The sequence below is a fragment of the Aeromonas sp. R5-4 genome, from assembly GCF_040908215.1.
Taxonomy (GTDB): domain Bacteria; phylum Pseudomonadota; class Gammaproteobacteria; order Enterobacterales; family Aeromonadaceae; genus Aeromonas; species Aeromonas veronii.
The window spans coordinates 1-57,179 of record NZ_JBFODG010000021.1 but is presented as its reverse complement, the minus strand read 5'-3'; the positions used below and the strand labels follow the sequence as shown (position 1 = coordinate 57,179).

At 56.8% G+C, this 57,179-nt stretch carries 56 protein-coding genes and 2 pseudogenes (1 of these 58 running past the window's edge); 6 read left to right on the top strand and 52 right to left on the bottom strand.

Translation table 11 applies throughout. From position 1 onward, the window contains the following. The 4 genes from tdcD to AB5Y83_RS09905 all read right to left on the bottom strand — a co-directional run. Nucleotides 1-1,127: the 5' portion of a propionate kinase gene (gene tdcD / locus AB5Y83_RS09920; protein ID WP_368175093.1), read on the bottom strand. 82 nt of this gene lie to the left of the window's left edge; only the first 1,127 of its 1,209 coding nucleotides appear in the window; its start codon is at nt 1,125-1,127; its stop codon lies beyond the left edge, outside the window. Nucleotides 1,128-1,325: 198 nt separating this feature from the next. Beyond that, the gene (gene tdcC, locus AB5Y83_RS09915) at nt 1,326-2,657 is read right to left on the bottom strand and encodes a threonine/serine transporter TdcC (RefSeq protein ID WP_263716837.1); all 1,332 of its coding nucleotides are present in this window, start codon (nt 2,655-2,657) and stop codon (nt 1,326-1,328) included. Between the two features lie 11 nt (nt 2,658-2,668). Then, nucleotides 2,669-3,673 carry a bifunctional threonine ammonia-lyase/L-serine ammonia-lyase TdcB gene (gene tdcB / locus AB5Y83_RS09910; protein WP_236396800.1) on the bottom strand — a complete coding sequence of 335 codons (1,005 nt, stop codon included), beginning with the start codon at nt 3,671-3,673 and terminating at the stop codon, nt 2,669-2,671. Between the two features lie 359 nt (nt 3,674-4,032). After that, nucleotides 4,033-4,377, bottom strand: a complete 345-nt coding sequence (locus AB5Y83_RS09905; protein ID WP_005353650.1) for a Grx4 family monothiol glutaredoxin — start codon at nt 4,375-4,377, stop codon at nt 4,033-4,035. Between the two features lie 288 nt (nt 4,378-4,665). On the opposite strand from AB5Y83_RS09905, the gene sodB reads away from it, so the two are divergent. Further along, complete coding sequence (gene sodB / locus AB5Y83_RS09900; RefSeq protein WP_064339707.1) at nt 4,666-5,250, top strand: superoxide dismutase [Fe]; 585 nt, start codon at nt 4,666-4,668, stop codon at nt 5,248-5,250. Between the two features lie 111 nt (nt 5,251-5,361). Here the strand turns inward: sodB and AB5Y83_RS09895 are convergent, their stop codons facing one another. From AB5Y83_RS09895 to fliE, 39 genes are all read right to left on the bottom strand, one after another. Continuing rightward, on the bottom strand, nt 5,362-6,174 hold the full coding sequence (locus AB5Y83_RS09895; protein ID WP_368175092.1) for a VacJ family lipoprotein: 813 nt from the start codon (nt 6,172-6,174) through the stop codon (nt 5,362-5,364). Between the two features lie 85 nt (nt 6,175-6,259). Further along, complete coding sequence (gene ccmI, locus AB5Y83_RS09890) at nt 6,260-7,528, bottom strand: c-type cytochrome biogenesis protein CcmI (protein ID WP_368175091.1); 1,269 nt, start codon at nt 7,526-7,528, stop codon at nt 6,260-6,262. Further along, a complete protein-coding gene (locus AB5Y83_RS09885) occupies nt 7,525-8,004 on the bottom strand; it encodes a cytochrome c-type biogenesis protein CcmH (RefSeq protein WP_368175090.1) in 480 nt (159 codons plus the stop codon). The genes ccmI and AB5Y83_RS09885 overlap by 4 nt, the downstream gene beginning before the upstream one ends. Before the next feature lie 11 nt (nt 8,005-8,015). Further along, the gene (locus AB5Y83_RS09880; protein ID WP_005334683.1) at nt 8,016-8,546 is read right to left on the bottom strand and encodes a DsbE family thiol:disulfide interchange protein; all 531 of its coding nucleotides are present in this window, start codon (nt 8,544-8,546) and stop codon (nt 8,016-8,018) included. After that, entirely contained in the window at nt 8,543-10,498 is a 1,956-nt protein-coding gene (locus AB5Y83_RS09875; protein ID WP_368175089.1) for a heme lyase CcmF/NrfE family subunit, read from the bottom strand. Before AB5Y83_RS09875 ends, AB5Y83_RS09880 begins: the two co-directional genes overlap by 4 nt. Nucleotides 10,499-10,580: 82 nt before the next feature. Continuing rightward, nucleotides 10,581-11,072 (bottom strand): cytochrome c maturation protein CcmE, encoded by a 492-nt coding sequence (ccmE, locus tag AB5Y83_RS09870; protein ID WP_108541341.1) that lies wholly within the window; start codon nt 11,070-11,072, stop codon nt 10,581-10,583. Beyond that, nucleotides 11,069-11,275 carry a heme exporter protein CcmD gene (gene ccmD, locus AB5Y83_RS09865; protein WP_019444732.1) on the bottom strand — a complete coding sequence of 69 codons (207 nt, stop codon included), beginning with the start codon at nt 11,273-11,275 and terminating at the stop codon, nt 11,069-11,071. The genes ccmE and ccmD overlap by 4 nt, the downstream gene beginning before the upstream one ends. Before the next feature lie 2 nt (nt 11,276-11,277). After that, nucleotides 11,278-12,018 (bottom strand): heme ABC transporter permease, encoded by a 741-nt coding sequence (locus AB5Y83_RS09860; RefSeq protein ID WP_005334687.1) that lies wholly within the window; start codon nt 12,016-12,018, stop codon nt 11,278-11,280. 170 nt (nt 12,019-12,188) lie between these two features. Then, nucleotides 12,189-12,857, bottom strand: a complete 669-nt coding sequence (ccmB, locus tag AB5Y83_RS09855) for a heme exporter protein CcmB (protein ID WP_064335791.1) — start codon at nt 12,855-12,857, stop codon at nt 12,189-12,191. Between the two features lie 4 nt (nt 12,858-12,861). Beyond that, complete coding sequence (gene ccmA / locus AB5Y83_RS09850; protein WP_064335790.1) at nt 12,862-13,506, bottom strand: cytochrome c biogenesis heme-transporting ATPase CcmA; 645 nt, start codon at nt 13,504-13,506, stop codon at nt 12,862-12,864. Nucleotides 13,507-13,704: 198 nt separating this feature from the next. Further along, nucleotides 13,705-14,082: a DUF2802 domain-containing protein gene (locus tag AB5Y83_RS09845; protein ID WP_043821339.1), complete on the bottom strand. Its 378-nt coding sequence runs from the start codon at nt 14,080-14,082 to the stop codon at nt 13,705-13,707. 28 nt (nt 14,083-14,110) lie between these two features. Continuing rightward, nucleotides 14,111-14,599, bottom strand: coding sequence for a chemotaxis protein CheW (locus AB5Y83_RS09840; protein ID WP_005298836.1), 489 nt, complete (start codon nt 14,597-14,599; stop codon nt 14,111-14,113). A 69-nt stretch (nt 14,600-14,668) separates the two neighbouring features. Beyond that, entirely contained in the window at nt 14,669-15,541 is an 873-nt protein-coding gene (locus AB5Y83_RS09835; RefSeq protein ID WP_368175088.1) for a chemotaxis protein CheW, read from the bottom strand. Further along, nucleotides 15,538-16,332 carry a ParA family protein gene (locus tag AB5Y83_RS09830; RefSeq protein WP_005353663.1) on the bottom strand — a complete coding sequence of 265 codons (795 nt, stop codon included), beginning with the start codon at nt 16,330-16,332 and terminating at the stop codon, nt 15,538-15,540. The genes AB5Y83_RS09835 and AB5Y83_RS09830 overlap by 4 nt, the downstream gene beginning before the upstream one ends. Before the next feature lie 4 nt (nt 16,333-16,336). Continuing rightward, the gene (locus AB5Y83_RS09825; protein ID WP_021229886.1) at nt 16,337-17,257 is read right to left on the bottom strand and encodes a flagellar motor protein MotB; all 921 of its coding nucleotides are present in this window, start codon (nt 17,255-17,257) and stop codon (nt 16,337-16,339) included. 2 nt (nt 17,258-17,259) lie between these two features. Continuing rightward, nucleotides 17,260-17,997, bottom strand: a complete 738-nt coding sequence (locus tag AB5Y83_RS09820) for a flagellar motor protein (RefSeq protein ID WP_005334700.1) — start codon at nt 17,995-17,997, stop codon at nt 17,260-17,262. Nucleotides 17,998-17,999: 2 nt separating this feature from the next. Further along, nucleotides 18,000-19,115 carry a chemotaxis response regulator protein-glutamate methylesterase gene (locus AB5Y83_RS09815; protein ID WP_270803960.1) on the bottom strand — a complete coding sequence of 372 codons (1,116 nt, stop codon included), beginning with the start codon at nt 19,113-19,115 and terminating at the stop codon, nt 18,000-18,002. Nucleotides 19,116-19,147: 32 nt separating this feature from the next. Continuing rightward, nucleotides 19,148-21,349, bottom strand: a complete 2,202-nt coding sequence (locus tag AB5Y83_RS09810; protein ID WP_368175087.1) for a chemotaxis protein CheA — start codon at nt 21,347-21,349, stop codon at nt 19,148-19,150. An 11-nt stretch (nt 21,350-21,360) separates the two neighbouring features. Next, nucleotides 21,361-22,101, bottom strand: a complete 741-nt coding sequence (locus tag AB5Y83_RS09805) for a protein phosphatase CheZ (RefSeq protein ID WP_005353668.1) — start codon at nt 22,099-22,101, stop codon at nt 21,361-21,363. 12 nt (nt 22,102-22,113) lie between these two features. Beyond that, entirely contained in the window at nt 22,114-22,497 is a 384-nt protein-coding gene (gene cheY / locus AB5Y83_RS09800; RefSeq protein ID WP_013723552.1) for a chemotaxis response regulator CheY, read from the bottom strand. Between the two features lie 111 nt (nt 22,498-22,608). Further along, the gene (locus AB5Y83_RS09795) at nt 22,609-23,328 is read right to left on the bottom strand and encodes an RNA polymerase sigma factor FliA (protein ID WP_019444723.1); all 720 of its coding nucleotides are present in this window, start codon (nt 23,326-23,328) and stop codon (nt 22,609-22,611) included. Continuing rightward, entirely contained in the window at nt 23,321-24,196 is an 876-nt protein-coding gene (locus AB5Y83_RS09790) for a MinD/ParA family protein (RefSeq protein ID WP_013723550.1), read from the bottom strand. The genes AB5Y83_RS09795 and AB5Y83_RS09790 overlap by 8 nt, the downstream gene beginning before the upstream one ends. A gap of 1 nt (nt 24,197) precedes the next feature. Beyond that, nucleotides 24,198-25,622, bottom strand: coding sequence for a flagellar biosynthesis protein FlhF (flhF, locus tag AB5Y83_RS09785; protein WP_120415652.1), 1,425 nt, complete (start codon nt 25,620-25,622; stop codon nt 24,198-24,200). 16 nt (nt 25,623-25,638) lie between these two features. Further along, on the bottom strand, nt 25,639-27,741 hold the full coding sequence (gene flhA, locus AB5Y83_RS09780) for a flagellar biosynthesis protein FlhA (protein ID WP_368175086.1): 2,103 nt from the start codon (nt 27,739-27,741) through the stop codon (nt 25,639-25,641). A gap of 108 nt (nt 27,742-27,849) precedes the next feature. Beyond that, on the bottom strand, nt 27,850-28,980 hold the full coding sequence (gene flhB, locus AB5Y83_RS09775; protein WP_139429941.1) for a flagellar biosynthesis protein FlhB: 1,131 nt from the start codon (nt 28,978-28,980) through the stop codon (nt 27,850-27,852). Then, nucleotides 28,973-29,770: a flagellar biosynthetic protein FliR gene (gene fliR / locus AB5Y83_RS09770; protein ID WP_279488198.1), complete on the bottom strand. Its 798-nt coding sequence runs from the start codon at nt 29,768-29,770 to the stop codon at nt 28,973-28,975. Before fliR ends, flhB begins: the two co-directional genes overlap by 8 nt. Beyond that, nucleotides 29,767-30,036 (bottom strand): flagellar biosynthesis protein FliQ, encoded by a 270-nt coding sequence (gene fliQ, locus AB5Y83_RS09765; RefSeq protein WP_005334727.1) that lies wholly within the window; start codon nt 30,034-30,036, stop codon nt 29,767-29,769. Before fliQ ends, fliR begins: the two co-directional genes overlap by 4 nt. A gap of 25 nt (nt 30,037-30,061) precedes the next feature. Then, nucleotides 30,062-30,835, bottom strand: coding sequence for a flagellar type III secretion system pore protein FliP (gene fliP / locus AB5Y83_RS09760; protein ID WP_368175085.1), 774 nt, complete (start codon nt 30,833-30,835; stop codon nt 30,062-30,064). Next, complete coding sequence (gene fliO, locus AB5Y83_RS09755) at nt 30,822-31,202, bottom strand: flagellar biosynthetic protein FliO (protein ID WP_005362049.1); 381 nt, start codon at nt 31,200-31,202, stop codon at nt 30,822-30,824. The genes fliP and fliO overlap by 14 nt, the downstream gene beginning before the upstream one ends. Then, a complete protein-coding gene (gene fliN / locus AB5Y83_RS09750; protein WP_005298791.1) occupies nt 31,199-31,591 on the bottom strand; it encodes a flagellar motor switch protein FliN in 393 nt (130 codons plus the stop codon). The genes fliO and fliN overlap by 4 nt, the downstream gene beginning before the upstream one ends. A 49-nt stretch (nt 31,592-31,640) precedes the next feature. After that, nucleotides 31,641-32,711 (bottom strand): flagellar motor switch protein FliM, encoded by a 1,071-nt coding sequence (gene fliM, locus AB5Y83_RS09745; RefSeq protein ID WP_005334736.1) that lies wholly within the window; start codon nt 32,709-32,711, stop codon nt 31,641-31,643. 7 nt (nt 32,712-32,718) lie between these two features. Beyond that, nucleotides 32,719-33,234: a flagellar basal body-associated protein FliL gene (gene fliL / locus AB5Y83_RS09740; RefSeq protein ID WP_005334744.1), complete on the bottom strand. Its 516-nt coding sequence runs from the start codon at nt 33,232-33,234 to the stop codon at nt 32,719-32,721. Between the two features lie 57 nt (nt 33,235-33,291). Continuing rightward, nucleotides 33,292-35,220, bottom strand: a complete 1,929-nt coding sequence (locus AB5Y83_RS09735) for a flagellar hook-length control protein FliK (protein ID WP_368175084.1) — start codon at nt 35,218-35,220, stop codon at nt 33,292-33,294. 67 nt (nt 35,221-35,287) lie between these two features. After that, nucleotides 35,288-35,728 (bottom strand): flagellar export protein FliJ, encoded by a 441-nt coding sequence (gene fliJ / locus AB5Y83_RS09730; RefSeq protein WP_005334746.1) that lies wholly within the window; start codon nt 35,726-35,728, stop codon nt 35,288-35,290. Between the two features lie 27 nt (nt 35,729-35,755). Further along, complete coding sequence (gene fliI, locus AB5Y83_RS09725; RefSeq protein WP_005334747.1) at nt 35,756-37,087, bottom strand: flagellar protein export ATPase FliI; 1,332 nt, start codon at nt 37,085-37,087, stop codon at nt 35,756-35,758. Nucleotides 37,088-37,139: 52 nt separating this feature from the next. Continuing rightward, complete coding sequence (gene fliH, locus AB5Y83_RS09720) at nt 37,140-37,964, bottom strand: flagellar assembly protein FliH (RefSeq protein WP_368175083.1); 825 nt, start codon at nt 37,962-37,964, stop codon at nt 37,140-37,142. 68 nt (nt 37,965-38,032) lie between these two features. Then, nucleotides 38,033-39,094: a flagellar motor switch protein FliG gene (gene fliG, locus AB5Y83_RS09715; protein WP_005334749.1), complete on the bottom strand. Its 1,062-nt coding sequence runs from the start codon at nt 39,092-39,094 to the stop codon at nt 38,033-38,035. Further along, entirely contained in the window at nt 39,087-40,796 is a 1,710-nt protein-coding gene (gene fliF, locus AB5Y83_RS09710) for a flagellar basal-body MS-ring/collar protein FliF (RefSeq protein WP_005334750.1), read from the bottom strand. Before fliF ends, fliG begins: the two co-directional genes overlap by 8 nt. Nucleotides 40,797-40,858: 62 nt before the next feature. After that, entirely contained in the window at nt 40,859-41,176 is a 318-nt protein-coding gene (fliE, locus tag AB5Y83_RS09705; protein WP_236382403.1) for a flagellar hook-basal body complex protein FliE, read from the bottom strand. A gap of 154 nt (nt 41,177-41,330) precedes the next feature. On the opposite strand from fliE, the gene AB5Y83_RS09700 reads away from it, so the two are divergent. Further along, nucleotides 41,331-42,242 (top strand): GyrI-like domain-containing protein, encoded by a 912-nt coding sequence (locus AB5Y83_RS09700; protein WP_255909109.1) that lies wholly within the window; start codon nt 41,331-41,333, stop codon nt 42,240-42,242. 65 nt (nt 42,243-42,307) lie between these two features. After that, nucleotides 42,308-44,059, top strand: a complete 1,752-nt coding sequence (locus AB5Y83_RS09695) for an amidohydrolase (protein WP_368175082.1) — start codon at nt 42,308-42,310, stop codon at nt 44,057-44,059. A gap of 91 nt (nt 44,060-44,150) precedes the next feature. Here the strand turns inward: AB5Y83_RS09695 and AB5Y83_RS09690 are convergent, their stop codons facing one another. The 3 genes from AB5Y83_RS09690 to AB5Y83_RS09680 all read right to left on the bottom strand — a co-directional run bounded on the left by AB5Y83_RS09690 (nt 44,151) and on the right by AB5Y83_RS09680 (nt 47,607). Then, complete coding sequence (locus tag AB5Y83_RS09690) at nt 44,151-44,936, bottom strand: hypothetical protein (protein WP_058055727.1); 786 nt, start codon at nt 44,934-44,936, stop codon at nt 44,151-44,153. Between the two features lie 213 nt (nt 44,937-45,149). After that, nucleotides 45,150-46,589 carry a pyruvate kinase gene (pyk, locus tag AB5Y83_RS09685; protein WP_005362071.1) on the bottom strand — a complete coding sequence of 480 codons (1,440 nt, stop codon included), beginning with the start codon at nt 46,587-46,589 and terminating at the stop codon, nt 45,150-45,152. 163 nt (nt 46,590-46,752) lie between these two features. Then, nucleotides 46,753-47,607 (bottom strand): MurR/RpiR family transcriptional regulator, encoded by an 855-nt coding sequence (locus AB5Y83_RS09680; protein ID WP_005334759.1) that lies wholly within the window; start codon nt 47,605-47,607, stop codon nt 46,753-46,755. A gap of 344 nt (nt 47,608-47,951) precedes the next feature. On the opposite strand from AB5Y83_RS09680, the pseudogene glk reads away from it, so the two are divergent. Next, nucleotides 47,952-48,926, top strand: a pseudogene (gene glk / locus AB5Y83_RS09675) (glucokinase); the annotation flags it as partial. Between the two features lie 205 nt (nt 48,927-49,131). On the opposite strand, the gene AB5Y83_RS09670 reads toward glk, so the two are convergent. After that, a complete protein-coding gene (locus AB5Y83_RS09670; protein WP_005334766.1) occupies nt 49,132-49,632 on the bottom strand; it encodes an SRPBCC domain-containing protein in 501 nt (166 codons plus the stop codon). A gap of 160 nt (nt 49,633-49,792) precedes the next feature. On the opposite strand from AB5Y83_RS09670, the gene AB5Y83_RS09665 reads away from it, so the two are divergent. Then, a complete protein-coding gene (locus AB5Y83_RS09665; protein WP_040065353.1) occupies nt 49,793-50,212 on the top strand; it encodes a GNAT family N-acetyltransferase in 420 nt (139 codons plus the stop codon). Here the strand turns inward: AB5Y83_RS09665 and AB5Y83_RS09660 are convergent. The 5 genes from AB5Y83_RS09660 to AB5Y83_RS09640 form a co-directional block, all read right to left on the bottom strand. Further along, nucleotides 50,202-50,720, bottom strand: coding sequence for a hypothetical protein (locus AB5Y83_RS09660; RefSeq protein WP_005353702.1), 519 nt, complete (start codon nt 50,718-50,720; stop codon nt 50,202-50,204). The two genes, AB5Y83_RS09665 and AB5Y83_RS09660, sit on opposite strands and share 11 nt — an antisense overlap. 10 nt (nt 50,721-50,730) lie before the next feature. Continuing rightward, nucleotides 50,731-51,444, bottom strand: a complete 714-nt coding sequence (locus AB5Y83_RS09655) for a transcriptional regulator (RefSeq protein ID WP_368175081.1) — start codon at nt 51,442-51,444, stop codon at nt 50,731-50,733. A 454-nt stretch (nt 51,445-51,898) separates the two neighbouring features. Next, complete coding sequence (locus tag AB5Y83_RS09650) at nt 51,899-53,425, bottom strand: methyl-accepting chemotaxis protein (protein WP_069528626.1); 1,527 nt, start codon at nt 53,423-53,425, stop codon at nt 51,899-51,901. Between the two features lie 64 nt (nt 53,426-53,489). After that, complete coding sequence (locus tag AB5Y83_RS09645; protein WP_368175080.1) at nt 53,490-54,221, bottom strand: substrate-binding periplasmic protein; 732 nt, start codon at nt 54,219-54,221, stop codon at nt 53,490-53,492. 551 nt (nt 54,222-54,772) lie between these two features. Beyond that, the gene (locus tag AB5Y83_RS09640) at nt 54,773-56,011 is read right to left on the bottom strand and encodes a uracil-xanthine permease family protein (RefSeq protein ID WP_005334784.1); all 1,239 of its coding nucleotides are present in this window, start codon (nt 56,009-56,011) and stop codon (nt 54,773-54,775) included. A gap of 305 nt (nt 56,012-56,316) precedes the next feature. Between AB5Y83_RS09640 and AB5Y83_RS09635 the strand changes: the two are divergent. Beyond that, a pseudogene (locus AB5Y83_RS09635) lies at nt 56,317-57,179 on the top strand (hypothetical protein); the annotation flags it as partial.

Here is a 57,179-nt window from a genome sequence, read left to right as displayed (position 1 = left end):
ACTGCCGCCAGTACCATGGACTCTGCCGCCGAAATCACTCGGCAGCCCTCGCTATTGGGACGCTGGTTAAACGGATCGCTGATCGCTACGCCAAATACCTGAAGTCGTTCGCATACCAGCTTTCTGATAAAGGCCGAGTTCTCGCCGATCCCGCCGGTGAAAATAACGGCATCCAGCCGGCGCAATGAGGTGGCATGGCCGCCGATATGGCGGGCAATACGGTGGACAAAGGCGTGGATCGCCAGTTTCGCCCCGGGATGTCCTTCGTGATAGGCAGCTTCCAATACCCGCATATCCGAGGAGAGCCCCGAAATACCCAGCAGGCCGGACTGCTTGTTCAATACCCGCTCGATATCCTCGATGGATTGTCCTGTCTTGCTGGCGATATAGACCAGCGCGCCAAAATCGATATCGCCACTGCGGCTGCCCATGATCAGCCCCTCCAGCGGCGTCATCCCCATCGAGGTATCGACGCTCTTGCCATCCTGTACCGCACAAATAGAGGCGCCATTGCCCAGATGGGCGATGACCAGACCGGCATGCTGCTCATCCAGCCCCATGAATACGCAGGCCTGCTCGGCAACATAGCGATGGGAGGTGCCATGGAAGCCATAGCGGCGCACGCCGTAATCCTGCAGATATTGGTAAGGCAGCCCATAGATATAGGCTTCCGGCTTCAGGGTCTGGTGAAAGCCGGTATCAAAAACCGCAATTTGGGGCTGGTCGGGAAATAGCTGGCGGGCGGCCATCACACCACTCAAATTGGCGTGATTGTGCAGGGGAGCCAAGGGTGACACCTGCTTTATTTTGGCCAATACATGTTCATCAATGATCACGGCTTCGCTAAATTCACTACCACCATGAGCAATTCGATGACCCACCAGTGCAATGGCATCCAGCAGATCCCGTTTTTTCAATTCAGCCGCAATGGCAGCCAATGCACAGGTGTGGTTATTTTCAGCTAATGACATTGCGGGCTCTTTACCCACTTGCAATTGGGGATGGACTGTCTCAATACCATCCGCTATACCGTAGATCACCACCTCGCAGGTTTTACTGTCCAGTACCGAGAATTTGACCGACGAAGAGCCGCAATTGATAACCAGAACCAACGGATCAGACTTCATTACATCGCCTCGAGATTAATAGTGTCGAGTCACTGCAGTCAGGGCATTTCGCCATAAACAGAGAGTCAAAAAACGGCAAGCCTTGTCCAGGGCCCACACAATTGGGCCAACGAAGAACTGGTTATTGCTCATGTCTGACTGCACCATCCAGACCCCGCCAGGGGGGCCTGAATGGTTGATGACTTTCAGAAAAGGTTTTCAGAACAGCTTGGAAACAATATTCAGGATGGTCAGCACACCGATGATGGTGACAAACAAGTTGCTGGCCTGACCTTTATATTTTGCCAGTGCCGGTGTCTTGCTCACCGCATACATCGGTAGCAGACAGAGCAGGGAAGCGATGATCGGCGCCCCCATGGCCTCAATCAGGTCGAGGATGTTGGGGTTCACATAGGCGACCAGCCAGGTCGAACCCATGATGAACAACATACTGACCATGTTGAGTTTTTTACTGGAAACCTTGCTCTTGTCGCCCTGGTAGCCAAAGCGGAGGATAAGGCCGTTCAACCCTTCCAGCGTCCCCAGATAGTGACCGAAGAAGGATTTGAAGATGGCAACCAGCGCAATGATGGACGCCGCATACTCCAAAGTGGTGGCAAACGCAGACTTGCTGCCCGTCATTGAGGAGAAGTGGTTGGCCAGATAGGAGAGCACCGGAATGTTCTGGGCCTTGGCTTCCGCCATATTTTGCGGTGACAGGGTAAAGAGGCAGCTGAAGGCAAAGAACATCACCACGGCCACCATCAGCATGCTGGCACCGGAGATAATCTTCGAGCAGCGCTTCTCGGTAAAATCACGCCCGAACTCTTGCTCATACTCTTCCCGTTTGGAGACAATGAAAGAGGAGACAATCGGCGAGAAGTTGAAGGAAAAGACCATAATGGAGATCCCCAGCCAGACGGTAACCAGAATACCATCGTGACCAAACATCGATATCTCGCTCAGATTGACCTGATCAAAGACGGCACTGTTCCAGTACGGGACGAGGGAGAGAGAGATAACGATCAAACTGGCAATAAAGGGAAAGACCAGATAGCTCATCACCTTGACCATCAGATCTTTACCGAAGTAGATCACGAATGCCATCAACATCAACAATGCCAGTGCAACCACACCTCGATTAAGCGGAACCAACTGTAGTTGATGCTCCCAAAATGCCATAAAGGTATTGGTGATCGTCACACCATATATCCACAGCAGTGGGCAGATGGCAAAGAAATAGAGGAAGGTAATTACCACTCCACCCATCTTGCCAAAATATTCTTCAACGGTCTCGGTAATATTTGCCGATGGATTACTGCCAGAAAGACATAATCTGGCCAACGCCCTGTGGCAATAAAATGCAATGGGGTAAGCCAGCACCAGCATGATTAATATTGGGATCAGGCCACCATATCCGGCCCGGATTGGAAAGAACAAGACCCCCGCCCCGATAGCAGTACCGAACAGACCTAATCCCCATGTGGTATCCGATTTACGCCATGCACGCGTATTCTCTTTACTGCCGGTGACAACACTGTCTAATATCATGACTGCATTCCTTACAGGCTAAATTGACGAATATTGTTCTGTTCGATAATTTCGGCGATCCGGGTCAGATCAATATTGCCCCCCGAAATAATGCTGACGGTCTTTTTACCTTCGACATAATGTTTCAGCTTGCCACTGAGCAGCGCTGCCGAGGCCAGAGCTCCCGCCCCTTCGGTAATCACCTTGTTGCGCTGAATAAGGTCAACCATGCTATTACGAATATCATCCTCGGTGACCAGTACAATATCATCCACCAATTGTTTGACGATTTCGAAGGTCAGTGAACCGGGTCTTGCCACATCACAGCCATCGGCCAGCGTGCTGCTGGTTCTGTGATTGGTCATGGTACCGGCATAGAAAGAGGCCGCCATACCGTGCACATTCTCGGATTGCACACCAATCACCTTGATGGTCGGATTAATAGATTTGATAGCCATGGCAACACCGGCAATCAAACCACCGCCACCGATCGGTACTATGATGTTATCGACATCATACAAATCTTCGATAATTTCCAGGCCAATGGTGCCCTGGCCGGCAATCACTTTTGCATCGTCGAAGGGGGGGATAAATACGCGGCCTTCCATCTCCACGATTTCGCTGACTTTGGCAATGGTGTCATTGAAGCTATTTCCATGAAGGATCACTTTGGCTGAATAGTCACTGGTTGCAGCAATTTTTGATTTGGGGGCACAGCAAGGCATGACCACCTTGGCATCAATTCCCAACATAGCACTGGAGAGTGATACACCTTGGGCATGATTGCCCGCCGAGCAGGCGACAACACCTTTTTGTCGGTCTTCCAGACTTAATGAACTGAGTTTGTTGAAGGCACCACGAATTTTAAAAGAGCCTGTACGTTGCATGTTTTCAAGCTTGAGGTAAACCTCGCCATGGCAACGTTCGCTGATGTAGTTAGAGGGTAGTTGCGCGGTCTTGTATATATGATTGGTCAGTCTTTTTTTGGCTTCAGTAATATCATGAAGACCAATGGGCAGATTGCTATACATCTTCATCGCAAATCTCTTTTTATTTATTAATTTGTAGGGTTTTATTTCACAGGGCGAAGCGATACTAGGTTCTATCACTTGCAATTAATGTGAGCATAAACACAAAAAAATCTACAAAGAGACTGCGTTACGGTGAAATTATCAAAAAATGTGATGGCAGCAACACTTGAATCCAAATGGATTAAAAAAAGTAATCATATGTTGGCAAACAATATAATTAACAACTCCAAAACAAAGCCGTAAGGATTAGATTTTTCAGGGCAATTGCGTTGCTTTTTGCAACCGGCAATCAGTTGCTTGCCTGCCAGAACCGGGACAATAAAAAAGGGAGCCTATAAGGCTCCCTCTCGACAACACAGAACCGATTACTCGGCTGCAGCATCATCTTTCTTGTACTTGGCAGCAGTCTCTTTGATCAGAGCCTGCAACTCGCCAGCCTGGAACATCTCGATCATGATGTCACAGCCACCGATCAGCTCACCTTCAACCCACAGTTGGGGGAAGGTCGGCCAGTTGGCGAATTTTGGCAATTCGGCGCGGATATCCGGATTTTGCAGGATATCAACGTATGCAAACGGCTCGCCGCAGGACATCAGAGCCTGGGAGGCCTGGGCAGAGAAGCCACAGCTGGGTAGCTTGGGGGAGCCCTTCATGTAGATGATGATGGGGTTGTCAGCCAGCTGCTGCTTAATCTTTTCAATAGTTTCCATAGGTGCCTCACTAGAGCGATTTCGGCGGCCATTCTACTGCAATCTTGCCCGAGCACAAACTGACAAAGGGGTGACCCGGCTCGAATTGTGCAAAGAACCCACACAGGATTGATCGCGATCATGGCGCCAATCAAGAGTTGTTAGGCCATCTTTGATACTGCTACAATCCCTTGGCTTTGGGCTACCCAGCCCCATCATTTTAAAAACAACTCTTTTCACATATAGAAAAGAGTACGCAATGTCTTGCAACCGTCGCCTTCGCACGGTCCAGCCAATGGAGAGTAGAAAATGGCATTCGAACTTCCCGCTCTGCCCTATGCAATCAACGCTCTGGAACCGCACATCTCCCAGGAAACTCTGGAATATCACCACGGCAAGCACCACAACACCTACGTGGTCAACCTGAACAATCTGGTGCCGGGTACCGAGTTTGAAGGCAAGTCTCTGGAAGAGATCATCAAGACCTCCAACGGCGGCATCTTCAACAACGCCGCCCAGATCTGGAACCACACCTTCTACTGGCACTGCCTCTCCCCGAATGGCGGTGGCGAGCCGACTGGCGCCCTGGCTGAGGCCATCAACAAGGCATTCGGCTCCTTCGCCGAGTTCAAAGATGCCTTCACCAAATCTGCCATCGGCAACTTCGGTTCCAGCTGGACTTGGCTGGTGAAGAAAGCTGACGGCTCTCTGGCTATCGTCAACACCTCCAACGCTGGCTGCCCGCTGACTGAAGCCGGTACCACCCCGCTGCTGACTGTTGACCTGTGGGAGCACGCCTACTACATCGACTTCCGCAACCTGCGTCCGAAGTACATGGAAACCTTCTGGGCTCTGGTTAACTGGGAATTCGTGACCAAGAATCTGGCTGCCTAATCAGCCTCGCTTGCCAAAACGCCCCGCACTGCGGGGCGTTTTTTATCTCGATATGGCTGCAAAAATGAATAAGGCGCCCGCAGGCGCCTTTTACATATCGAGATAGCCCGTTTACTGGTCCAACTCGTCCATATATTCATCCAGATTGGCATCGTCGGCCTGCTCTTGCTGAGACGCTTTCAGCTCGGTCTGCTTGCCCGTCACCTTGCCCTGGTTATATTGCAGGTAGAAGTCCTTGGTCAGCGCATAAGGATCGAGGGAGTTGTCGATGCTCCGCTCCTGATCGATCAGCTTGGCGCGATTACCCAAGCCATCTAGCACCCAATGGGTAACCCTCAGCGGGATTGTCAGCAAGGCATAGGGGAAATAGATGGTATCAATGGTGTCACCAACCAGCTCCCGGGTGGTGGTCGGGCCGTAGACAGGCACCATAATGTAGGCACCATTACCGATATCGGCCCTGCCCAGCACTGTGTCCATCTCCAGCTTGTTACGCTCGAGGCCGGCATGTTTGGCCACATCGAAGATACCCAGCAGACCGACCGTGGTGTTGAGGGTAAAGCGCCCCAGGTTGGTGCCCGCCCCCTTCAAATCGCCGGTGATCAGATGGTTCACCATGCTGCTTGGCTCATCAAAGTTGGCAACAAAGTTGGCAATGCCATCCTTCACCCCTACCGGAATGTAGCGGGCATAGGCATGTACCACAGGACGTGCCACATAGGGCTCCAGCACATCATAGTTGACCGCCCACATGGCCCGGTTGGCCCCCTGGAAGGGATCGCGGGGATCGGCCGCCGTACTGGTGGCACCCGGATTATTCATGCCGGGATTGAGATCCAGACTCTCTGGGCCAGGCTTGGGTGGGCCACCGGCACAGCCAGCCAGCAAGAGGGCTGCCAGTATGGCCCCTGAACGAAGATACATATGATTGTCCTGACGTTTTATTTTGATTTATCAGAAGTATAGATAACCCGGCTCCTATCCAGGAGCCGGGTTATCCAAAGGCATATTAGAGGGCGTGATCGATGCGGATGTCAATCGGAGCAGCAGGGATCTCGGCCGTCTTGACCGACACGGATACCCCTTCGAAGGCTCCTTCCTTGTTCATCACATTGCCACCGCGCGAGAGACGTGCCTTGAACTGCAGCTCCGGATAGGCCGCCAGCTTGCTGCCTTCCATCATGGCATCGCCATCCCCGAGTGACAGGGTAACAGGCAAGGTTGGCCCTGCGATACGCTTCACAGCGATGGGCATGGGCGGCCCGTTGGGCACCACGGCAAAGACGAAGAGATGGGCATCTTCCGGCATCTGAATGCCCGCCGCCAACGTGACGTGGATGGGGAATTCCCCCTCCTTCACCGCGAGCGGTTGTCCCTCAACTGCGCCCGCGTTGGCTGCGCCTGAATTCGTCACCTCGATGCCACGCTGCTTGAGCTGCGCGCGGGCATACTCCATGGAGCGCTCGACCATCACGTAACGGGGGGTACCTTTCTCCATCAGTGGCAACATCGCCTGCCAGCGAGCCAGCGCGGTCTGGAAGTCCTCTTTTTGCAGCGCCATAAAGGCATAGACAGAGCGTGCTTCGATATTGTCCGGATCCTGCGCGATAGCCGCTTGCAACAGGGCATCCGCTTGCGCCTCATCCCCCGTCATCATTAGCGCCTGCGCGTAGGGCACCGCCACCAGCGATTTCTGGGGAGCCAGCGTGTAGGCCCGCTCCAGCGCCTCGCTGGCCATCTCGGGATCATTGCCATCCAGCGCCAAGCGTCCCAGCAGCAGCCAACCGCGGTAGTCGTTCGGTTCATCCTTGAGGCGGGTACGCAGTGCCAGCGTGAAATCCAGCAGATCCTGCTCGGTCACCTTGGCATCCCGCTCCACCAAAATGCGGTTGCTCAGCTCGCCAAGACGGCTGCTGGCATCTTGCCAGCGACTCACCTCTTGCCAGGAGCCCAACTTGTAGTAGAGCCCCAGACTTACCACCAACAGCACCAGCACACCCGGGATCCAGATCAGACTCTTGCCACTACGGGCAGTCTGCTCCACATCAGGGATATCATCCAAGAGACTTCGTTGCAGCTCGACCAGCGAGTCGGGCTCCTCAGCCAGGACACCCTGCTCGCGCTCTTCGCCAATCTCCAGCAGCCGCTGGCGATAGAGCTGTTTGTTGAGCGCCGAGCGACTGATGCTCTGTTTGCCTTCACCACGCCACAGCGGCACGACGAGCGCCAGATTCACCAGCACCAGCAAGCCCGCAATCACTATCCAAAAAGCGGTCATTGTTTCTCTTCCTCTTTGAGCAGCTCGGCCAGTCGGCGCTGCTCCTCCTCGCTCAAGGCGTTATCCAGTTGTTTTTTCACCGCAGCAAGCCGGCGACTGCGCATCACGACCACGGCGCCACCGATCAGGATCACCATCAGCGGGCCGAGCCAGAGGATCAGGGTGGAGGCCATCAGGGGCGGGTTATAGAGGATAAAGTTGCCGTAGCGGGCCACCATGTAATCCACTATCTCCTCTTTATCCTTGCCCTCGCGCACCATCTGGTAGGTCTTGTCGCGCAAGTCCTTGGCCAGCCCCGCATTGGAGTCGGCGATATCCTGGTTCTGGCACTTGGGGCAACGCAGCTCCTTGGTCAGTTCGCGAAAGACCTGCTCCTGATTGTCGTTGTCGAAGGTGTAGACATCGATAGCGGCCATGGCCGGCGCTTGCACCACCCATCCCAGCAACAGCAGCAGGGAAGCAATAAATACTCTCATCAAGACTCCCCTCACTTCATGGCATCAAAGATGGGTTTGAGGGTCGACACCCAGTTCTCGGGGTTGATATCCCCCACGTGGCGATACCGGATGATCCCCTTGCTGTCGATAAAGAAGGTCTCCGGCGCGCCGTATACCCCGAGATCCAGCCCCAGCATGCCGTCCGGATCATAGAGGTTGACCTGATAGGGGTTGCCCAGCTCAGCCAGCCATTTGATCGCCTTGTCGCGCTCATCCTTGTAGTTCATGCCGATGATGGGAATACCCTGCCCTGCCAGCTGTTTGAGGTAGGTGTGCTCGCCGTAGCAGGTGGGGCACCAGGTGGCCCAGACGTTGAGCAACATGGGGCGACCGGTCAGGATACTGCGATCGTGCTGTTTGTTCAGATCGTAAATGTCCTGCAAAGTGAACACCGGCACCTCTTTGCCCACCATCACGGACTCAAGCTTGGTGGGATCGGAGTAGAGCCCTTTGAACAGGAACACCGCCCCCAGCAAAAAGACGATAAAGGGGATTAAAAACAACCAGGTCTTTTTGTTCATGCCTTGGCCTCCTCCTCACGACGGCCGAAACGGTAACGCTTGTCGAGCATCGCCAGCACGCCACCGATGGCCATAAAGACGCCGCCAAACCAGATCCAGCGCACGAACGGCTTGTAGTAGATCCGCACCGCCCAGGCTCCGTTGTCGAGCTGTTCCCCCAGCGCCGCATAGAGATCGCGGGTGATACCGGCATCGATGGCCGCTTCGGTCATCGGCATCCGGCTCACCTTGTACATCCGCTTCTCGGGCTTGAGCAGGGCGACCTGCTTGCCATTGCGGTGCACTTCCAGCACGCCCTTGAAGCCATCGTAGTTGGGGCCGTTCTTCTCCTTGATCCCGGCAAAGACGAACTCGTAATCGGCAAAGTGCACCCGATCACCCGCCTGCATCCGCAGATCCTTCTCGATGCTGTAGTTCTGGGTGCAGGCGATACCTATGATGCTGACTGCCAGCCCCACATGGCCAAGGATCATGGCCCAGTGGCTGTTGCCAAGCTTGCGCACACCGACTGCAAAGCTGTGCTTGTGGGTCGCTCGCGCCCAGGTCTCCTGCACGCTGGTGACGATGATCCAGGCGCCCAGACCAATCCCTACCGCCGCCCACGGCTTGAAGGTTTCGGCAAAGAGCAGCGGCAACAGCAAGGCTGCGGCCAGACTCAGCACCAGTGCCACGATCACCTTGCTTTTGAGTTCCCCCAGCTCCTGACGACGCCAGCGAAACAGCGGGCCAATCCCCAGCAGCAGGGCAAACGGGATGATCAGCCAGCTGTAGATGTGGTTGAAGAAGGGAGTACCGATAGAGATGCTCCCCAGCCCCAGCTCCTTGTGCACCAGCGGCAGCAAGGTACCGAGCAGCACGGTCAGCAGACCCGCCACCAGCATGATGTTGTTGCAAAGCAGCAGGGTCTCGCGACTCCACAGCTCGTGTTTGCCGTGGCTCTTCACCTGCGAGCCTTTAAAGGCAAACAGCAGCAAGGATGAACCGATCACCGCCAGCAGGAAGCCGAGAATAAACAGGCCGCGGGTCGGGTCGGAGGCAAACGCATGGACCGACACCAGCACGCCGGAACGCACCAAGAAGGTACCCAGCAGACTCAGCGAGAAGGCCGAGAGGGCCAGCAGCACGGTCCACGCCTTGAAGGTGGCGCGCTTCTCGCTCACCGCAAGCGAGTGCAGCAGAGCGGTACCCGCGAGCCAGGGCATGAAGGAGGCGTTTTCTACCGGATCCCAGAACCACCAACCGCCCCAACCGAGCTCGTAGTAGGCCCACCAGGAGCCGAGCACGATGCCGAGGGTCAGGAATACCCAGGCCGCCATGGTCCAGGGGCGAGACCAACGGGCCCAGGTCGCATCGAGACGACCGGTCATCAGCGAAGCTATGGCAAAGGCAAACGCCACCGAGAAGCCCACATAACCCATGTAGAGCATTGGCGGATGGAAGATAAGACCCGGATCCTGCAGCAGTGGATTGAGGTCACGACCATCTACCGGAAAATAGGGCAACGTACGGGTGAAGGGATCGGAGGTGAACAGCACGAAAGCAGTGAAGCCGACCGAGATCAGCCCCAGCACACCAAGTACCCGCGCGACAGCATCGAGCGGCAGACGGCGGCTGAACATGGCCACCGCCGCAGTCCAGCCCCCTAAGGTCAGAACCCACAGCAGCAGGGAACCTTCGTGGGCCCCCCATACGGCGGAAATGCGATAGGCCAGCGGCAGCAGGCTGTTGGAGTTAGTGGCCACATACTGCACGGTGAAGTCGTTATCGATAAAGGCCCAGGTCAGGCAGAGAAACGACAGCAGCAGCAGCAAGAACTGGGCATAGGCGAGCGGACGGGCCGCCGACATCATACCAAGACGCCCCCAGCTGGCGCCTAGCAGCGGGTAGCTGCCCAGCAGCAGGGCGGTGGCAAAGGCCAGGATCAGCGCAAACTGACCTAATTCCGGGATCATGAAGGCATTCCTTTCAATTGAACGGTGACAACAGCCGCACCACGCACGGCAGGCAAAGCGGAAAAGGCAAACACCACAGGGATCACTGCTTGGCTCCCTTCAACTGCGCCTCGGTATACTCCGGCTTGAAGTGCATACCGTTGGTGGCATCGGCCACTTCCGGCGGCATGTAGTTCTCATCGTGCTTGGCCAGCACCTCGAACGCCTCTACGGTCGTGGCATCCTTGAGGGTGCCCTGGGCAACAATCCCCTGCCCTTCACGGAAGAGATCCGGCAGGATGCCGTCAAACTCGACCTTCACCAGATGACCGCCGTTATCCACCAGCTTGAAGGCAACCTTGAGGCTCTGGGGATCCCGCTGTACCGATCCCGGTACAACCAATCCACCGATGCGCAGGCGCTGCCCCTCTTCCGGCTTGACCTTGTCCGGCCCCTTCCCCTCCACCAGCTCGCTCGGGGTATAGAAGAGGTCGATATTCTGACTTAGGGCGTAGAGCACCAGCCCGCTGACGGTCGCCAGACCCAGGGTAATGGCCAGAATGATGGTGAGGCGTTTTTTGCGTCTCGGATTCATAGGGTGTTCTCCATCTGCTGGGCCGCCTTGCGACGGGCCTCACGCGCCTGTTTGCTGCGCAACTCACCGAGCAGGCTGCGGGTTTTCATGCGGGTAGAAATGATGATGCCGACCAGACACACCAGCGTCAGGCCAAATGAGAGCCAGACATAGAAGGCGTAACCGCCCATCGCCATAAAATCACTGAAAGAGGCAAAGTGCATGCTTACTTCTCCTGCTCTGCAATCTCTTTGACCCAGGGGCGATGCCACTCCCGCATCAGGAGTTCATTGCGAAAACGCATCAGGGTCAGGGCACCGAGAAACGCGGCAAATGCCAGGATCATGATCAGCAGCGGCCAGAGCATCTCGGGGGAAATGGAGGGTTTGTCAAATTTGGTGATGGTGGCCCCCTGATGCAGGGTGTTCCACCACTCCACCGAGTAGTGAATGATGGGCAGGTTGATCACCCCAACCAGTGCCAGAATGCCGGCCGCACGGCCAGCGACCACCTTGTCGCTGAAGGCGTTGTAGAGGGCTATCACGCCGAGGTAGAGAAACAGCAGGATCAGCTCAGAGGTGAGCCGTGCATCCCACACCCACCAAGTTCCCCACATCGGCTTGCCCCAGGCGGCACCGGTAAAGAGGGCAATAAAGGTAAATACGGCGCCGACCGGCGCAATGGCTGCAACCGTCATGTCCGCCATCCGCAACTGCCACACCAGGCCGATAAAAGCGGCCACCGCCATGGTGGAGTAGGCCCCCATGGAGAGAATGGCGGAAGGCACGTGGATATAGATGATCCGGAACGAATCTCCCTGCTGGTAATCCGCTGGCGCAAACGCAAGGCCCCAGACAGTACCGATCACAAACGAGAGCAGACTAATCACCGCAAACCAGGGCAACAGCGTGCCTGCCAGCTGATAGGCACGCTCCGGTTTGGCATAAGGGTGCAACCATTTCCACATAGCTCACAAAACCTTTTTGTTATTAATCGTTTGGCGAGGCCTACCATACCGACCACGGGGCAGCATCAAATACCCCGAAAGCAATAAGCGGCACTCTCCTTGATCCATCGCAACATTATTTTTTGCAAAAAGACTCCGTTCGGAGCCAAATCCGGTTCAGCTCACGGCCATCAGTTGAGGCTGACCCGCAACGCCGCCGACACAGCCAGCGGCGTCAGTGTCAAAGCCCCCACCAACATGGCGGCCAGAATGGCAAGCTGCCCGCCATAGGGCAAGCTCATCCCCGCGGCATCGATGGCTGAGGTGGCAAAAATCAGTACCGGAATATAGAGCGGCAGGATCAGCAGACTGAGCAATACCCCACCTTTGCGCAATCCCACCGTCAACGCGACCCCGACCGCGCCGAGCAGACTCAATACAGGAGTGCCAAGTGCCAGCGTCGCGACGACAGCCAGATAGGTGTTCATATCCAGCGACAGCAAAATCGCCAGCAAGGGAGAGATCAGCAGCAGCGGCAATCCGGTCAGCAGCCAGTGAGCGACCACTTTCGCCAGCGCCAGCAAGCTCAGTGGGTGCGGCATCAGCATCATCTGCTCCAGCGCGCCATCGGCAAAGTCGTCGCGAAACAGTCGCTCCAGCGACAGCATGGCCGCCAATAGCGCCGCTACCCAGATGATCCCCGGGGCAATACGGGCCAGCAGTTTGGGCTCCGGGCCAATCCCTAACGGAAACAGGGTGATGACGATGAGGAAAAACCAGAGCGGGTTGAGAATATCGGAACGCTGGCGCAGAGCCATCAGCAGTTCACGGTGAATAAGGTGCATAACAGCGCGCAACATGGCGTTACTCCTGCAATGTCGAGGCGAAGGGGATCAACGAGATAGTCTTCAGCCGTCCCTGCATCAGGGTCAGATCCTGATGGGTGGTGAGGATCACCATGCCGCCCCGCTCAGCGTGGGCCAGAAAGAGCTGTTCGAGCACCTTGACCCCCTGCTTGTCGATGGCGGTAAAGGGCTCATCGAGGATCCAGAGTGCCGGTTTCTGTGACAGCCAGAGTCTGGCCAGAGCCACCCGGCGTTGCTGGCCGGCAGAGAGTTGCCCGGTCGGGTTCTCTTCAAATCCGGCCAGCCCAACCCGGGCCAATATCTGCCACAAGTCAGTCTCTGTTTGCTGCGGGTGATGCAACTGCTGGTAGAACTTCAGGTTTTCAAAAGGGGTCAGCGCCGCTTTGACACCGGGCTGATGGCCGAGATAGAGCAGATTGGCATGATACTCATCGCGACAGTGACGAATATTCTCCCCATTCCAGCACACCTCACCGGCAAATGGCTGCGACAGCCCGGTCAACAACCGCAACAAACTGGTCTTGCCGACCCCGTTGGGTCCTTCAATTTGCACCAGATCGCCGGGCGCAACAGAGAAAGAGAGGTGTTCAAACAGAGTGCGATCTTCGCGCACGCAGCTCAGATTGTTAACTTGAAGCAGCATGGGGATTTTTTCAGAGAAAATGAAGCGGTCTGCATCTTAACACAGTATTGGAATACGTCTTTTCAAAGATGCAACAATTGAACTGACTGGCGACCGGGATCACAAAGAAAATACGGCAGAAACCGCCTGCTCAACGCAGCTGGGGGACAAGCGGCTGCACGCCATAAAATTCAGGAAGGCAATTGCCTTCCTGAATCATCAAGAGCGACCTTTTCGCAACGATATCAAGAGCTCGGCCTCTGCCTTTGGCAACTCGCACTCACTCATGACTTCATCAAGATCGGCGCCCAGTTCAACCATCTTGGCCGCTCGGCTGTAGAGCCTGCGTTCGGGATCCTGCATGGTCAGCTCTTGCTGGCGCTCATTGACCTGCTGCATCGCCCCTTCCACCGACTGCAGACGCTGCCCCATGCCAATGGCGCCGGTATGGAGTTCCATCATCTGCTTGCGCAAGCTTTCCAACTGACCTTGCAGGGTTGCCACACTGTCCTCGGACTCCTGCTTGCTGCGCTTGCTCTTGAACCAGATATAAGAGGCAAACGCCAAGGCAATCAGGGACACCCCCAAGGCAACCATCTCGATAATCAAAACATCACCTTACTTATCAGAGGGAACCGATATCTTCCCACTCTTCATCGGAGAGCAGCTTGTTCAAGTCAACCAGGATCAGCAGTTGCCCATCGCGGTTGCTCACCCCCTGAATAAACTTGGCGCTCTCTTCAGTACCGACCGCAGGTGCCGCATCGATCTCGGAAGAGCGCAGATAAACCACTTCCGCCACACTGTCGACCATGATGCCGATCACCTGCTTCTCGGCCTCGATGATCACGATCCGGGAGTTTTCACTCACATCACCGGAAGGCAGACCGAAACGGGAACGGGTATCGATGACAGTCACCACATTGCCACGCAGGTTGATGATCCCCAGTACGTACTCAGGCGCACCCGGCACCGGTGCAATTTCGGTGTAGCGCAACACCTCCTGAACCTGCATCACATTGATGCCGTAGGTTTCGTTTTCCAGTTGGAAGGTTACCCATTGCAGCACTTCATCTTCGGCCAGATTCTGTGCAATATTGCGCTTTTCTGTCATGTTTTTATTCCTTTTATGAAAACGTCTACTGCTAAAACTAGCAATAAAACAGCTCGATTGCAGAAGTTATCAGCGACCTTCTATGTTAACCCCACGCTCCAACAACAGGAGCAGTTCGCGGACGTGTAACAGGGCACACATTTTTTCTTTGACCATGCCAGCCAACCAGGGGCGCTTGCCCTCCTGATGGCGCCATTTCACTTGGTCACGGTGTAACAATTCAGTCCCTTTGAGATGATGGCAGGCTAGTCCCCACGGCGATTCACCAAGCATAATCAGATACTTGTAATCATCCATCTCGAGATGCTGACCCGGCATGACCCACTGGGCAGTATCGACCACATTCATCTTCTGCTCGCGAGATGTCATGATCCCCTTGTACCAGCCAGGCTGGCCAAACAGGGAGGTGATCTCGCCCAGCTGATGAATACCACCCAGCTCGGTCAACGGTACCGCAAACGTCACGCCCGCGACTTCAAAGAAAAGGGCCTGAAACTCTTTGCCGGTATCGATATTTTCCCAGGTAACCGGTTCACTGGCCTCTACCGGAGCAACCTCCAGCGCTGTCTCGGTCAGGATAGTAGCATGGGGCTCCGCAACCTCGGGGAGCAGAACCTCCTCAGGCCATTCAGGCTCCACCGGCAGCAGTGATTCCTCTGCCACAATCTCCAGCGGAGTGGTGAGTGTTATCTCCTGGGTGAAGGCATCATTTTCGAACTGGACTTGTCCCACCTGAGCTAATAGCTCACCAAGTTGGGCAAGCCGTGGATCGCTTTCGAGGTAAGGTGCGGCGACAACCTCAGGGACGCTTTGGGGCTGACGTTGCAACTGTAAAACAGGGGCAGATTGAACCTCTTCCACCTCATCCAGCACCAGTGGCTCATCGAGCAGCAGGGAGTGGAAATAGTCATCCATCGCCCGTACTTGAATAGTATCTCTCATGCCGTCACCTCATGAACCCGTTGCCGCTCAAGGGCATCAAGATGGTTGAGCAGCGTTTCATATGCATAGGTTCCACGACTCCCGGGAGAATAGATAGACGGAGGGATATGCAGCAAGCTGGCATCCCGAAACTTGGTATCAATAGGGATTACCGCGTTCCACACTGAATCCCCATATTGATCCTTGATCGATTTCAAGGTCATCAAAGAAGCACGGGTGCGCTTGTCGAACATGGTCGGGATCACGGTATAGCGAAACTTGTCACGCTTGGAACGCTGCATGATCTCGAATGTTTTCATCATCCGCTCCAACCCCTTGAGGGCCAGAAATTCGGTCTGGACAGGCACCAGAATGCGATCGCAGGCAGCCAACGCGTTGACCATCATCACCCCCAGCACTGGCGGGCAATCGATCAGCACGTAATCATATTGCTCCTGAATGCGCAGCAGTGCCCGCTTCAGTACCAGTCCCATCCCCTCACGATTGCCCATAACCCGATCAAGGGTCGCCAAGGTAATAGATGCTGGCAGTAAGTTGATATTTTCGAACTTGGTCTTGAGCGTCAGTTTATTGACAAGCTCGGCTGTCGGTTTGACAGCTTGAAACAACTCATAGAGGGTTCCATCTAGGCGATCTGAATCAAAATCAAGATATGCCGTCAGCGAAGCATGGGGGTCGGTATCAATCAACAGCACCCGCTGGCCGCGCTGGGCCAGGATCCCCGCAAGCGAGACCACTGTGGTGGTTTTACCCACACCACCTTTCTGGTTGGCAACCGTCCAAACAATCACTGTATCAATCCTGCCTTGTTGTTATGCGTATGCCACCACCGGGCAAGGTGATCACCTTTATCTCTCCTGCATCCACCGCCTGTTGTACAGCAGGAACCGGTTCAGCAACTACCGTCGGTGTTGCAACCACAGGTGCTGGCGGCACCCAGGCAAACTTGGAGATAGCGACCACAACCTTGCGATTCTGCAGTCTGCCCTGCTCGCTGCCGTTGTCAGCAAAGGGGGAAAACTCGCCATATGCCTCGAACGCCAGACGCTGGGGGGCGATCCCATCTGCAATCAAACCATTGAGTACCGCTTCGGCCCGAGCAGCAGAAAGCGCCCAGTTAGAACGATAAATTTCATTATTTATCTGTTGGTTATCGGTATAACCCCGAACCCTTACATAGTTATCGACCGGTTTGAGAATACTTGAAAGAGTATTAATGACCGGTGCAGCGTTTGGTCCCAAAAAGGCACTGCCGCTACCAAACAACAAGCCGGAACTGAGTTCAACCGTCAGCCAGTTCTCATCTTGCGTCAGTTTGACGATACCGGCATCTACCAGCGAGCCCATGCTCTGTTGCAACTGCATATCGAGTTTTGCAAGTGTCGCGCCATCTTGCAGCACTGGCACACCAGAAATAGGAGCAAGTGAAGGAGAGGGGGATGCTGGGCTTTCCAGCAATGATGGAGAGGCAGATACCGCGTTATCCAGCAGGGAATTACCCTGCCCTTCAAGCAAGCCATTGCCGCCAGACTGCATGACACTGAACGCCTGGCTCATACCATCAATCACCGCGCGATACTTGTCCTTGTTCACCAGCGCAACAGAGTAGAGCACCACGAACAAGGCAAAGATCAGCGTCATATAATCGGCATAGGAAACCAGCCAACGGTCAAGATGCTCGCGACCCTGCAAGTGCAACCGATAGCGCTTGCGCATGGCTACTCTCCTTTCAAATAGGCCCTGAGCCGGCGTTCAACCTGCAAGCCGTTTTCACCATGGGCGATAGCCAGCAGCCCTTCCAGGGTCATCTCCTGAAAGAGTGCATAGTGATAGTGAAATGCGCGTAGCCGATTGGCGATAGGCAGATAGATTAGGTTGGCAAACCCCACTCCATAGATGGTCGCCACAAATGCCACTGCGATACCCGCCCCCAGTGCTGACGGGTCTTCGAGATGAAACATGGCCTGGATCAGGCCCAGCACGGCACCGATGATCCCGATGGTCGGACTGTACCCCCCCATAGCTTCAAATACCCTGGCGGCATGTTCATTGCGCTCCTGCTCGATATCGATGTCCGCTTCCAGCAGCATACGGATATCCTCTGTGGAGACCCCATCGACAATCATACCAAGCCCTTGGCGGGTAAAGTTGTCTTCCTCCTGCTCGGCCTGATTTTCAAGGGCAAGCAGCCCTTGCTGGCGCGCAAAGACTGCCCATGACTGCAACCGTTCGGCCTGCGTCGCAAGATCTTGGTGGGGAGGGGTAAAAATCCATAACAGCTGGCGCAACGCCAGCAAGATGTACTTGGCTGGAGTCTGCAACGTGACGGCACCGACGGTACCACCCAGCACGATCAAAAAAGCAGGGCCGTCCACCAGCGTCAACAGGGAGCCGCCATGCCACAGTTGGGCAATGGCAATAGCCCCCAATGCCAGGAGCAGACCGAGCAAGCCCATGATTAGCGCCCCAACTCAACCAGAATACGCTGGGCCACCTTGTCCAGAGGGAGTGATTCGCTGGCAATCCCCGCTTTGGCTACTGCTTGGGGCATACCATATACCACGCAGGAAGCCTCATCCTGAGCCCAGATGGTTGATCCCTGCTCTTTCAGCAGTCTGGCGCCATCACGGCCATCTGCGCCCATACCGGTCAGCACAATCGCCAGTACCTTGTCGGCGTAGGTTTTGGCCGCAGAGGCAAAGGTGATGTCCACACAAGGCTTGTAATTTACCTTGTCGTTGCCATCCACGATGCGAATGCGAGCCCCTGCACCACGACCTTCCAGCAGCATCTGTTTGCCACCGGGAGCAAGATAGGCATGCCCTGGTTTAAGCACATCGCCATCTTCCGCTTCCTTGACGCCAATCTGACATAACCCGTTGAGACGGGCAGCAAATGCGGCAGTAAAAGTGGCTGGCATATGCTGGATAAGCAAGATGGGATGGGGAAAATCCCCCGGCAACTTGGTCAGCACATTTTGCAAAGCAACTGGTCCGCCGGTAGAAGTGCCGATCGCCACCAACTGATAACTCTTGCCACTGCGCTTGAATGAGGCACTTGGCACCGTACGTTGCAGGTCAAGCTGACGATCAGGAGTTCTGGGCGCAGTACTGCCCAGCGGAGCACGAGTAACCGGTTCAGGTGCTTTGGGGCGAGCAGCAGATGTCATCAGGAAGCGCTTGCGGGAGATCTCCTTCACCCGCTGTTGCAACAGTCTGACAGCTTCATCTTTGTCTCTGGCAATGTCCTCAAACTTCTTGGGCAAGAAGTCGAGGGCACCGGCGTCCAGCGCATCCAGTGTAGCCTTGGCCCCTTCATGGGTCAGGGAGGAGAACATCAGAATGGGGGTTGGGCACTTGGCCATGATCTCCCGCACCGCACTGATGCCATCCATCACGGGCATCTCGATGTCCATGGTGATCACATCAGGGCGCAGTGACAGCGCCTTGTCCACCGCCTCACGTCCATTCTGGGCCGTATCAATCACCGTCAGCATGGGATCCTGATTGATGATCTCGCTCACCCGACGGCGAAAGAAGCTCGAATCGTCGACAACTAATACCTTGACTGCCATTGTTGTTTTTCTAACTCCTTGGGCCTGAGCTATTAATGTCTACGCGCATATGCTTTGAGCAGACTCGGCACATCCAAAATAAGAGCGATTCCGCCATCACTGGTAATCGTTGCACCGGCCATGCCAGGGGTGCCTTGCAGCAGGTTATCAAGTGGCTTGATCACCACCTCTTCCTGACCAATCAAGCTGTCTACCACAAACCCGATTTGCTGAGTGCCAATCTGCACGATCACCACATGTCCGGTATCCTGGCGTGAACGCTTGTTAGCGCCACGAATCAACCATTTGTGCAGATAGAAGAGCGGAATTGCCTTCTCACGAACAATGATGGTGAGCTGACCATCCACCATATTTGCCTTTTTCAGGTCCAGATGGAAAATCTCGTTCACACAACCAAGGGGAAGTGCGAAGGTCTGCTCACCCACCTCAACCATCAGAGTCGGCAGAATGGCTAGCGTCAACGGAACCTTGATTTCGAGACGGGTACCTTTCCCCCAGGTGGAATCGATGTGCACCGATCCATTGAGGCTGACAATGCTGGTTTTAACCACATCCATTCCGACACCACGGCCAGAGATATCGGAGATCTCGGCCTTGGTTGAAAAGCCCGGGGCAAAGATCAGGTTATAGGCATCGTTGTCGCTCATGCGAGCGGCAGTATCTGCATCCAGCACACCGCGACTGATGGCAATAGACTTGAGTTTCTCAGGATCCATCCCTGCCCCATCATCCTCGATGCAAAGCAGAATATGATCACCTTGCTGGGAGGCGCTAAGGGTGATTGTCCCTTGCCGCGGCTTGCCCGCTTTCTCTCGCACATCCGGCATTTCGACCCCGTGATCGCATGAGTTGCGAACAAGGTGAACCAGAGGATCGGCGAGCGCCTCCACCAGGTTTTTATCAAGATCGGTCTCTTCCCCCACCATCACCAGCTCAATCTCTTTCTTGAGGGTTCTGGCTAGGTCACGCACCACGCGCGGGAAACGACCAAATACCTTCTTGATTGGCTGCATGCGGGTTTTCATCACCGCACCTTGCAGGTCAGCCGTTACCACATCCAGATTGGCAACCGCCTTTGACATCTCTTCATCATTACTGGCAATACCCAAGCTCACCAGCCGGTTACGAACCAGTACCAACTCACCTACCATGTTCATGATGACATCGAGGGTCTTGGTATCCACCCGCACCGTCGTATCGCTTTGCACGGCACTATTTTCTGCTGGCGCAGGCGCAGCCTTGGCGGCAGGCGCTGGTGTCTTGGCTGCTTCAGCGGGTTTTGCGGGGGCTGCCGGTGCTGGTTTGGCAACAGGAGTGGCCGGTTTGGGCGGAGTCACCGCAGCAGGTGCGGCAGGTGCGGCAGGTGCGGCAGGTGCGGCAGGTGCGGCAGGTGCCATAGTACTCTGAGGCCCTTGACCACGACCATGCAATTCATCAAGCAGGCGTTCAAACTCATCATCATCGATAAGCTCGTCCACCTCTTTTTGCACGGACTTCAGAGGATTCACCTCTGGCGCTCCCATGTGCTGTCCCTGGCCATGGAGCTGATCCAGCAAGGCCTCAAACTCATCATCGGTGATATCGCCAGAGCCACCCGCTATCGGGGCTGCTGCAGCCGTCTTGGTCGGAGCCCCACCCACGCCGTGGAGCTCGTCCAGCAGACGTTCAAATTCGTCTGCAGAAATTTCATCGATCGAGCCGCCGCCATTGACAGGAGCAGGCTCGCTGCTGATGGCAGCGGGTTCAACAACTTCTGGAGCAACTTCTTCAACAACTACCGGTGCTGCAGGTTCAGATTCTACAGCCGCAGCCGCACTGGTAGCAGTGCGCAGTTGCTCTTCCCCTTCCGGCTTGCACAACTCGTGGAGGTCATGAAGCAAATCATCTGACGCAGGGCTGGGTGCTTCGCGATTTTGAACCTGGGCGAACATGACATTGATGGCATCCAGCGCTTGCAGGATTACATCCATCAGCTCCGCAGTAACGGTTCGCTTGCCATTACGCAAGATATCGAACACGTTTTCCGCACCGTGGCATACATCAACCAGTTCACCGAGCGACAGAAAACCAGCCCCCCCTTTCACGGTATGGAAACCGCGAAAGATGGCATTCAACAGGTTCTTGTCATCGGGCCGCTTTTCCAAGTCGACCAGTTGTTCAGACAACTGTTCCAATATTTCGGATGCTTCGACCAGAAAGTCTTGCAGTATGTCTTCATCAACTTCGAAGGCCATGCGTCACTCCATTAGAATCCCAAGCTAGACAGCAGATCGTCCACATCATCCTGACCATTGACCACATCGGCACGAGCCTCGGGGTTCATGATAGGGCCCTCTGCTTCAATCCCGTTGACAGGAATACTACGAGTTGAATGCTCAGCAGAAGCCTCACCAAACATGGTCAGCATTTCTATTAATTTTGTTTCAACTTCCTGAACAAGCTTGATGACCTTGCGGATCATCTGACCTGTCAAATCCTGAAAATCTTGCGCCATCAGGATTTCTGTCAGCAGTTGCCGTAATTTATCGGCATCAGACTCTGAAGCCTTAATAAAATCATCAAGTTGGTGACATAAGGATTTGAACTGCCCCACGCTCATGTCACGAGACATCAGGGCATTCCAGTTCGGCATCACCAGCTGGATATTGTCATTCAGGCGATCCGCTATCGGCAAACTGGCTTCCACCGCATCCATTGTACGATTGGCCGCTTTGTCGGTCATATCGATAACGTAGCTCAAGCGCTCCCGAGCATCGGGAATATCATGAGTAGCCAAATCGGGAATACGGGGATCGAGGCGAAATTCTTGAAGTGAATCATGCAGTTGTCGGGTCAGCTGACCTACTTTTTCAAACAGATCGGCTGCGTTGGGGGCACATACTTCGGCAAGCAGTTCATCGGCCAGCTCAAATTCGCCTTGCTCCAGATGAGCAACAAGCATCCTTGCCTGGTCGAGCGAAATCATTGCTCTCGTTTTGGCCATCATCCCTGCAGCTCCTTAGCCAATTCGTTCGAAAATTTTGTCGAGTTTTTCTTTGAGCGTTGCTGCGGTGAAGGGCTTGACGATGTAACCGTTGACGCCAGCTTGGGCGGCTTCAATGATCTGCTCACGTTTAGCTTCAGCGGTTACCATCAGTACCGGCAGATGCTTGAGCTTCTCATCGACACGGATGGCTTTAAGCAGGTCAATACCTTGCATGCCAGGCATGTTCCAGTCGGTAACTACAAACTGAAAATCACCATTTTTCAGCATCGGCAGCGCTGTATTGCCGTCATCCGCCTCATGGGTATTGTTGAATCCCAAGTCGCGCAGCAAGTTCTTGATAATCCGGCGCATCGTTGAAAAATCGTCAACAATGAGGATTTTCATGTTCTTGTCCAAAATTCCCTCCTAAATAGCCACCAGAGTGGCTCACTTACATGATGCTAAAAACGGGTTGTGTCGTGCGGATTATGCCTTAGAGTTTCATCTCAGTGTAGCCAGTACAAACACTTATAGATGCCAATCTCTCAAACGAGCACGCAATCTGTGCATTGCCTGACTGTGGATCTGGCTCACACGCGACTCGCTGACATTCAAAACCTCGCCAATTTCACGCAAATTCAGCTCTTCATCGTAGTAAAGAGAGAGAACCAAAGCTTCTCTCTCTGGTAGACGACCAATTTGCTCGGATAATTGAATCTGAAATCGCTCGGCAGCCAATTCATCGAATCCCGAGCCTGAAGGGGCATCATCGGGGTTGCCGATCACATCCTCGCTGACGCCCAAATCTTCGATGCCGATAATTTTGCCGCAGGAGACGTCTTGCAGCATCGCATGGTAATCAGCGATGGATACCCCCATCTCGGCAGCAACCTCGGTATCTCGCGCGTCACGCCCGTGAGTCTGCTCGACATTCTCGATCGCTTCTGCAATAGCCCTGCTGTTGCGATGCACTGAACGGGGCACCCAGTCACCACGCCGGATCTCATCCAGCATGGCGCCACGGATGCGGATCCCGGCATACGTCTCGAAGCTTGCTCCCTTGCTACCGTCAAAGTTGCGGGAGGCTTCAAGCAGCCCAATCATACCTGCCTGGATCAGGTCATCCAGCAAGACACTGCTGGGCAGGCGAGCCAACAAATGCTGGGCAATTCGCTTGACCAGGGGAGCATGACGCTCCACCAGCACGTAGGAATCCTGATGACGCAAGTACGCTTGGGCTTTATTCACGGGAACCTTCCTGTGTTGTGGCCGGTTTCTGCAACAAATTTTCCAGGAAAAACTCCAGATGGCCGCCCGGCTGGTTGGGAACCGGCCAGCTCGCAGCCTTGTTGGCAAGGGCCCGGAACGCCAGTGCGGCCGGCGACTTGGGAAACGCCTCGACAATCAGCTTCTGCTTGCGCACGGCGGCACGCAGATTGGTGTCATAAGGTACACAGGCGACCAGCTCCAGCGAGGTGTCGAGGAAACGATCCGTGACCCGGGTCAGTTTGGCAAAGAGCTCCTGCCCTTCACGCAGACTGCGCACCATATTGGCCACTACCTTGAAACGAAACACACCGTGATCCTTGGAGAGGATCTTGATGAGGGCGTAGGCATCGGTGATGGAAGTCGGCTCATCGCAAACCACCACCATGATGTCCTGAGCTGCTCGGGTGAAGCTCAGCACCATGTCGGAGATCCCCGCAGCCGTATCCACCAGCAGGATGTCGACTTGGGTCTTCATCTCGCTGAAGGCGCGGATAAGCTCGGCATGCTGCACCGGAGAAAGCTCGACCATGGACTGGGTGCCCGAGGTCGCAGGCACGATCATCATGCCGTAAGGGCCTTCGACGATGATATCGTCGATGGTGCACTCACCCGCCAGGACATGAGAGAGGTTGCGATGAACACGCAGCCCCAACATGACGTCGACGTTGGCCAGACCCAGGTCGGCATCCAGCACCATCACCCGCTTGCCTTGGGCAGCCATGGCACCGGCCACGTTCAGGGTCACGTTGGTCTTGCCCACGCCACCTTTACCACCGGAAACGGCGATTACTTTTACTCGATTGTTTTGACGCATTTTGCGCAGACCACTCGCCTGATCCATATACATGTTACTCATAAAACTCCGAATCTTCGGCCTCGCCAAAGCCTGCGCCCCAGAAATAGGGCTCCTCTGTTTCTCGCTCCAGCGAGCCCATGGCAGCCCCGACGAGCTGCGCCGCATTGGCAACCTGAATATCTTCCGGAACCCTTTGTCCGTCAGTGATATAGCTGATGGGCAATGAGTTCTGGATACACACGTTAATCACTTCGCCCAGATTCAGACTTTCATCCAATTTGGTAAGTATGCAGCCGCTTAATGGAATACGCCGGAAATGGTCCACCGCCTCCTGCATCACCCGACGCTGGGAAGTTGCCGACATCACCAGATAACTGCGGATCCGCACCTTGGCATTCTTGACCAGGGTATCGAGCTGCTCGGTCAGGCGGATATCCCGCTGACCCACCCCGGCCGTATCGATAAGTACCAGCCGACGGTGGCGGAACTGATAAAGGGCATTGGCCAGCTCTTCGGCATCACGCACCTGCCGTACCGGGCAACCCATGATGCGGCCATAGGTCTGCAGCTGTTCATGGGCACCAATCCGGTAGTTGTCGGTGGTGATCAGCGCCACCTGCTCGGCGCCATACTTCATGGCGAAACGGGCCGCCAGCTTGGCAATAGTGGTGGTTTTGCCCACCCCGGTCGGGCCAAGTAGCGCCACCGCGCCGCCCTGACGCATGATCTCGTCCTCGCTGATCTTGAGCTGGGCCGTCAACACCTCGGCCAACTGGGCCATCGCCTGATGGATGGACATATCTTCGGGGATCAGTCCCGCCAGTTGATCGGCAAAGGCATCATCAAAGCCCAGTTTCTTGAGCTCCTTGATCAACAGGGCCCGCATCGGTTCGCGGCGCTCCACCTCTTGCCACATCAGCCCGGAGATCTGGTGCTCCAGCAATTTGCGGATGCTGGCCATCTCCTTGCGCATCCCTTCCATCTCCTGATCCCGCTGGGCAGGTTGAGGAGCACGCTGGCCTGAGGCAACCCGGGCCTTGGGTTTGGCAGGTTCCGGAGCTGCGCCCCACTGCCCCTGCTCGGCCAATGTTCTGGGCGCTGCATTGGCAGCGGCCAGACCGGCCGATTGGGTATTGCCCATTGGCGCCCCATTGCCCGGCTTGAGCTTCTGCTGGCGCGCCAGCAAGGCGGCCAGGGTATCGGCATAATGTTCGTTCTGCTCCTTCACCGGCGACGGCTCGGGGCGGATCATCTGCCGTGCAGCAGACGAAATATTGACGCTCTCATCGTTCAGCTGACGGCGAACCGGCGCATCTTTGGGCCCCGGGACCTGGGATTGATAATCGACTGCGGCGACTATCTCTACCCCTCCGGTGACCTTCTTGTTGGACATGATGACGGCGTCAGGCCCGAGAGTCTCCTTGACCTCGGCCAGAGCCGTTCGCATATCCTTGGCAAAAAACCGCTTAATCTTCACCCGTCGTCTCCGCTAACTAGTTCTGCCCTACCGCACTGACGATGCGGATCTGCTTGTCGTCGGGCACTTCCTGATAAGACAGAACGCGCAATCCAGGAATGGCATTCTTGACAAATTTCGCCAGGGTATTACGCAAGATCCCCGATGTCAGAAGCACGGCCGGTTGGCCTTCCAATTCTTGTCGTTGAGTGGCTTCCACCAGCGAACGCTGCATCCGCTCTGCCAGACCCGGTTCAATACCGGCACCATCACCGCCACCAGCCTGCAGGGATTGATGCAATATACGTTCCAATTCCGGCGCCAAGGTAATCACCGGCAGCTCGGGATCGGGGCCTGCAATCTCCTGCACAATCAGGCGACGCAGGGCAATCCGGCAAGCGGCCGTGAGCACTTCCGGATCCGGACTGCGCGGTGCGTATTCAACCAGGGTCTGCAGGATAGTGCGCATATCGCGGATTGGCACGCCTTCATTGAGCAAATTCTGCAATACCTTCACAAGGTTACCCATGCTGATCACTTCCGGCACCAGCCCTTCGACCAGCTTGCTCTGATGTTTGCCAATCATGTCGAGCAGCTGTTGTACCTCGTCATGACCCAGCAGCAGAGCCGCATGGTTGGCCAGGATCTGGCTCAGATGAGTAGCCACCACGGTCGCGGTATCCACCACCGTATACCCCAGTGTCTGTGCCTGAGAGACCATCTCCTTGGCAACCCAGACCGCTTCCAGTCCGAAGGCGGGATCCCGGGTGGCTATCCCCTGGATCTGGCCGAACACCTGCCCCGGATTGATGGCCATCTCCTTATCATGGTAGACATTGGCCTCGCCGGTACTGACCCCCATCAAGGTGATGCGGTATTGGTTTGGCGCCAGATCCAGGTTGTCGCGAATGTGGACGGCCGGGACCAGAAAGCCCAGCTCTTGCGAGAGTTTCTTGCGCACCCCTTTGATCCGGTTGAGCAGTTCGCCACCCTGATTGCGATCCACCAGCGGGATCAGCTGATAACCCACTTCAAGCCCGATGATGTCCACCGGCATCACATCATCCCAGCTCAGCTCTTTCTGCTCATGAGGTTGTTCGGCAGTGGCAGGCAGCAGCTCGCCCTTAGCCGCTTTGGCGGCCGCCAGTTTCTCGCGGCGCAGCAACCACCAGGCGCCAGCGGCGGCAAGAGCCCCCAGACTCAGGAAGGCGAAATGCGGCATCCCCGGCACCAGCCCCATCATCAGCAGAATCCCGGCCGAGATGATCAGGGCTTTGGGATTGTCAAACAGCTGGCCTAGTACTGCGGTACCCATGTCCTGATCGGTATTCTGACGGGTCACTATGATGGCGGCAGCGATGGAGAGCAGCAGGGAGGGGATCTGCGCCACCAGACCGTCACCGATGGCCAACAGGGTATAGATCTCGGCAGATTCGCTGAAGGTCAGCTGGTGCTGCATCATCCCGATGATGAAGCCGCCGATGATGTTGATAAAGAGGATCATGATGCCCGCAATGGCATCCCCTTTGACAAACTTGGAAGCACCATCCATGGAGCCGTAGAAGTCAGCTTCCTGGGTTACATCCTGACGACGCTTCTTCGCCTCTTCCTGATTGATGAGACCGGCGTTCAAATCGGCATCGATGGCCATCTGTTTGCCCGGCATCGCATCAAGGGTAAAACGGGCACTCACTTCCGCGATCCGCCCGGCACCCTTGGTGATCACCACAAAGTTGATGATCATCAAGATGGTGAAAACGATGATGCCGACCGCATAGTTGCCGCCGATCACCACGTTACCGAACGCCTCGATCACATGGCCGGCCGCCGCACTGCCATTATGACCTTCCAGCAACACCACCCGGGTCGAGGCAACGTTCAACGCCAACCGCAGCAAGGTAGCGAGCAGCAGTACGGTCGGGAAGGCAGCAAATTCGAGGGGGCGGCGGGTATAGACGGATACCAGCAGCACCACGATGGAGAGCGCAATGTTAAAGGAGAAGAGCACGTCCAGCATCAGCGGCGGGATGGGTAACACCACCATGCCGAGCGCGGCCAATACCAGTAGAGGGGTACCAAGGCCTTTGCCCAATACTCCCCGGTACTCTTTGAACTGGCCCAATACTGCCTTGAATTCCATCGCGCTTCTCAATTTCAACCTGCTTGGTGCCAGATTAAAGCAAACATCAAGCCAACAATACAAGACATTGAAATGCAATGGATTTATTTTGACTACGTCAGAACTTTGTCATTTCCGATATTCGGTCGGAATAGGCAGATCTTTAGCCAGCGGCTGGGGACGGCGCCCCTGACCACGGCGGAATTTCTTGAGCTGGAAGACATAGGCGAGCACCTGGGCAACCGCCGCAAACAGCCCTTCCGGGATCTCGTGGCCCAGCTCGGTTGAGTGGTAAATAGCCCGGGTCAAGGCTGGTGACGGCATGATGGGGATCTCGTACTCTCTGGCGATCTCCCTGATCTTCATTGCAATTTCATCTGTGCCCTTGGCCACGACCTTGGGCGCGGCACCGGGTTTGCCCGCATCATACTTGAGCGCTACCGAGTAGTGGGTCGGGTTGGTGATCACCACATCAGCCTTGGGTACATCCCCCATCATTCGACGCATCGCCATCTGCATCTGCAACTGGCGGATCTTGCCCTTTACCTCGGGCTTGCCTTCGCTGTCCTTGAACTCGTCCTTGACCTCCTGCTTGGTCATCTTGAGCTGACGCATGTGGTTCCACTGCTGGAACGGCACGTCGATGGCAACGATGGGAAGCAGGGCGCAGCAGAGGATGATCAACATCCAGAGAAACAACTCCAGCGCATCGATAATACCGCCGGGGAAACCCTCCATGGAGAGGTTGAGCAGGTGATTGAACTGGCTGGATAACATCCACCAGGCAAACAGGGTGATGAACACCACCTTGGCGATGGATTTGACCAGCTCAATCAGTGACTGCACCCCGAACATTCGCTTGATGCCGCTGAGTGGACTCAGCTTGCTCATCTTGGGCATCATGGCTTCAGTGGAGAAGTTCATCCCCCCCATCAGGGTGTTGCCGATAAAAGCGGCAATCGCCACCAGTGCAAACAAGAGTCCCAGCGGAAGCACCAGTTCCCCCAGCAGCGCCGGCAGCATGGCGATCATGGCATTGGGATCGAAAGCCTGCTCCCTGTCCAGAGTAAAGCCCATGGTGACAACCTTGACCATGGCGGTCGCCAGCGAGCCCTTGAGCATCAACAGGCCAAAGACCGCCGAGAGCAGAACGCTAGCGGTCCCCAGCTCTTTTGAACGTGCAATCTGCCCTTTTTCACGGGCCTGTTGCAGTCGTTTGCCCGTGGGTTGTTCGGTACGTTCCTGGTCGGTATCAGCCATGAGCGCCCCCGAAGCACTGGGTGTTGATCAGCTCGCAGCTGACCTCCTGCACCCGCTCCCACATGATGTCGAAGTGACCGAGGAACCCGCCGATAGTAAGCCAGAGGATCAGCAGACCCGACATCATGCTGACCGCAAAACCGATACTGAAAATGTTGAGTTGCGGCGCCGCCCGGGTCATGACACCAAAGGCGAAGTTGATTAAGAGCAAGGCGACGATGGCAGAAAGGGCCATCACCAGTGAAGCCTGATACATCACACCGAGAAAACCGATCAGGGTACGGATGGCCGGTAAAGTGAGCCCTGAGTCCGACACCGGCAAGGTCTCAAAACTGAGGATCACCAGCCGCAGCATCACCAGATGACCATCCAGTGCCAGAAACACCAGGGTCGCCAGCATCAGATAAAACTGCCCCACCACGGGGGCAGACTGGCCATTCATCGGGTCCACCAGGGTGGCAAAACCCAGACTGGTCTGCATAGCGATGACCTGACCGGCCATCACGAAGCTCTCCATCAGAAACTGGGTCATCAGGCCGAGGGCAATTCCGATCAGCAACTGCTGGCCCAATACCAGAAAGCTGCCGGCCGAGAAGAGTTCAATGGGGGGCATTTTCGGAAGAAGCGGGGCAATCAGAAAGGTGATGGCCAAAGACAGCCCCATCCGTACCCGCGCCGGAGCGAGGCGGCTGCCGAATACCGCCATCACCATCAGCAGGCTGCTCACCCGCGCCAGCGGCCAGAGGATGGAAGACAACCACTCCATGATCAGAGCGGTTGTGTAGGTCATCCCACCACCTCAGGGATTTGATTGACCATCAGTATGAAGAAGTCCATCAGACTCTGCATTCCCCAGTGAGCACCAATTCCCAGGGCTAGCAGGGTCACGATAAGACGGGGCAGAAAGCTCAGGGTCTGTTCGTTGATGGAGGTGGCCGCCTGAAAAATGGCTACCACCAGCCCGATAGCGAGGCTGGGCAGGATCACGGCGCTGACCATGATATTGACCAGCCAGAGCGCCTCGCGAAAGACGTCGACAAAGGTTTCAGGACTCATGTTCGGGCTCCTTGCGCTCGACCGGCTAACCGGCACCCAGTCCGAAACTGTTGGCCAGTGACCCCAGAATGAGGTTCCAGCCATCCACCATCACGAACAGCATCAGCTTGAAGGGCAGCGAGACTATCATCGGCGAGAGCATCATCATCCCCATCGCCATCAGGATACTGGCGACCACCAGATCGATGACCAGGAACGGCAAGAACAGCATAAAGCCTATCTGGAAGGCGGTTTTCAGCTCGCTGGTGACAAACGCCGGGATCAGCACCCGTAGCGGCACATCGGCAGGTTTCTCCACCTGCACGTTGGCGATTTCCATAAAGGTGTTGAGATCCTTGATCCGGGTCTGGGCCAGCATGAACTGATGGATGGGCAACTCGGCCCGCTCCAGCGCCTCCTTTGCCTGAATGGTCTCGGCCAGATAGGGCTGCAACGCCTCATCATTGATGCGATCCAGCACCGGCGACATGATGAAGAACGACATAAACATGGCGATGCCGATCAACACCTGGTTGGAGGGACTCTGTTGCAGACCTATCGCCTGGCGCAAGATACCCAACACCACAATGATGCGGGTAAACGAGGTCATCATGATCACCATGGCCGGCAAGAAGGAGAGCGCGGTCATCAGCGCCAGCACTTGCAGGGTCAGGCTGTACTCCTGAGAGCCATCTCCCATGGTCTTGACGGTCACCGCCGACATGGCGTCCTGTGCAAGCGCAGGCCAGGAGCAAAACAGTGGTATCAGCAGGCTGACCAGCAGCCCCGTTTTCAGCCATAAGCCGTTAGCTTTTTTCATGCTTGCCCATCAATTTGCCAAGCTGCTGGGAAAACGCCTGCGGCTGGTTTTCGTCCAGCGGCTCCTCCAGCCGGTAGAGAAAGTTGACCTGCTGCGGTGTTACGCCGACCAGCAGTTGCTGTTCGCCCACCTTGACCACCAGCAGCTTCTCTTTGTAACCCACCGGCAACGAGGCGATGACCCGCATCTGGCCGCCCCCCATGGCGGTCGCCAGCTTGCTCTTCTTGAGCAGAAAGCCCAGCACCAGAATGAGACCAATCACCATCAGACTGGAGAGCAACCAGGAGCTCAGACTAGGCACGTTGGCAGATGCCGCTGTCTCGGCAAAGGCAGGAACAGGCAGCAATAACAACAGGAGGCGCATCATTTGAGCTTCTTGATCCGTTCAATCTGGCTGATGACGTCAGTCAGGCGGATACCGAACTTGTCGTTCACCACCACCACCTCGCCGTGAGCGATCAGGGTACCGTTGACCAATACATCCAGCGGCTCGCCTGCAACCCGATCCAGCTCCACCACCGAGCCCTGGTTCAGCTGCAACAGGTTGCGAATACTGATCTGGCTGCGGCCCACCTCCATGGCGATAGTGACCGGAATATCGAGAATGGTGTCGAGCTTGCGACGCTCCTCGGCACTGATGGGGGCATCATCTTTCAACTCTTCCAGCGGGGCTGGCTTGGCTTCCGCCGTCACCTGCTCCTCCAGAGCCGCAGCCCAGGCATCAGCCATCAGATCCTCTTCCTCAGTTCCGCTCATCTTGTTTCCTTATGCTACTTCGTGACCGTTTACCGTAATAAACCGTCAATTATCGCTGTTGATCTTCGATACTGCGCTCGAGCTCTTCCAGCTCGGCCTCGCCATCAATTCGTACCCCGCCCCGGGTCACCAGATGCATCTCCGTCTTGACCCCTTCAGGACGTTTGAGCTTGTCGGTGATCTTGAGCGCCACATTATCCTTGGTGCGGCCCATCTTGGCGTGGAAAGTGGGCAAGTCCTCGACAAAAACCAGCAGATTTTCCGGCATATCGACCGGAATGATATCGCCGGGTCGCAGCTCCATCAGTTCACGCAGGGTGAGTTCGGTCTCCAGCAGCTTGGCCCGCAGCTCCACCTTGACGTCCATGATCTCGTCACGCAGCGCCTTGCTCCAGCGTACGTCGGTATCCCCCTTGTCACTCTGCACACCGGCATCCAGCAGCTCGCGGATCGGCTCCAGCATGGAGTAGGGCATCGCCACGTGGAAGTCGCCGCCGCCACCGTCGAGCTCGATGTGGAACGAGCTGACCACGATTACCTCGGTCGGGCTGACGATGTTGGCCATCGCCGGGTTCACTTCGGAGTCGAGATACTCGAACCCCACGTCCATTACTGGCGCCCAGGCATCCTTGTAATCCTCGAATACCAGTTTGAGCAGCATCTGGATAATACGCCGTTCGGTCGGCGTGAACTCGCGCCCTTCAATCTTGGCGTGATAACGGCCATCGCCACCGAAGAAGTTCTCCACCAGAATGAAGACCAGTCGGGCCTCCATGGTGATGAGTGCCGTCCCCTTGAGCGGGCGGAACCGCACCATGTTGAGGCTGGTCGGCACAAACAGGGTATGAACATACTCGCCAAACTTGAGCATCTGCACGCCGTTGATCGAAACCTCGGCGGTACGACGCATCATGTTGAACAGGCTGATCCGCATATGGCGGGCGAAACGTTCATTCACCAGCTCCAGCGTCGGCATGCGACCACGGACGATGCGGTCCTGGGAGGAGAAGTCAAACTGGGCTACGCCGGGGTCTCCAGCGCCGCCTATCTCTTCCTCTTCGACATCATCGACACCGTGCAAGAGGGCATCAATTTCGTCCTGACTTAACAGATCGCTCACGCTTCACCTACTGCATTACAAAGCCGGTAAACAGCACTTGTTCGATAACGGGGGAAGAGACCAGGTCCTTGAGCACCCGACGGCACTCTTCCAGTGAATCCTTGCGCAGCTTCTCCTTGCCTTCAAAGGTCATCAGCTGTTCGGCACTGGCTGCGCTGAATACCCGCAGCAAGGTGCCTTCAATCAGGGGGATATTCTGTTTGGCCAGCGTCTCGTCGGCGGTACCGCGCACCATCAGCTGGATCTTGATCTGCACCAGTCGATCTCGCTGGGCACCTGCGACGTTGAAGACAAAGGGGCGCGGCATACCGACATAGAGGGAAGGTTTAGGCGCTTCCTCCTTGGGTGCGGCCTCGGCACCTTCCGCCGCTTCAGCAGGCGGTTTATCGGAGCCGGAGAGCATCAGGAAAGCGCCAGCACCACCACCGCCCAGCAAAATAACCGCCAGGGCAATGATAATGATCAGCTTCTTTTTCTTGCCCGCAGCCGGGTCTTTTAGCGTCAACTCGTTATCGTCAGCCATCCCTTGTCCACCCTAGTCTCAAACTTGTTCGATATCATAAACTTACTCGGGATTGCATCAAGCATAGAAATCAATTCCGGAACCGTTTGTCGATTCCACCAGCAAACTGGGGTTGGATGTGGTGAGTTCCCCTTCAACCAGCCCGTTACCGGACCGCGGCTGACCACTACTCTGACCTTGCTGCCCCTGCCCGTTAAAGGTGGGCTGGCCCTGTTGCTGCTGTTGTTGCGACTGCTGCTGTACCTGCGTCTGACCAAGCTGGATCCCCTGCCCTGCCAGCATGTCACGCAGCCGGGGCATCGCCTGCTCCAGCATCTCGCGGGTCTGTCCATGTTGTACCACAAAATGGACGTTGGCCTGGCTGTCAGCTCCCATCTGGATCTGGATCTTCATCTTGCCAAGGCCGAGTGGGTCGAGCTGAATTTCCGCCTGTTGCAGTTTTTCGGCCAGCATCACATTGACCTTCTGGTGCAATTCGGCAGGCGCTTCCTGACTGGCCAGTTTCAAATGGGGTAAATTCTGCGGCTCACGGCGCAGCGTCGTCTCAGCGGCGGGCGCCCGGCTATCGGCTACCTGTGGCTGAGTCTGGCTGTTCTGGCCATGCTGAACGGTCTGGCTCGGGCTGATCTCACTGCTAGATGTCGTCGCAACCAGGCTCTTCTCCGCCTCACCGGCCTTCGGCTTTACCTCAAGCGAAACCGCTTTTCGCACCTCGTCGGTGCCCGTCACTTCCATCTGTTTGATGCCGGCTGAAATGGTCGACAACGGCGCTTGCGGCCCCTGAGATTCGGCCTGTGCCAACACCTGCTGCGGCGCCACCATCACTGGGGCGGCAGCACTATCGGTCTGAGCCGTCGCATTTGCCGTCACGCTGCCCTGGGCTGCGGCACTTGCTACGGCACTTTGCGCCGTCGTCACGGGCGCCGAACCTTGATTGGCGGCGGTGGCTGGTTGCTGGCTGCCTTCGGCGGCCCCCTTTTCTGCCCCTTTGCCAACTGCACCACTGCCCTCAGCCGTGGCTGTAGCTGTAGCTGTGCCAGCCTCAGGCGGCTTGAGCCCCTCATTGAAGGCCTTGAGGGCGGCCCCCTGAGTCGCGGCTTGCGTTGCCTGCCCCTTGTTAGTCAAAGCATTGCTGGCGGCGAGATCGGATTTGCTGTCGCCAGCCTCTTTTGCAGCGAGTGACTCCGCGGATTTGGCGGTGCTTGCCGACTCATCGACCGGCAGCACCTTGGCCAGCTGGGCCATCCGCTCTGCCCCCGTGAGGGGCTTGGTGTGCTTGCCATCTGCCCCGAGGGTTTCGCCCTTGGCAGAGGCTTTCTCCCCGGCCTGCCCATCCGCAGTAGTGGCGGCATCTTCACCTTCAGAGGAGAGAACGGCAGCAGAGGCATCGCCCTTCACCACCACTCGCGCCGCTGAGGACGATACCGTGGTATCAAGAGTCGAGTTGGCGGTCGTCGCCAGCGGCGACTGCGCCCCGGTCTGACCAGCAAGCTGGCTGGCAATCCTGGCTGCGGCTGGGGTCTGCTCGCTTTCATCAAGCGCAATCCCCTCCAGCTCACCCTCTTGCGGCAACGGATTGCCGTCTACCGCAGTGGCGCTCTGTTGGGCCGCCACCGTCAGCTGGGGGGTCACTAGCGAGGTATCGAGCTTGAGGGAGTCTTGCAGGCGCAGCAGAAAGTCGGTGGCAGGGACCTCCTCCGCCTTGTTGTCGGCGTCAGGATCCTGCTCCTTGCCGATCTCCTCTTTGGGAGAGGCGCTCTCGGTCGCCAAAGATTTGGCTGATCGGACATGGTTACCGCCCTGAGTGGCCTCGGCGGCGCCCTGTTCGCGGTTCCGGGCCTTGGCAATCAGGGTGGCGAAATCACCCTTGCTGTCGCTACCGGTTCCCTCATCGATACTTTTGCTCTCGACGGAACCGCTCAGAGGCGCTTTGTCCAACCCGTTGGCCGGAGCCGAAGGCGTTTGTGTCAACAGTGTCTGCATCATGATGGGATCCCTGAATTCTGGTGGCCCCCAAAGAGATGGCCGCCGACAATGTCCATATCAAAGCAAGTTACAGGCCAGATTGATGAAAGCGTCGCAACATGGCGTACTCATCCAGCATCTTCTGCTCCTGACGCTGGGCTTTCTGCTGCTCGCGGCTCGCTTGCTTCTCCAGTAACAGCTCTACCGCCTTGCGCCTCTGCTGGGCCGCCAGCCACTCTTCACGGCGCTGTTCCAGCGCCTGACGCACCTGCAACACCCCTTCGTACTGCTGGGTCGCTGCCTGTTCGAGCTTGTTGATAAAGGCGTGATACTGGGTATTTTGTTGAGGCGAAATCCCCTGCAGGCCGCGATCGGTCCACTGCTGGTGATAGATCTGGCGGTACTGGTTGAGGGCATTTTGCTGATCCATGAACAGCTTGAGATCCTGCTGTGCCTTCACCAGCGCCAGCGCACACTGCTGCTCCGCCTCCACCAGCCGGTCGGCCAACAATACCAACCCTTTACTCATCGTCGACCTCTCTGTTACCGACCATCATCAGCGCATCAATGGCATCGCCACCATCTGCAAGGCTTGCAGACCATCATCGTAGTGAATGACCTCGCGCATCCCCTGCTGCAAGAACTGATCCAGATAGGGTTTTTGAATGATGGCGCGATCAATGCGCGGATCGGAACCCTGACTGTAGGCACCGATGGTGATGAGATCCCGGTTCTGCTGATAGAGGGAGTAGAACTGCTTGAGGGTGCGCGCCAGATCCATATGTTCCGGCGAGGTCACCATGGGCATAACCCGGCTGATGGACTTCTCGATGTCGATGGCCGGATAGTGGCCCGCATCGGCCAGCTCGCGCGACAGCACTATGTGGCCATCGAGGATCGCCCGCGCCGCATCGGCAATGGGATCTTGCAGGTCATCCCCCTCGGTCAGGACGGTGAAGAAGGCGGTGATGGAGCCCTGGCCGTCACTGCCGTTACCCGCCCGCTCCACCAGCGCCGGTAATTTGGCAAATACCGAGGGCGGATAACCCTTGGTCGCCGGCGGCTCGCCCACCGCCAGCGCGATCTCACGCTGGGCCTGGGCATAACGGGTAAGAGAGTCCATCAAGAGCAACACGTTGAGCCCCTGATCGCGGAAATACTCGGCGATGGCCAGCGCCGTTTCACACCCCTTGAGCCGCATCAGCGGCGAGGCGTCGGCGGGAGCCGCCACCACCACGGAGCGGGCTCGCCCCTCCTCTCCCAAAATGTCTTCGATAAACTCTTTCACCTCACGACCCCGTTCACCGATGAGGCCGACCACTACCACATCTGCCACCGAGCCGCGGGTCATCATGCCCAGCAGTACCGATTTACCGACACCGGAACCGGCAAACAACCCCATCCGCTGGCCCTGACCAACCGTCAGCACGGCGTTGATGGCGCGCACCCCCACGTCCATCGGCTGATGGATCGGGCGGCGAGAGAGCGGGTTGATGCGATGCTGGGCAAACTGCACGGTCTGGGAGGAGAGAATGGGACCGAGCCCATCGAGTGGCTGACCGATGCCGTCGATGACCCGACCAAGCAGGTTCATCCCAACCGGAATGCCGTGCTCTTCGGTGATGGGCACCACCCGGGCACCGGGGATCACCCCCTTGAGCTGCTCGCTCGGCATCAGATAGAGGCGATCGCCAGAAAAACCGACCACTTCAGCCTCCAGCGTCCCATCAAGGGTATCGATGCGACAGAGGGCACCGATGGCGGCGCGGCAGCCGATGGCTTCGAGGGTCAGCCCCACCACCCGGGTCAATTTGCCGGCAACCGGCGGTTTGGGGGCGCTGTCGCGAACCTTGTACCCTTGCAACCGGTTCAGTAGCGAGCCGCTCATCTGGCCTCCTGAGAGCTAAAAAGTGCAGCCGGACGGCAACGTCCGGCATCGGTTATGGGCGTGAGTCCTGCGAAGCCGGTTTCTGCGACGCATTGTCCCGCAAGAAGTTACGCAGCAACTGATCGATGCGCCCGGAGAGGGTCAGATCGATGCTGGAGAGCTCGGTCGCCAGTTGCAGATCGCCGGGGGAAAGGGTGGGATCGCTCTGCAATCGCCAGTGGCGCTTGGCGCACTCTTCGGCGCCAAATGCCTGCTCGATTCGCGCGATATCGTCGGGATGCACCATCAGAGTCACCCCCTGTTCGGCGGCAGGCAGCAAGGCCAGCCCCTCTTTAAGCGCCTCCAGCAGAATACGGGGGGAGGTCTCCGCTTCGTGACGAATCAGCGCGCGGGCCAGTTGCATCACCAGCGAGACCAACTGCTGCTCCACCGCCTGATCCAGCTCGTTAAGCGGATTGGCAAGGCGGGCGGCGAGCCCCTGCCAGTGGGCAATCTCCTGCTCCACCAGCTCGCGCCCCATAGCCAGCCCCTCCTCACGCCCCTGTTCGAGACCGGCAGAGTGGCCCTGTTGCAATCCTTCCAGCTTGCCCTCTTCCATTCCCTTGGCATAACCGGACTCGCGCCCCTCGGCCATCCCCTCTTCCCAGGCGGCCTGACGGATCGCTTCAAGCTCTTCGGCGGTGATGCTGGGGGTCGGCTCCTGTTCGGGCTCCGGCTCCACCACTTCCTCTTCCTGCTGATACCAGTCAGGGGCTAGGCCAAGAGCATTGGTAGGCGCGCCCACCTCTACCTCTACCTCCATCTCGGGCCAGCCCCAAGTCTCAACCCGGGCATCATCGCCCTCGGGGCGCACATAACCACGCAGTTTGTTGTTCATGCTTTGCGCGGCTCCTCACCACTGCCTGATGCGGGCTTGGCATCGCAATTCGGTTTATGGGCCATGGCTTAGAGGAACTCCTCGCCGCCACCGGCGCCCAGCATGATCTCGCCGGCATCAGCCAGACGACGGGCGATGGAGAGGATCTCTTTCTGGGCCGCTTCCACTTCGGAGACCCGGATCGGCCCCATGGCCTCCAGATCGTCCGCCAGCATTTCGGCCGCCCGTTTGGACATGTTCTTGAAGATCTTCTCGCGCATCTGATCGTCGGAGCCCTTGAGGGCGCGTTGCAGCAGATCCCCCGGCACTTCCCGCAGCATGGTCTGGATGCCGCGATCGTCCACATCAATGAGGTTTTCGAACACGAACATCAAATCCTGGATCTGCTGGCTCATCTCTTCGTCCGACTCGCGGATGGAGTCCATCAACTGGCCTTCGATATTGGTATCCAGATAGTTCATGATGTTGGCGGCAGCCTTCAGGCCGCCCATCTTGGCTGCCTGAGCACCAGCGGCACCGGCGAACTGTTTCTCCATGATGTCGTTCAACTCTTGCAGTGCCGCCGGTTGTACCTCTTCGAGGTTGGCAATACGCATCACCAGATCCAGACGCACCTGCTCCGGGAACTGGCTCAGGATCTCGGCGGATTGCTCCGGCTCCAGATAGGAGAGCACGATAGTCTGGATCTGCGGGTGTTCGTTCTGGATGATGCTGGCCACCTGACGGGCATCCATCCACTTGAGCGAATCGAGGCCGCGGGCGCCGGAACCGAGAATGATCTGGTCCACCAGATTGCTCGCCTTGTCCTCGCCAAGGGCCGCCACCAGTGCCTTGCGCACGAAGTCTTCGCTGCCGATACCGATGTTGGTGTACTTCTGGATATCGTCGATGAATTGACGGTGCACCGCCGCCACCCGATCGTGACTGAAGTCGGACATGGAGGCCATCGACATACCGAGCCGCTGCACCTGCTTGGGCTCGAGATGACGGAAGATCTGGGCGGCATCCTCTTCATTGAGGCTCAACATCAGCACCGCAGCCATCTCCATCCCCGACATCTGGTCGAGGATCTGGCGCTGACTGTCGGTGATGTCATTGCCGGTGACTTGACTCTTCTTTTCTTCAGGCATCTTTGTTCGTTACCCATTCTTTAATGACCTGAGCGGCCAGATCCGGCTCGTTCGCCACCAGCGCACGTACCGCCTTGAGCAAGTCTTCGTCACGGTGCAGATCCGGCAGTTTCAGCTGACCATCGCGTACACCAAATACCTGATCGTTCTCGACTTGCGCTGACAGCAGACTCAACTCGTCGTCGCCACCCAGTACGGTGTGGTTGTCGAAATCCACTTCCCCTTCCGGTTTGGCATCCGGATAGAGCAGTCGCTTGAGCATGGGGCGAACCACGGTGACGATCAAGACGATGATCACCAGTACCGAGGCGGCAATCCGCACCGCACGCCAGAACCAGGGCTGATCGTAGAGCGGCACCTCGGCCACGGTATCCAGCTCTGGACGATTGAACGGAATCGCGACCACCTCAAGGGTATCACCACGGGTCACATCAAAGCCAAGGCCACCGCTCAGCAAACGACGCAATGTATCGAGTTCTGCCTGGGTGCGCGCCTCACGGGTCACAGCCCCGTCGGCACCGGGTACCGCTTTGTAATCCACGGCAACCGAAACAGTCATGCGGCGAATGCCACCCATCTGGCGACGGGTATGGCTGACGGTGGTATCCAGCTCGAAGTTGCGGGTTGCCTCTTTGCGGGAACGGCCAGAAGCGGCAGCGCTGGCACCATCACCACCGGTCGCCTCCTCGGGAATATTGGAGGCAGCAGGGGGTTGGTTGGAGAGGGCGCCGGGCACCCCACCATTGCTGCCGCTGGCGCTGTTCTCTTCCATGGTCATCTCAGAGCGCACTGCAGGCAAGTCAGGGTTGTAAGTCTTGCGGGTCTGCTCCTGCTGGGAGAAGTCGAGGGAGAGATCCACTTCCGCCGTATAGTTGTCGGCCCCCAGCACCGGGATCAGGATGGCGTCAATTTTTTGTTTGTACTCCAGCTCCTGCTTCTGCTGCATGGCAAACTCTTTGCGAGTCTGGGCCGAGATCGGGTCTTGCGAGCCGGAGTTGAGCAGGCGGCCATTCTGGTCGGTGACGGTGACGCGGGTCGGCTCAAGGCCATGTACGGCGGAGGCCACCATATCGACGATGGAGTCCACCTCCCCCTGCCCCAGCGCCGCCCCTTTCAGGTTGAGCACCACAGTGGCACTGGGTTTGCGTTCGTTGCGGGCAAACACGTTGTCTTTCGGGATAGCCAGCAGCACCTGGGCCTTGGCCACATTCTGGAACTGTTCGATGGCGCTCGCCAGCTGGCGCTCGCGGCTCAGCTTCAGACGTTCGCTCTCCATCCGCTGGCTGACGCCGAAACTGGAATCTTTCAGCAGGATATCTTCACCACCGATGTTGCTATCGGTAGCATTGGCAAGACCGGCACGGGTCAGGGCCAGCTGGATAGTGGGGTAGCTTTCAGCGTTGACCAGCACGCTCTTGCCATCCACCTCATAGGGGATCTTCTGCTGATCGAGGAAGTCGAGAGTCTTCACCAGCTCCTGGGTGGTGTAGGTGCCGAGGGGACGCATATCCGGCTCCTTGCCCCACAGCAGGATAAACACCGCAATGGCCAGACAGATGGCAAGCCCCAGGATCAGGGTGATTTGCCGCAGCACATCGGTGTTGGACAGGAAGCCCAGCGCCGAACTCTTCTGCTCATTTTCATCGAGGGCGGCGGTGCCCTCATCGTTTATCAGCAGATCGCCATTTTGGTCAGTAGCCACGATTTATGTCCTTATTGCTGACATGTTCATGATGTTCAGTCGTCATGGTTTATTGGCGTCGCTTATACCGGCATGTTCATGATGGTTTTGTAGGCATCGACCATCTTGTTGCGCACCTGTACCGTGGCTTCAAAGGCGATGGAGGATTTTTGGCCGGCGATCATCACCTCGGCCAGATCCACCGACTTGTCGCCCATATCGAAACGGGTGCGCAGATCATTGGCGGCCCCTTGCAGTTCGTTGACGTTGCCAAGCGCCTGTTGCAGCAGCAGACCAAAGTCGGAGGTTACCTGACGACCGGGTTGTGCCAGCGGCGTTGCGCCTGCTTCGATCTTGAGCCCCTGCATCTCTTGCATCAGGCTGCTTGCACTAATTTCCATTTTCCATCCCCAGACAAATCATTGACGCTGGCATGCAACAAGCAATTAGAGTGCCAATGCGTTAAAAGCACGATGCGGATGAGTGGCCAGACCAGGCCGGACGGGTTCGACAACGGCAGGTGGCTCTGATTAAATCCGACTCTGACGCCCACTTTTGCTGGCTGGCAAGGAGTCCGCTCTGGATTATCGCAAACCCGTGTTCAAGGCGATGGACTACATCAGCCACCATCTGGATGACAATCCGGGCCTGGATGAGGTCGCAGCGGCGGCGGCCATCTCCACCTTCCACTTCCACCGTATTTTCAAGACGATGGTCGGCGAAACCATTGCTGGATTTACCCGGCGCCTGCGTATGGAACGCGCTGCTCGTCGCTTGCTCGCCTCCCCCCAGAGCGACATCACCACCCTCGCACTGGCCGCCGGGTTCTCCAGCTCGCAGAATTTCGCCAAGGCCTTTCGCCTGCACTTCGCCATGAGCCCCTCGGAATACCGCCAGCAGCAGGGGGGAAACTGGAAAAGCAAGATTGGAAACGATCCCCTTCCCTTTGACACCTATGATGGCCTGGTCATGCACCCGGTCACCGAACACCCGGGTCTGTTGCAGGGGGCAAGCGTCAGGCTGATGCCCGCCCGGCGCGTGGCGTACATGCGCCGCCTGGGCCCCTATGGCAAAGAGACCTGTGAGCAAGCTCATCGGGATTTGCTCGCGCTGTTCGCCTCAGACGAGGCGATGACACCGGCGGGTACCCTGAGTCTCTATTGGGATATCCCCGATATCACCGATGAGACCCGTTGTCGTACTGACGTCTGCATCGAGCTGGGGCCAGAGATCCCCGCAGGGCGCCAGTTAACCACCCAGACCATCGCCGCGGGCCCCTATGCGGTATGTCACTTTATCGCTCGCGGCGATCAACTGGTTGCCTGCTGGGAGACGGCGTTTCGCTGGGTTGTGGGTCAAGGGCTGAACTGCGACGATCGTCCGTGTTACGAGCAATACCACGCAGGCACGGACTCCGACCGGGATCATTACGTGTTTGATATCTGTATCCCGCTGATCAACCGATAAGCCGATACCTCATTTCCTTTACCCACTTCGGTGCCTTCGGTCACCGAAGCGACGGAGTCATGCCCATGAATATCAAAACGCTGTTTCTAGCCAGCCTGCTGGTAACGCTTCCCGCTGCCGCCAATGCCCAGTCACAGAGCCAGACGCTGATCTTTGGCGGCACCATCTACAGTGGTGATCCGGCGAACCCTCACCCGGAAGCGGTCGGCATTGAAGGTAAAAAGATAGTGGCAGTCGGCAGCTATCAGGAGGTCAGCGCCCGCCTCGGCAACCATGCCAAGCGTCTTGATCTGAAAGGAAAGTACCTGATGCCAGGGCTCATCGACAGCCATGTTCATGCGGCATTTGCCGGTTTTCAGGGGATGACGGTTAACTTTCCCGATGCCATGAGTGAGGTTGAGCAGGTGCAGCAATTTCTGACCCGCAGCAAGGATGATCCCCGCCTGACACTGGGCGATGTAGAGCTATACAGCAATGTATCCCTCGACTACTGGCATCAGCTTCCCCTGCTCGATCAGGTGTTCAATGGCCCGCAATACCGGCAGATCCCGGTAGTGCTTGCCGGTTCGGATGCCCACACCGGTTGGGCCAATCAGGCCATGCTGCGCAAGGCTGGCATTGATGCCGACACCCTTGACGGTCGTTATGCTCCGCTGAAAGGCAATTTTGGCCTCACCCCATCCGGCAAGCTCAATGGCTTTGCCTCGGAAGGCGGCTGGGATGCCATCCTCAAGGCACTGCCCCCCGTCAGCGACGAGACGATTGCCAGTGCCATCATGACTGCCGCCAAACAACTCAATCAGGTGGGCATTACCGCCTGGATGGACCCTATCAGTAACATTCGCCCCCTCGCCCCCATCTTCAACGCCGAGCCGGATCGCCGAGATACCGGCCTGCTGCAGGCGTACAGCATGCTCTCCCGGGAAGGCAAGCTGACCGGACATGTATCCGCACTGGCACTGGTGGGGATACATGCATCACCCGCCATCATTGATGACGTATTGGCGCTGCAACAACAGTTTCAAGATGCCCCGGACGTGAAACTGGTGGGGATCAAGATCCTGCAAGATGGTGTTATCGAGTATCCATCCCAGACCGCCAAGTTGAGCGAGCCCTACCTCAACCTTCCCGGTTACAGCGGCAAGGACGATTTGGACAAGCAGCGTTTCAACGAGCTGATCCGCACCGCGGATGCCCATCAACTTATCGTTCACTTTCATGCCATCGGCGATCGGGCCGTCCGTGAATCCCTCGATGCCATCGCCTATGCACGGGCCCACAATCAGGATCACCGCTTGCTGCACAGCATCACCCATCTGGAGGTGGTGAGCCCGGCCAGCATTGCCCGTTTCAAACCGCTCAATGTGGCCGCATCGATGCAACTGTTGTGGGCCGGTAAAAACGTGGCGACCACCATGCTGCTTGAAGGAAAAGTGCCCCCGGCACTGCTAGCCCGCCTCTATCCGGCAGGCAGCTTGCTGCAAAGCGGCGCCATTATCGCCGGTGCCAGTGACTGGCCGGTCTCCAGCCCCAACCCTTTCCTCGCCATGTATACCGCGATCACTCGTCAAGGGGAGCTTGGCTTGCTGCCCCCCGCCAGCGAGCAGATCAGCCGTCAGGCCATCTTGCAGGCCTATACCCTCAACGCCGCCAAGGTAATTGGACGGGAGAAAGAGATTGGCTCCATCAGCGCGGGCAAGAGTGCTGACCTGATCTTGCTGGATCGCAATCTGGAACAGGTTGCAAGCGAAGAGATCAAGGAGACCAAGGTGCTCTGGACCATGTTCAAGGGCAAGCAGGTCTATTCAGCCCACTGACACCGAGAGAACAAACAGGCCCGCACTGCGGGCCTGTTGGCAAGATCACGACAAGCGCATGGCGTGCAATGAGCAACCGATCACGACAGGATTAGCGGCTCGTTTCAGTCAAGTCCTTGTCAATCCAGTATTTAGAGCCGGAGATATTGGCATCGAGCAGCAAACCCTTCTCGCCAATCTGGTAGATGGCCATGCCGCCATTATATTTGGCGGTCAACTCAGCGCTCTCCTTGCCGGCCACCACGCCCACTTCGGAAGTGGCCTCCCAACCCTGGGTCACGAAGGCATCGAATCTGGCCTTGTCTTCAAACAGGATCACCTGCTGATAGAACTTGCCACCAATCCCGGCCGCCAGACCCGCACCAAACATCTTCATATAGGTGTGCTTGCCGGTTTTGCGATTGACCGCCACCCCGGCCCCCTGATTGGTATGCAGCATCAGGGAGAACTTGCGCGAATCGAACACCGCATAGCCATAAGCCTTGTCAAACAACAACTTGGCTGATGGCTGCTCGTTGAACAACCGGATCAGCGCAGTGTCGGCCATGGTATTGAGCGCGACCCTAGCCTCTTTCGCCGTCTTGGGGTTGAGCATCTCGTTGAGCTCCTTGTCGGCCGCCTTAAGCCACTCCTTACCGGTCGCGATGCTCTTGTCGGTCCAGACCCCGGCGGTATTGAACGCCTCTTCACCCCATGCAGAGATGGAAGCCCAGCTCTTTTTGGAAAAATCGCTGACATCCTGCCACACCTCCTTGCTGGTCTCGCTCACTGCCGCACCCAGATCGGACGCTGCGGCCTTGAGCTTGGCCCAGTCGGCATAACAGGGTGAGAAGGCCAGACTCAGTGACAGGGCCAGCAACCAGTTACGCTTGTTCATTTTTTCACTCCCGTATTGTCGAGTGTCTGGGTTACCTGGGGCGATCACCTACAACAGGCTACCCGCTGAAAATCACTCCCGCATTATCGGAAGGGGAATCCGGTTAAGCAATCATTGAGTCCTGTTTATACCGCAACAGCCCGACAGCAGTTAACAAAAAGGCTGCTCATCAAAGAGGAGCAGCCTTGTTAAGCACAGCAAAACCGGACGGGCTTATTCGACCATCATCACCTTGCAGGTGTTGGTACTGCCCACGGTTTCCATCTTGTCACCGTGAGTCAGCAGCACCATGTCACCGCTCTGCAACAGCCCCTTCTCCTTGAGCACGGCCAGCGCGTCGCGGCACACTTCGTAGACCGGTTTGGTCTCGTCACCGTCAAACATCACCGGAGTGACTCCACGATAGAGATTGGTCCAGGCCAGGGTCTTGTTGTGAGGGGACATAGCAAAGATCGGCAGACCGGAGCTGATACGGGACATCAGCAGCGGCGTGGTGCCGGACTCGGTCAGTGCCACGATCGCCTTCACCCCTTCCAGGTGGTTGGCCGCATACATGGTGGACATGGCTACAGCTTCTTCAACGGAAGTGAAGGTGTAGCTCATGCGGTGGTTGGAGACGTTCAGGCTCGGGTGCTTCTCGGCACCGACACAGACGCTCGCCATGGAGGTCACGGTCTCGATGGGGAACTGACCGGCAGCAGTCTCGGCGGAGAGCATCACCGCATCGGTACCATCCAGCACGGCGTTGGCCACGTCCATGACCTCTGCACGAGTCGGCAGCGGCGCATTGATCATCGATTCCATCATCTGGGTCGCGGTGATCACCACACGGTTGAGACGACGGGAGTGGCGGATCAGCTTCTTCTGTACGCCAACCAGCTCGGGGTCACCGATCTCGACACCCAGATCGCCACGGGCAACCATGACGGCGTCGGAGCCGAGGATAATGTCTTCCATCGCTTCGTCAGTGGCGACAGTTTCGGCGCGCTCAACCTTGGCCACGATCTTGGCATTGGAGCCGGCTTCGCGGGCCAGCTCGCGGGCATAACGCAGGTCATCGCCACAACGGGGGAAGGAGACCGCCAGATAGTCCACGTTCATACGGGCAGCAGTCTTGATGTCTTCTTTGTCTTTCTCGGTCAGGGCCGGAGCGGAGAGACCGCCCCCTTTCTTGTTGATGCCCTTGTTGTTGGAGAGCGGCCCGGCCACGGTCACCGTGGTGTGAATGCGGGTGCCTTCAACCTGCTCGACCTTCAGTTGTACACGGCCATCGTCCAGCAGCAGGATGTCGCCCTGTACCACATCGTCTGGCAGGCTCTTGTAGTCGATACCGACCTGCTCCTGACAACCTTCACCCTTGCCGAGCGCCGCGTCAAGAATGAACTTGTCACCGATGGCCAGATAAATTTTGCCATCCTTGAAAGTGGAAACACGGATTTTCGGGCCTTGCAGATCACCCATGATGGCGACGTGACGACCGAGCTTGGCAGCAATGTCACGCACCTGATTGGCGCGCAGGATATGGTCTTCAGCAGTGCCGTGAGAGAAGTTCATCCGCACCATGTCGGCCCCGGCGCGGATGATCCCTTCGAGGATCCCTTCGCGGTCGGTAGCCGGACCGAGTGTGGTTACAATCTTTGTACGTCTAGGCATGAAAGACTCCAATATGAAGTTGATATGACATGAGATTCTGCCCCATCAAGCCCATGGCTCGATGCACTCGTTTACAAACCATCTGGGTGGTTTTTGTTATTAAATTACAATACTACACCAAGGCGGGTGGCATAGACAGTCGGGGGCCGGAGCCCCCGACGGTTCAGGAAGAGTGCGGGGTTTCGAAGCGGGATTCGCGCAATCCCTCTTTTACTTTCTTCAGATTTTCGCGAAATTTCATCCCCCGGCGCAGGGTAAAACCGGTCGCCAGCACATCCACCAGCGCCAGCTGGGCGATACGGGATGCCATCGGCATATAGACATCGGTATCTTCCGGCACATCCATGGAGAGCACCAGATTGCACTCGCGGGCCAGCGGGGAGTCCTTGGCGGTCATGCCGATCACGGTGGCGTCGTTCTCGCGAGCCAGCGCGGCGATCTCGACCAGCGCCTTGGTGCGACCGGTGTGGGAGATAAGCACCACAACATCCCCTTCGCTGCTGTTGATGCAGCTCATGCGCATCATGACGATATCGTCAAAGCTCACTACCGGAATGTTGAAGCGAAAGAATTTGTTCTGGGCATCGCGGGCAACGGCGGAGGAGGCACCAAGGCCGAAGAAGCTGATCTTCTTGGACTGGGTCAGGATATCGACGCAGCGGTTGATGGCAGAGATATCCAGGCTGTTTTTGGCGGCATCCAGACAGGCCATGGTGGATTCGAAGATCTTGGCGGTATAGGTATCCGGCCCATCTTCCGCTTCCACATGACGATTGACGTAAGGGGTGCCATTGGCCAGGCTCTGGGCCAGATGGAGTTTGAAATCAGGAAAGCCCTTGGTATCGAGACGGCGGCAAAAGCGGTTGACGGTCGGTTCACTGACGTCGGCCATCTTGGCCAGAGCGGCGATGCTGGAGTGGATGGCGGTCTGGGGAGACGCCAGGATCACCTCGGCAACCTTGCGTTCTGATTTACTGAAACTTTCCAAGTTGTTCGTAATTTTATCAAGGGTATTCATCATCACCACCAGGCGTTTTTGTAATTTAGCTTCAGTGTCTTTGCACTCAATCTACGGCTAAGCAAGTTTCCATTCAAGCTAAGGACTATACAAGACAAGCGGTTATCGCAACTAACGCCAGCCATACAAAGTATGACTCATCTCTAATTATTTCGTACTTTTCGTTACAAAACGTCACCTTGCCATGAAAGCGCTTACAAATGTTGCAAAGCAACAACACTGTGAGCAGGCGCACGTTTGTATCGATCCGGCGGGTGAGCAAGCCTGAGCTCGGATAGAATGGGCCGTCATAATCCAACAATAATCTCGGGACATCAGAGTCGTCCCCATCCTGTAACGAAGGAGTTGTTATGCAGCATACCCATGCGCTGGTCGGCGATGTCGGCGGCACCAATGCGCGTCTGGCCCTGTGTGAGCTGGCCACCGGTACTATCTCTCAGGCAAAGACCTACTCAGGTCTGGCCCATCCCAGCCTTGAAGCCGTGGTACGCCTCTATCTGGAAGAACACAAGGTTCAGGTAGCTGAAGCCTGCATTGCCATCGCCTGCCCCATCAACGGTGACTGGGTTGCCATGACCAACCACAGCTGGGAGTTCTCCATCAGCGAAATGCAGAGCAATCTCGGGCTGGCGCGCCTGCAAGTGATCAACGACTTTACTGCGGTCTCGATGGCGGTGCCGGTGTTGGCTGAATCGGATCGCATCCAGCTGGGCGGCGCCGCGCCGGTAGCGGGCAAGCCCATAGCCATCTATGGTGCGGGTACCGGCCTTGGGGTCGCCCATCTGGTCAAGGCGGGTGAGCAGTGGCTGAGCCTGCCGGGTGAAGGTGGTCATGTGGATTTTGCTGCCAACACCGAAGAGGAAGATGCGGTGCTGCAAGTAATGCGAGGCGAATTGGGCCATGTCTCGGCAGAGCGTTTCCTCTCCGGCCCGGGTCTGGTCAATCTCTATCGCGGGCTGGTGAAATCCGATGGCCGTGAGCCAGAGCCGTTTGCCCCCAAAGACATTACCGAGCGCGCACTGGCCGGGGAGTGCCTCGATTGCCGTCGCACCCTGAGCCTGTTCTGCGTGCTGATGGGCCGCTTTGCCGGCAATCTGGCCCTCAATATGGGCACCTTTGGCGGCGTCTATATCGCAGGTGGCATAGTGCCGCGCTTCCAGGAGTTCTTTACCGGCTCCGGTTTCCGGGTCGCCTTTGAAGACAAGGGGCGCTTCAAGTCCTACCTCAAGGAGATCCCGGTGTTCCTGATCACCCATGAAGGGCCGGGGCTGCTCGGTGCGGGCGCTTACTTGCGCCAGTCGATGGGGATCACTATCTGATTTAAGAGGGGAACGAGGCGGGATCATCCATGGTTCAGCCTCGATTCAGTGTGAATGGCATAAAGTAGCCGCACGTAACCAAGAGGGTTGTGCTTCACAAGGAGTGGAAAGCGACTCTCATCCGCTGGATACGTTTGTCACCTGACAAGCCTGAACTGTTTCAACCGGCCTTTTGGCCGGTTTTTTTTACGTCTGATATCCGGGATTACTGGGCCAACGCCTTCAGCTGCGCCTTGTCTGGCGGATTGTTCCAGTCGATGGGGCCATGGGTAAAACGGTACTGCAACCGTGGCAGGCTGGTCTCCAGCCACTCTTCCCGAAAATAGGCATAACCCTGATCCCAATCCGGATCATTGGCCCAACCACTCTGCAGGAAGTAGAGGCGAGTCCCCTGCCCTTCCGGCACAAAGCGCAGGCAAACCTGGGTCTTTTGCTGGCGGATATGGGGCAGGCTGGGCGGGAAATTCCAGCTGAAACTGAGCAAGTCATAGGGCATGACGGCCATGACCCGGCACCCTTCACTGCCACGTTCACCCAGCGGGGCATCAGGCCTGAAGTAGATCTCGAAAGGACCATTCGGTTCGGCCACCATCAAACATTCGGGAGCCAGAAAACTGCGCAGACCGCTTTCGGTAGTCCAGGCGTGCCAGACATCGTCTATGTGCGCCGGAACAAAAATGTTGCCTTCAATCAGTTTATTGTCCATAAATCAGCGATCCTCAAGCCATCCATACAAGGGACTCCGGCAGTATAGCCCCATGGCAAATACAATGGACAGTGCTTAATCACACCCTTGTCATTTGCATCGATTAACCTGCCGCTGTGCAGCTGCCTCAATGAGCATTGGCTTGATCCGGGAGGGCATCATGATCCGGCTCATGGAAGAACACGACATTCCCCAACTGGCCCGGCTGTTTTTAAAGAGCCGCCGCCACACCTTTCACTGGGTCGATCCCGCCCGTTTCCAACTCGAGGATTTCGAGGAACAGACCAAAGGTGAACAGGTGTGGGTAGCCGAACAGGGGGGCAATATCTGCGGCTTTATCGCCATCTGGCAGCCCGATCACTTCGTCCATCACCTCTATGTGTCAAGCGACTGGCACGGTCAGGGGATAGGGCGCGCCCTGCTGGAGCGGGGCCTAGCTGATTCGCCGCACGGCTCGCTCAAGGTTGCGACCCGCAACACGGCGGCAGTAGCCTTCTACCATAGGCTGGGCTGGCAAAACAGTGATGAGACAGGCCACTGCGAGGTCACCGGCCCCTGGTGCAAATTGCTTAGAAACTAGCGGGACGCCCGGCACCTGCGCTTTGTGGTTGAACAGGCACCAGCGGTGCCGGGGGGAAGAACCAGCGGTAGAGATCGAACCAGCCATCTCGCTGGGCAATCACGACCTCGTGCACCGGATCGCGCTGGAAAATTGCCACCTTGTTTTCGGTCAGCGGCACCCAGGCATAGTTGACCAGCGCATATTGCGACTGGATCAGGTTGTACTCATTGAGATAGGAGTCATCGTTACCCGATTCGTGCAGTTGGGTACGACTGTCGATGAGGTAGACAAGCTGGTTGAAGAAGGTAAGTTGAAAACCGGTCACCCGCCACTTCTCTCTGGTCGCCTCCTCCTCTTCGATCACGGTGATTTTGCCCCAGCGGCACACCCCGTGATAGTTGACTCCATTGGCCGACATTTTCAGGTCGTAATGGCAGCCCAGACTGTTGATAAACATCCCGACCACAAACAGCAGCACGACAAGCAGTGGCAACAGCAGCAAGGTATTTTTCAGCGTTCGTTTCATCAGAGATCCCTTACAGCGTTTTTTCGAGCTCTTTATAGGAAAGCACGCGAACATGGTGGCCGGAGACCAGCACCAGCGATGCCGGTTTGACTGGTGGCACATCGCTCCGTGCCTCCATCTGGCAAACAACGCCGGTCGGCGAGTCGGTGCAGTGCACATGGAGCCACTCGAAATGGAGATAGCTGGCGACAAACGCCACCAGCACAGCCAGTAGCAGATTGACGTATATCAGGCCCCTTGCCAGCATTGGCCGCCCGATACCGCTGAGAAAGGCAAGTTTGGCGCGCTCACCAAAAGAACGGGGAGCAGCAGGCTCTGTGATGACCTCGTGGTCGGAGCTTGGTGATGTCGACGGTGGCTGCGCAGCCGCTGCAGGCGTGGTCTCGCTCAGCGGCTCGGGCAAGGGCTCACTCTCTGTTGGCAGTGCCTTGCCGTAATAGCTCTTCATCTTGCAGTTCAGATGCAGGGAGTACCCTTTTTTCGGGGTACTTCTGATATCCAGCGTATGGGGGGCTGAGGCGAAGTGGCGACGAATATTGGCGATGGCCACGTTCAGGGAGTTGGGGCTGATGGGGCGACCCAACCAGCCGATTTCGAGCAACAAATCCTTGTCGCACACCTCGTCATGGTGATCGAGCAGATAGCTGAAAATGAGGCTCTCTGCCGATGACAAGCGCACCACCCGGGCGCTTTGCAAGTTGTCCTTGTCGGCACAGAAGAGCAACTCTCGCCTTTTGACATCAAAGACATAATCACCGAAGTGATAGGCTGATATGTTATTGCCTGGCGCAACCCCCGTCATACCAACCACCTGTTATTTGCATTCATCATGAAGAAGATGGGATTCCACACCTGATAAAGCCAGATGGCGGCTCAGGACTCGCTGTAATTAAACGAAATTCTAAAGGGTCGGGATCTGCGGCACAATAGATGCCGGCAGGCATGAGCGGGGAAAATGAAAATATGCGTCCAGCGCTGTCGGACTGCGTATCGGGCAGAGCATGATGCTGCGAGTTTCGCCTATCGCAATCACGCCAATCTCAGCTGAACAGTGACATGGGCATGACGAAAAGCGCTACAGGACAAGGCCCCTTGCCCCTCACAACATCTCGCCGCGCCTCAAAATAATGGGAACTGGCCTGCCCCGCAGGATGATCCAACGGGGCGAAGTGAACTGACTAGACCCGAAACTGCTTGAGGAGGGTGTCGAGTTGGGCCGACAGCTGCCGCAGATCGCTGCTGGCTTCGGCAACCTGTGCCACTCTGGCCGCACTCTCGCTGTTGAGCGTCGCAATCCGGTTGACGCTGTGGCTGACCGCCTCCGCCACCGAGTGTTGTTCTTCCGATGCCTGGGCGATATACATGTTCATCTCGCGGATCAGGCTGACCTGATTTTTAATCTTCTCCACCGATATCTGCACATCTGCCGCCTCGATGCCGGCGCGGGATGCCTTCTCCTGACTCTGTTGCATTCCGGCCCCGACATTCTGGGTCGCTTGCTGCAACCGCTTGATACTGGCGCTTATCTCCTCCGTCGACTGGCGAGTACGGCCCGACAAGGTGCGCACCTCATCCGCCACCACCGCAAAACCGCGCCCCTGATCACCCGCCCGCGCCGCCTCGATGGCCGCGTTGAGGGCAAGCAAATTGGTCTGCTCGGCAATGCCGTTGATCACTTCGATGATGGTGCCAATGCTGCTGCTCTCGGTCGAAAGGGTGCGCATCAGGGTGGCGACTCGCTCCACCTCCCCCACCAGTTGATGGATGGCCTCATTGGCATGGCCCGCCAGATTGTAACCCTGCTCCACATAGAGGTTGGCCTCATCGGTAGCGCCAGAGGTTTTCACCGCGTTACCAGCCACTTCCTGCACTGCCTGACTCATTTCGGTAATGGCGGTAGCGACCTGATCCAGCTCGGATTGCTGGGCGTCACTGCCTACCCGGGTATCTGCCGAGAGGGAGTCACAGAGTTCAGCGGTTTGCAACACACCGGCAGAGAGCTCGTTGATCTCCGCCACCATCTCCTGCAACTTGGCAATAAAGTGGTTGATGTTGGTGGCCAGCGCGCCCATCTCATCCTGACGGCTGATCTTCAGACGCCGGGTCAGATCCCCCTCTCCTTTGGCCAGATCGAACACCGCCTGATTCATCTGGTGAAGCGGCCTGAGCACATTGCGATGAATCAGCACCATCAGCAGCGCGATGATGCAGAGATCGAGCACAAGGATCTGCCAGACGGTGGTGATCAACTGCTGCCGCAGTTGGGCCTGAATGGCGGCATCACTGGTTTGCACCAGCAATCGGGCCACTGTGTTTTTCTGACCGCTGTCGTCATAGACCAGATCATACCCTCCGTAGGCAGACACATCGGCAGGCATGGCTGTCACGGGGGCAATGTCCCCCGCCGAGTCACGGGCAAACCCGGCTACCAGCTTGTCCTTGTTGACCACCAGCAAAGCACTCAGGATATCGGCCGCCAGCTCGGACTTGAGCGATGCCTCGATGAAGGCCGATTCATAATTCCACAGCGGGCCGGGCAGGGAGAGCTGCAGCCGGCCGATGGCCTGTTCGACCAGCGCACTCTGTTTGCTGTAGCTTTCCGCCCTGACCGCGTTGTAGTTGTAAGCGCCAAACAACACCAGTAGCAGACTCACCGACAGGGAGGTCAACACGGCAATCCTGAACGTCAGACTTTTCCAATCCATGGTTTCCTCCCGGTTTTACGGCAGCCGGCGCAGTGCCATTGAGCGGCACTTGCTATGGGTACTGTTACTGGTACTTGGCATTGATCTTGTCGATGGTGCCATCCGCCTTCATGGCAGCGAGGATCTCGTTGAGCTTGGTGATGAGCTCATCGGGCGTATCCTTGTTAAACGCCAAGCTCATCTGGGTTTCCTTGAACACGAAGGCCGGCTTGGGTGAGGCTACCTTCTCCTTGCTGGCCAGATAGGGCGCCAGATACTGGCCGGTTGCCCAAAGATCGATGCGGCCCGCCTCCAGTTTTTTCACGTTGGCGGTATCGTTGGCCGCCAGCTGCAACTTGGCAAATCCCTGGGCTTTGAGATACTCGGCAGCCGCATCGCCGTTATAGCCACCCACCGAATACTGCTTGGCATCTTCCAACGACTTGACCGTGATATTGGCGGTCGAGCTGGAGAAAAACACCCAGTTGTTATTGACCAGCGGCCCTACCCACTTGAACAGTGCTTCCCGCTCCGGAGTGCGGGTCGTGGAGTAGAGGGCGGTATTGGGAGTACCGAGGGTATCTTCATACGCCCGTTTCCAGGGCATCAGGGTCAGCTTGTATTCGACCCCGGCACGCTTGAACAGCTCTTCGACCACCTCGGTCGACAGCCCGACAATCTTGCCCCCCTCCCCCTGCATGTTGAATGGCGGGTAATCCTCGGTCATCACGTTCAGTGGCGCAGCCTGAACAGCGCTTATCGCCATCATGGAAGAGACTGAAAAAATTGCACTTTTCCACAGCAGTTGATAGTTCATTGCAACCTCGCTTTGCTTGCCATTCATCCCTGAACATCCGCCGTTACCGATGGCGGTGCACGTTTGACCCGCTGGGGTCATGCCGGCTTTCACGGCTCGCCGCCCACCCATGTGCAGCAGCAAACAGATCCGGATTTTGCCTGTGCGCAACGAAACGCAACCGGCGAGGGAGGCTCACAACAAATCGAGGTGGAAACATGCCAGGGCAGCATGAGGGGAGTGCGGAGTAGGGCGAATAAGCCTCTGCCATACAACAGCGCCGTGGCAAAGAAGAAGCGCATCGTTTTATGACAGGGGTCTGGGAGAGAAATGATATAAAACGCCAACATCCATTTTCCCATACTGCTCGAGGAGACCTCAGAGCCAAACCTGTCCTTTAGCTAAGGTCACGAAAAGAGATACGTCAAATGAGAATGCTAACCCCCACATCTGCTTCCAGATTAGATTCCAGATGAGCTCCGCCGAGCCGAAAAGTGGCGCTAGATACCCGAAAAACAGAAGGCCACCGCAAGGTGGCCTTCTCCAAATCAACGATAAACGTCTGGTGGAACTCAGTCCTTGGCCGCGTCCATCACACCCTCTTCGGAGTGCGCAGGCAGGATCAGGTTGAGCAGGATGGCGGCAACAGAGGCCAGGCCAACGCCGGCCAGCGCGAAGTCGCCAATCTTCATCTCCAGCGCACCGACACCGACAGTCAGAGTCACGGCGACGATGGCGATATTGCGTGACAGTCCCAGATCCACCTTGGATTCCACCAGCGTCTTGAGACCGATGGCAGCGATGGATCCGAACAACAGCAGCATGATACCGCCCATCACCGGCATCGGGATGGAGGTGAGCAACGCATTGAACTTGCCGAAGAAGGCCAGAATGATGGCAAACACCGCAGCCCAGGTCATGGTGACCGGATTGAAGTTGCGAGTGATCATCACGGCACCGGTCACTTCGGCGTAGGTGGTCACGGGTGGGCCACCGATGAAACCGGCGAAGCAGACGCCGATGCCGTCACCGGCCAGCGTACGGTGCAAACCCGGATCCTTGGTGTAATCCTTGCCAGTCACGCCACCAATCGCCAACACGCCACCGATATGCTCGATACAGGGGGCGATGGCTACCGGCAACATGAACAACGCAGCAGCCCAGTTGATCTCCGGGGTTTCGAAGTGGGGCAGCGCCAACCAGGGGGCGTTCACCATGCCATCGAAACTCACCTGGCCCATGAAGACCGCCGAGACATAACCGGCAATCACGCCGCACAGGATGGGGATCAGCTTGATCCACCCCTTGCAGAACACAGCTGCAATCAGGGTGACCGCCAGCGAGATACCGGCCAGCGTCAGTGCAGTCCCCGCAGGTACTACCTGCTCACTACCGGCACGGCCCATCGCCATGTTGCAGGCAACCTGCGCCACAGAAAGACCGATCACCATGATCACCGGGCCAATCACCACCGGAGGCAGCAATTTGTGCACAAAGCCCATCCCTTTTGCCCGGATCAGCGCAGCCAGAATGAAATACATGAAACCGGCGGCAAACAGGCCAAACATGGTGGATGGCAATCCCCAGGTCTGGGTGGCGTAGATGATGGGGGCGATGAAGGCAAAGCTGGAACCGAGGAAAATCGGGACCTGGCGGCGGGTGCAGAGCTGGAACAACAGGGTGCCCACACCGGCGCCAAGCAGGGCCATGGAGGGGTTCAGTCCGGTGAGCAGGGGCACCAGAACCATGGCACCGAAGGCGACAAACAGGATTTGCAGCCCGGCGACACTTTGCTTGACTAAGGAAAACATGGATGTCCTTAATTTTTTGATAACTGATGGGGATATTTATCACTTTTCAGTTATCACAAGACTTTTTCAAGGCACAAAATGAACACAAATACGTCACTTGTTACCTTTTACTGCTTGGGAAGGGCATGAAACTGGCTTTTTAGGCGGGATTCGTTGCTACAAGCATCGAGTATGCGATTTTACGCATTATTGTGACGAACGCCAATCGTTTTTCCATCATGTTTATTGTGTTCATGGTCAAAAATGCCGCCGCCTGGGGGCGCTCTATAATGGATCCTGTGAATCAAGATGGACAAGGAGTCCCCATGTCACAACCCCCATTCAAGGCCAGCCAGCGCAGATTGCTTATTGGCTCGGCCATCGCACTCGCCCTGTTTGCAAACCCGTTCAGTTATGATTTCGCCCACAATGAGTGGCAAATGAATCAGGCCTATGCCAAGTCCTGCTTTATCGCCGGCACTCGCATCACGATGGCCGATGGTTCCACCCGCCCCATAGAGACGCTCCGGGTCGGTGAACAGGTGCTGGATCAGCACGGCGGCAGTAACCGGATCCTGGCGGTCGAACGGGTCATACTAGGCAAGCGCAGACTCTATGGGATCAATGATCTGCCCCCGTTCTTTACCGCAGAGCACCCTCTGCTGACCACTCGGGGCTGGGCAGCCATCTCACCGGCCATGACACGAACCGAAAACCCGCAACTGGCGGTGCTGCCGCTATTTACCGGCATGCAGATAATGTGTCGCCCCGCACCTGTTATGGTGACGGGCAATCTGGCCCTGCAATCCCAGCCGGAATTACTGCTGGTTGAGTCACTTTGCTGGATCGAGGCGTCTCCCACTACCGCACTCTTCAATCTGCTGCTCGATGGCAGCCACAGCTATATCGCCAATGAGCTGATCGTTCACAACAAAGATGGCGATGGTGGCAGTGGGGGCAGCAGTGGTGGTGGCGACAGCGGTGGAGGCAGCGACAGCGGCGGTGGCAGCGACAGCGGCGGTGGCAGCGACAGCGGCGGTGGCAGCGACAGCGGCGGTGGCAGCGACAGCGGCGGTGGCAGCAACAGCGGCGGTGGCAGCAACAGCGGCGGAGGCAGCGACAACAGCGGAGGCAGCAACAGCGGCGGAGGCAGCGACAACAGCGGAGGCAGCAACAGCGGCGGAGGCAG

Bases quoted from the DNA above. Each gene is read 5' to 3' on its own strand.
- AB5Y83_RS09875 (WP_368175089.1), bottom strand. From the start codon at position 10,498: ATGATCCCGGAATTAGGTCAGTTTGCGCTGATCCTGGCCTTTGCCACC.
- AB5Y83_RS09665 (WP_040065353.1), top strand. From the start codon at position 49,793: ATGATCCGGCTCATGGAAGAACACGACATTCCCCAACTGGCCCGGCTG.
- fliI (WP_005334747.1), bottom strand. From the start codon at position 37,087: ATGAGCGGCTCGCTACTGAACCGGTTGCAAGGGTACAAGGTTCGCGAC.
- AB5Y83_RS09805 (WP_005353668.1), bottom strand. From the start codon at position 22,101: ATGATGGCCAAAACGAGAGCAATGATTTCGCTCGACCAGGCAAGGATG.
- AB5Y83_RS09845 (WP_043821339.1), bottom strand. From the start codon at position 14,082: ATGGTTGCCTTGGGGGTGTCCCTGATTGCCTTGGCGTTTGCCTCTTAT.
- AB5Y83_RS09790 (WP_013723550.1), bottom strand. From the start codon at position 24,196: ATGTATATGGATCAGGCGAGTGGTCTGCGCAAAATGCGTCAAAACAAT.
- AB5Y83_RS09660 (WP_005353702.1), bottom strand. From the start codon at position 50,720: ATGAAACGAACGCTGAAAAATACCTTGCTGCTGTTGCCACTGCTTGTC.
- tdcC (WP_263716837.1), bottom strand. From the start codon at position 2,657: ATGATATTAGACAGTGTTGTCACCGGCAGTAAAGAGAATACGCGTGCA.
- AB5Y83_RS09835 (WP_368175088.1), bottom strand. From the start codon at position 15,541: ATGAGAGATACTATTCAAGTACGGGCGATGGATGACTATTTCCACTCC.
- fliL (WP_005334744.1), bottom strand. From the start codon at position 33,234: ATGGCTGACGATAACGAGTTGACGCTAAAAGACCCGGCTGCGGGCAAG.
- fliE (WP_236382403.1), bottom strand. From the start codon at position 41,176: ATGGAAATTAGTGCAAGCAGCCTGATGCAAGAGATGCAGGGGCTCAAG.
- sodB (WP_064339707.1), top strand. From the start codon at position 4,666: ATGGCATTCGAACTTCCCGCTCTGCCCTATGCAATCAACGCTCTGGAA.
- AB5Y83_RS09670 (WP_005334766.1), bottom strand. From the start codon at position 49,632: ATGGACAATAAACTGATTGAAGGCAACATTTTTGTTCCGGCGCACATA.
- AB5Y83_RS09885 (WP_368175090.1), bottom strand. From the start codon at position 8,004: ATGAGAGTATTTATTGCTTCCCTGCTGCTGTTGCTGGGATGGGTGGTG.
- fliR (WP_279488198.1), bottom strand. From the start codon at position 29,770: ATGACCTACACAACCGCTCTGATCATGGAGTGGTTGTCTTCCATCCTC.
- ccmB (WP_064335791.1), bottom strand. From the start codon at position 12,857: ATGTTGCGCGCTGTTATGCACCTTATTCACCGTGAACTGCTGATGGCT.
- tdcB (WP_236396800.1), bottom strand. From the start codon at position 3,673: ATGAAGATGTATAGCAATCTGCCCATTGGTCTTCATGATATTACTGAA.
- AB5Y83_RS09690 (WP_058055727.1), bottom strand. From the start codon at position 44,936: ATGAACAAGCGTAACTGGTTGCTGGCCCTGTCACTGAGTCTGGCCTTC.
- AB5Y83_RS09905 (WP_005353650.1), bottom strand. From the start codon at position 4,377: ATGGAAACTATTGAAAAGATTAAGCAGCAGCTGGCTGACAACCCCATC.
- fliH (WP_368175083.1), bottom strand. From the start codon at position 37,964: ATGAACAACAAACTGCGTGGTTATGTGCGCCCCGAGGGCGATGATGCC.
- ccmE (WP_108541341.1), bottom strand. From the start codon at position 11,072: ATGAATCCGAGACGCAAAAAACGCCTCACCATCATTCTGGCCATTACC.
- fliN (WP_005298791.1), bottom strand. From the start codon at position 31,591: ATGAGCGGAACTGAGGAAGAGGATCTGATGGCTGATGCCTGGGCTGCG.
- AB5Y83_RS09840 (WP_005298836.1), bottom strand. From the start codon at position 14,599: ATGACAGAAAAGCGCAATATTGCACAGAATCTGGCCGAAGATGAAGTG.
- pyk (WP_005362071.1), bottom strand. From the start codon at position 46,589: ATGCCTAGACGTACAAAGATTGTAACCACACTCGGTCCGGCTACCGAC.
- AB5Y83_RS09860 (WP_005334687.1), bottom strand. From the start codon at position 12,018: ATGTGGAAATGGTTGCACCCTTATGCCAAACCGGAGCGTGCCTATCAG.
- AB5Y83_RS09895 (WP_368175092.1), bottom strand. From the start codon at position 6,174: ATGTATCTTCGTTCAGGGGCCATACTGGCAGCCCTCTTGCTGGCTGGC.
- AB5Y83_RS09680 (WP_005334759.1), bottom strand. From the start codon at position 47,607: ATGAATACCCTTGATAAAATTACGAACAACTTGGAAAGTTTCAGTAAA.
- ccmI (WP_368175091.1), bottom strand. From the start codon at position 7,528: ATGACCGCTTTTTGGATAGTGATTGCGGGCTTGCTGGTGCTGGTGAAT.
- fliQ (WP_005334727.1), bottom strand. From the start codon at position 30,036: ATGAGTCCTGAAACCTTTGTCGACGTCTTTCGCGAGGCGCTCTGGCTG.
- fliO (WP_005362049.1), bottom strand. From the start codon at position 31,202: ATGATGCGCCTCCTGTTGTTATTGCTGCCTGTTCCTGCCTTTGCCGAG.
- flhB (WP_139429941.1), bottom strand. From the start codon at position 28,980: ATGGCTGATACCGACCAGGAACGTACCGAACAACCCACGGGCAAACGA.
- AB5Y83_RS09650 (WP_069528626.1), bottom strand. From the start codon at position 53,425: ATGGATTGGAAAAGTCTGACGTTCAGGATTGCCGTGTTGACCTCCCTG.
- AB5Y83_RS09640 (WP_005334784.1), bottom strand. From the start codon at position 56,011: ATGTTTTCCTTAGTCAAGCAAAGTGTCGCCGGGCTGCAAATCCTGTTT.
- AB5Y83_RS09695 (WP_368175082.1), top strand. From the start codon at position 42,308: ATGAATATCAAAACGCTGTTTCTAGCCAGCCTGCTGGTAACGCTTCCC.
- AB5Y83_RS09825 (WP_021229886.1), bottom strand. From the start codon at position 17,257: ATGCGCAAGCGCTATCGGTTGCACTTGCAGGGTCGCGAGCATCTTGAC.
- ccmA (WP_064335790.1), bottom strand. From the start codon at position 13,506: ATGCTGCTTCAAGTTAACAATCTGAGCTGCGTGCGCGAAGATCGCACT.
- AB5Y83_RS09880 (WP_005334683.1), bottom strand. From the start codon at position 8,546: ATGAACAAAAAGACCTGGTTGTTTTTAATCCCCTTTATCGTCTTTTTG.
- AB5Y83_RS09810 (WP_368175087.1), bottom strand. From the start codon at position 21,349: ATGGCCTTCGAAGTTGATGAAGACATACTGCAAGACTTTCTGGTCGAA.
- AB5Y83_RS09645 (WP_368175080.1), bottom strand. From the start codon at position 54,221: ATGAACTATCAACTGCTGTGGAAAAGTGCAATTTTTTCAGTCTCTTCC.
- fliJ (WP_005334746.1), bottom strand. From the start codon at position 35,728: ATGAGTAAAGGGTTGGTATTGTTGGCCGACCGGCTGGTGGAGGCGGAG.
- flhA (WP_368175086.1), bottom strand. From the start codon at position 27,741: ATGGAATTCAAGGCAGTATTGGGCCAGTTCAAAGAGTACCGGGGAGTA.
- AB5Y83_RS09735 (WP_368175084.1), bottom strand. From the start codon at position 35,220: ATGATGCAGACACTGTTGACACAAACGCCTTCGGCTCCGGCCAACGGG.
- AB5Y83_RS09820 (WP_005334700.1), bottom strand. From the start codon at position 17,997: ATGGGCTTGCTCGGTCTGCTCCTGGCATTGGGGGCTATTGCCATTGCC.
- fliP (WP_368175085.1), bottom strand. From the start codon at position 30,835: ATGAAAAAAGCTAACGGCTTATGGCTGAAAACGGGGCTGCTGGTCAGC.
- fliG (WP_005334749.1), bottom strand. From the start codon at position 39,094: ATGCCTGAAGAAAAGAAGAGTCAAGTCACCGGCAATGACATCACCGAC.
- ccmD (WP_019444732.1), bottom strand. From the start codon at position 11,275: ATGCACTTTGCCTCTTTCAGTGATTTTATGGCGATGGGCGGTTACGCC.
- AB5Y83_RS09815 (WP_270803960.1), bottom strand. From the start codon at position 19,115: ATGGCAGTCAAGGTATTAGTTGTCGACGATTCGAGCTTCTTTCGCCGT.